Annotated in this window: 52 protein-coding genes (1 of these 52 running past the window's edge); 26 read left to right on the top strand and 26 right to left on the bottom strand. The window is 30.5% G+C overall.

Going from position 1 to position 57,671, the window contains the following annotated elements:
* Window positions 1-23: 23 nt before the first annotated feature.
* Both B3I31_RS09820 and B3I31_RS09825 read right to left on the bottom strand, forming a co-directional pair.
* On the bottom strand, window positions 24-263 hold the full coding sequence (locus tag B3I31_RS09820) for a helix-turn-helix transcriptional regulator (RefSeq protein WP_219035088.1): 240 nt from the start codon (window positions 261-263) through the stop codon (window positions 24-26).
* Between the two features lie 282 nt (window positions 264-545).
* Complete coding sequence (locus B3I31_RS09825) at window positions 546-1,241, bottom strand: hypothetical protein (RefSeq protein WP_291048991.1); 696 nt, start codon at window positions 1,239-1,241, stop codon at window positions 546-548.
* A 174-nt stretch (window positions 1,242-1,415) separates the two neighbouring features.
* Here B3I31_RS09825 and B3I31_RS09830 point away from each other — a divergent pair, with 174 nt between their 5' ends.
* Both B3I31_RS09830 and B3I31_RS09835 read left to right on the top strand, forming a co-directional pair.
* Entirely contained in the window at window positions 1,416-1,943 is a 528-nt protein-coding gene (locus B3I31_RS09830) for a hypothetical protein (RefSeq protein ID WP_147280012.1), read from the top strand.
* Between the two features lie 29 nt (window positions 1,944-1,972).
* Window positions 1,973-2,470 (top strand): hypothetical protein, encoded by a 498-nt coding sequence (locus B3I31_RS09835; protein WP_244957947.1) that lies wholly within the window; start codon window positions 1,973-1,975, stop codon window positions 2,468-2,470.
* A gap of 252 nt (window positions 2,471-2,722) precedes the next feature.
* Here B3I31_RS09835 and B3I31_RS09840 read toward each other — a convergent pair whose 3' ends face one another.
* Window positions 2,723-3,772 carry an acyltransferase family protein gene (locus B3I31_RS09840; RefSeq protein WP_219034896.1) on the bottom strand — a complete coding sequence of 350 codons (1,050 nt, stop codon included), beginning with the start codon at window positions 3,770-3,772 and terminating at the stop codon, window positions 2,723-2,725.
* Window positions 3,772-4,377 carry an IMPACT family protein gene (locus tag B3I31_RS09845; protein ID WP_219034897.1) on the bottom strand — a complete coding sequence of 202 codons (606 nt, stop codon included), beginning with the start codon at window positions 4,375-4,377 and terminating at the stop codon, window positions 3,772-3,774. The genes B3I31_RS09840 and B3I31_RS09845 overlap by 1 nt, the downstream gene beginning before the upstream one ends.
* Before the next feature lie 89 nt (window positions 4,378-4,466).
* Between B3I31_RS09845 and B3I31_RS09850 the strand changes: the two genes are divergently transcribed.
* On the top strand, window positions 4,467-4,721 hold the full coding sequence (locus tag B3I31_RS09850; protein ID WP_180906391.1) for a hypothetical protein: 255 nt from the start codon (window positions 4,467-4,469) through the stop codon (window positions 4,719-4,721).
* A 19-nt stretch (window positions 4,722-4,740) separates the two neighbouring features.
* Here B3I31_RS09850 and ribD read toward each other — a convergent pair whose 3' ends face one another.
* The 6 genes from ribD to B3I31_RS09880 are packed head-to-tail and all read right to left on the bottom strand — an operon-like array spanning window position 4,741 to window position 11,214.
* A complete protein-coding gene (ribD, locus tag B3I31_RS09855) occupies window positions 4,741-5,793 on the bottom strand; it encodes a bifunctional diaminohydroxyphosphoribosylaminopyrimidine deaminase/5-amino-6-(5-phosphoribosylamino)uracil reductase RibD (protein WP_291087965.1) in 1,053 nt (350 codons plus the stop codon).
* A gap of 9 nt (window positions 5,794-5,802) precedes the next feature.
* On the bottom strand, window positions 5,803-7,665 hold the full coding sequence (locus B3I31_RS09860) for a DUF349 domain-containing protein (protein ID WP_291060678.1): 1,863 nt from the start codon (window positions 7,663-7,665) through the stop codon (window positions 5,803-5,805).
* Between the two features lie 54 nt (window positions 7,666-7,719).
* Window positions 7,720-8,457 carry a shikimate dehydrogenase family protein gene (locus B3I31_RS09865; protein ID WP_291060680.1) on the bottom strand — a complete coding sequence of 246 codons (738 nt, stop codon included), beginning with the start codon at window positions 8,455-8,457 and terminating at the stop codon, window positions 7,720-7,722.
* Window positions 8,454-9,131, bottom strand: coding sequence for a DedA family protein (locus tag B3I31_RS09870; protein ID WP_038336669.1), 678 nt, complete (start codon window positions 9,129-9,131; stop codon window positions 8,454-8,456). Before B3I31_RS09870 ends, B3I31_RS09865 begins: the two co-directional genes overlap by 4 nt.
* Window positions 9,132-9,141: 10 nt before the next feature.
* Window positions 9,142-10,452: a UDP-N-acetylglucosamine 1-carboxyvinyltransferase gene (murA, locus tag B3I31_RS09875; protein WP_115000020.1), complete on the bottom strand. Its 1,311-nt coding sequence runs from the start codon at window positions 10,450-10,452 to the stop codon at window positions 9,142-9,144.
* 24 nt (window positions 10,453-10,476) lie between these two features.
* Window positions 10,477-11,214 carry a DUF4290 domain-containing protein gene (locus B3I31_RS09880; RefSeq protein ID WP_038336666.1) on the bottom strand — a complete coding sequence of 246 codons (738 nt, stop codon included), beginning with the start codon at window positions 11,212-11,214 and terminating at the stop codon, window positions 10,477-10,479.
* 359 nt (window positions 11,215-11,573) lie between these two features.
* On the opposite strand from B3I31_RS09880, the gene B3I31_RS09885 reads away from it, so the two are divergent.
* Entirely contained in the window at window positions 11,574-12,353 is a 780-nt protein-coding gene (locus tag B3I31_RS09885) for an amidohydrolase family protein (RefSeq protein ID WP_286495760.1), read from the top strand.
* On the opposite strand, the gene B3I31_RS09890 is transcribed toward B3I31_RS09885, so the two are convergent.
* Window positions 12,265-12,708, bottom strand: coding sequence for a hypothetical protein (locus tag B3I31_RS09890; RefSeq protein ID WP_286495761.1), 444 nt, complete (start codon window positions 12,706-12,708; stop codon window positions 12,265-12,267). The genes B3I31_RS09885 and B3I31_RS09890 overlap by 89 nt on opposite strands.
* Here B3I31_RS09890 and B3I31_RS09895 point away from each other — a divergent pair.
* Both B3I31_RS09895 and B3I31_RS09900 read left to right on the top strand, forming a co-directional pair.
* Window positions 12,708-12,905, top strand: coding sequence for a hypothetical protein (locus B3I31_RS09895; protein WP_286495762.1), 198 nt, complete (start codon window positions 12,708-12,710; stop codon window positions 12,903-12,905). The two genes, B3I31_RS09890 and B3I31_RS09895, sit on opposite strands and share 1 nt — an antisense overlap.
* Window positions 12,906-13,090: 185 nt before the next feature.
* Complete coding sequence (locus B3I31_RS09900; RefSeq protein WP_286495763.1) at window positions 13,091-14,017, top strand: alpha/beta fold hydrolase; 927 nt, start codon at window positions 13,091-13,093, stop codon at window positions 14,015-14,017.
* 23 nt (window positions 14,018-14,040) lie between these two features.
* Here B3I31_RS09900 and B3I31_RS09905 read toward each other — a convergent pair whose 3' ends face one another.
* Entirely contained in the window at window positions 14,041-15,717 is a 1,677-nt protein-coding gene (locus B3I31_RS09905) for a PNGase F N-terminal domain-containing protein (protein WP_286495764.1), read from the bottom strand.
* Window positions 15,718-15,789: 72 nt separating this feature from the next.
* A complete protein-coding gene (locus B3I31_RS09910) occupies window positions 15,790-16,956 on the bottom strand; it encodes an acyl-CoA dehydrogenase family protein (RefSeq protein WP_286477688.1) in 1,167 nt (388 codons plus the stop codon).
* A gap of 141 nt (window positions 16,957-17,097) precedes the next feature.
* Here B3I31_RS09910 and B3I31_RS09915 point away from each other — a divergent pair, with 141 nt between their 5' ends.
* The 12 genes from B3I31_RS09915 to B3I31_RS09970 all read left to right on the top strand — a co-directional run bounded on the left by B3I31_RS09915 (window position 17,098) and on the right by B3I31_RS09970 (window position 29,045).
* Entirely contained in the window at window positions 17,098-18,627 is a 1,530-nt protein-coding gene (locus tag B3I31_RS09915; RefSeq protein ID WP_291060684.1) for an aldehyde dehydrogenase family protein, read from the top strand.
* Between the two features lie 12 nt (window positions 18,628-18,639).
* Window positions 18,640-19,929 carry an L-lysine 6-transaminase gene (gene lat / locus B3I31_RS09920; protein ID WP_291060686.1) on the top strand — a complete coding sequence of 430 codons (1,290 nt, stop codon included), beginning with the start codon at window positions 18,640-18,642 and terminating at the stop codon, window positions 19,927-19,929.
* A gap of 60 nt (window positions 19,930-19,989) precedes the next feature.
* Window positions 19,990-20,769, top strand: a complete 780-nt coding sequence (locus B3I31_RS09925; protein ID WP_286495767.1) for an HAD family hydrolase — start codon at window positions 19,990-19,992, stop codon at window positions 20,767-20,769.
* Window positions 20,770-20,912: 143 nt separating this feature from the next.
* The gene (locus B3I31_RS09930; RefSeq protein WP_052217824.1) at window positions 20,913-21,665 is read left to right on the top strand and encodes a GLPGLI family protein; all 753 of its coding nucleotides are present in this window, start codon (window positions 20,913-20,915) and stop codon (window positions 21,663-21,665) included.
* Window positions 21,666-21,671: 6 nt separating this feature from the next.
* Window positions 21,672-22,397 (top strand): GLPGLI family protein, encoded by a 726-nt coding sequence (locus B3I31_RS09935; RefSeq protein WP_286495768.1) that lies wholly within the window; start codon window positions 21,672-21,674, stop codon window positions 22,395-22,397.
* A 13-nt stretch (window positions 22,398-22,410) separates the two neighbouring features.
* A complete protein-coding gene (locus B3I31_RS09940) occupies window positions 22,411-23,160 on the top strand; it encodes a GLPGLI family protein (protein ID WP_286495769.1) in 750 nt (249 codons plus the stop codon).
* A gap of 136 nt (window positions 23,161-23,296) precedes the next feature.
* Entirely contained in the window at window positions 23,297-23,938 is a 642-nt protein-coding gene (locus B3I31_RS09945; RefSeq protein ID WP_280051431.1) for a hypothetical protein, read from the top strand.
* 51 nt (window positions 23,939-23,989) lie between these two features.
* Window positions 23,990-24,580 carry a hypothetical protein gene (locus tag B3I31_RS09950; RefSeq protein ID WP_286495770.1) on the top strand — a complete coding sequence of 197 codons (591 nt, stop codon included), beginning with the start codon at window positions 23,990-23,992 and terminating at the stop codon, window positions 24,578-24,580.
* A 6-nt stretch (window positions 24,581-24,586) separates the two neighbouring features.
* Window positions 24,587-25,306: a GLPGLI family protein gene (locus B3I31_RS09955; RefSeq protein WP_286495771.1), complete on the top strand. Its 720-nt coding sequence runs from the start codon at window positions 24,587-24,589 to the stop codon at window positions 25,304-25,306.
* Between the two features lie 191 nt (window positions 25,307-25,497).
* Entirely contained in the window at window positions 25,498-26,253 is a 756-nt protein-coding gene (yaaA, locus tag B3I31_RS09960) for a peroxide stress protein YaaA (RefSeq protein ID WP_286495772.1), read from the top strand.
* A gap of 65 nt (window positions 26,254-26,318) precedes the next feature.
* Window positions 26,319-28,637 carry a hypothetical protein gene (locus B3I31_RS09965; protein ID WP_291072385.1) on the top strand — a complete coding sequence of 773 codons (2,319 nt, stop codon included), beginning with the start codon at window positions 26,319-26,321 and terminating at the stop codon, window positions 28,635-28,637.
* 3 nt (window positions 28,638-28,640) lie between these two features.
* Complete coding sequence (locus tag B3I31_RS09970; protein WP_291060696.1) at window positions 28,641-29,045, top strand: SRPBCC domain-containing protein; 405 nt, start codon at window positions 28,641-28,643, stop codon at window positions 29,043-29,045.
* A gap of 42 nt (window positions 29,046-29,087) precedes the next feature.
* Here B3I31_RS09970 and B3I31_RS09975 read toward each other — a convergent pair whose 3' ends face one another.
* The gene (locus B3I31_RS09975) at window positions 29,088-32,810 is read right to left on the bottom strand and encodes a metallophosphoesterase (RefSeq protein WP_286495775.1); all 3,723 of its coding nucleotides are present in this window, start codon (window positions 32,808-32,810) and stop codon (window positions 29,088-29,090) included.
* A 24-nt stretch (window positions 32,811-32,834) separates the two neighbouring features.
* On the opposite strand from B3I31_RS09975, the gene B3I31_RS09980 reads away from it, so the two are divergent.
* Window positions 32,835-34,028, top strand: a complete 1,194-nt coding sequence (locus tag B3I31_RS09980) for a Pycsar system effector family protein (RefSeq protein ID WP_219034917.1) — start codon at window positions 32,835-32,837, stop codon at window positions 34,026-34,028.
* Here the strand turns inward: B3I31_RS09980 and B3I31_RS09985 are convergent, their stop codons facing one another.
* Window positions 34,029-34,496 (bottom strand): DUF6265 family protein, encoded by a 468-nt coding sequence (locus B3I31_RS09985; protein ID WP_291060698.1) that lies wholly within the window; start codon window positions 34,494-34,496, stop codon window positions 34,029-34,031. It lies immediately after the preceding gene.
* A gap of 163 nt (window positions 34,497-34,659) precedes the next feature.
* Between B3I31_RS09985 and B3I31_RS09990 the strand changes: the two genes are divergently transcribed.
* Window positions 34,660-36,468 carry a chloride channel protein gene (locus tag B3I31_RS09990; RefSeq protein ID WP_291060700.1) on the top strand — a complete coding sequence of 603 codons (1,809 nt, stop codon included), beginning with the start codon at window positions 34,660-34,662 and terminating at the stop codon, window positions 36,466-36,468.
* Between the two features lie 51 nt (window positions 36,469-36,519).
* On the opposite strand, the gene B3I31_RS09995 is transcribed toward B3I31_RS09990, so the two are convergent.
* Window positions 36,520-37,359: a GNAT family N-acetyltransferase gene (locus tag B3I31_RS09995; protein WP_221855927.1), complete on the bottom strand. Its 840-nt coding sequence runs from the start codon at window positions 37,357-37,359 to the stop codon at window positions 36,520-36,522.
* Between the two features lie 589 nt (window positions 37,360-37,948).
* On the opposite strand from B3I31_RS09995, the gene B3I31_RS10000 reads away from it, so the two are divergent.
* Together B3I31_RS10000 and B3I31_RS10005 are read left to right on the top strand one after the other, a co-directional pair.
* Entirely contained in the window at window positions 37,949-39,274 is a 1,326-nt protein-coding gene (locus B3I31_RS10000) for a DcaP family trimeric outer membrane transporter (RefSeq protein WP_125349837.1), read from the top strand.
* A 15-nt stretch (window positions 39,275-39,289) separates the two neighbouring features.
* Window positions 39,290-40,672: an MFS transporter gene (locus B3I31_RS10005; RefSeq protein WP_125349838.1), complete on the top strand. Its 1,383-nt coding sequence runs from the start codon at window positions 39,290-39,292 to the stop codon at window positions 40,670-40,672.
* A gap of 125 nt (window positions 40,673-40,797) precedes the next feature.
* Here the strand turns inward: B3I31_RS10005 and B3I31_RS10010 are convergent, their stop codons facing one another.
* The 6 genes from B3I31_RS10010 to B3I31_RS10035 all read right to left on the bottom strand — a co-directional run bounded on the left by B3I31_RS10010 (window position 40,798) and on the right by B3I31_RS10035 (window position 47,782).
* Entirely contained in the window at window positions 40,798-41,085 is a 288-nt protein-coding gene (locus tag B3I31_RS10010; protein WP_019975917.1) for an HU family DNA-binding protein, read from the bottom strand.
* A 132-nt stretch (window positions 41,086-41,217) separates the two neighbouring features.
* Window positions 41,218-42,159, bottom strand: a complete 942-nt coding sequence (gene fmt, locus B3I31_RS10015) for a methionyl-tRNA formyltransferase (protein WP_257468211.1) — start codon at window positions 42,157-42,159, stop codon at window positions 41,218-41,220.
* Between the two features lie 2 nt (window positions 42,160-42,161).
* Window positions 42,162-44,024 (bottom strand): RecQ family ATP-dependent DNA helicase, encoded by a 1,863-nt coding sequence (locus tag B3I31_RS10020; protein WP_286495777.1) that lies wholly within the window; start codon window positions 44,022-44,024, stop codon window positions 42,162-42,164.
* Between the two features lie 151 nt (window positions 44,025-44,175).
* Window positions 44,176-46,218 (bottom strand): S9 family peptidase, encoded by a 2,043-nt coding sequence (locus tag B3I31_RS10025; RefSeq protein ID WP_286495778.1) that lies wholly within the window; start codon window positions 46,216-46,218, stop codon window positions 44,176-44,178.
* 36 nt (window positions 46,219-46,254) lie between these two features.
* Window positions 46,255-47,016, bottom strand: a complete 762-nt coding sequence (locus B3I31_RS10030) for a hypothetical protein (RefSeq protein ID WP_280036346.1) — start codon at window positions 47,014-47,016, stop codon at window positions 46,255-46,257.
* Window positions 47,017-47,023: 7 nt separating this feature from the next.
* Window positions 47,024-47,782: a hypothetical protein gene (locus tag B3I31_RS10035; RefSeq protein ID WP_125349842.1), complete on the bottom strand. Its 759-nt coding sequence runs from the start codon at window positions 47,780-47,782 to the stop codon at window positions 47,024-47,026.
* A 188-nt stretch (window positions 47,783-47,970) separates the two neighbouring features.
* Between B3I31_RS10035 and B3I31_RS10040 the strand changes: the two genes are divergently transcribed.
* Window positions 47,971-48,723: an SDR family NAD(P)-dependent oxidoreductase gene (locus B3I31_RS10040; RefSeq protein WP_280051417.1), complete on the top strand. Its 753-nt coding sequence runs from the start codon at window positions 47,971-47,973 to the stop codon at window positions 48,721-48,723.
* 83 nt (window positions 48,724-48,806) lie between these two features.
* Complete coding sequence (gene fsa / locus B3I31_RS10045; protein ID WP_125349844.1) at window positions 48,807-49,463, top strand: fructose-6-phosphate aldolase; 657 nt, start codon at window positions 48,807-48,809, stop codon at window positions 49,461-49,463.
* Between the two features lie 386 nt (window positions 49,464-49,849).
* Here fsa and B3I31_RS10050 read toward each other — a convergent pair whose 3' ends face one another.
* The 3 genes from B3I31_RS10050 to B3I31_RS10060 all read right to left on the bottom strand — a co-directional run bounded on the left by B3I31_RS10050 (window position 49,850) and on the right by B3I31_RS10060 (window position 52,868).
* A complete protein-coding gene (locus tag B3I31_RS10050) occupies window positions 49,850-50,959 on the bottom strand; it encodes an endonuclease (protein WP_286495779.1) in 1,110 nt (369 codons plus the stop codon).
* A gap of 85 nt (window positions 50,960-51,044) precedes the next feature.
* Complete coding sequence (locus B3I31_RS10055; RefSeq protein WP_115000770.1) at window positions 51,045-51,566, bottom strand: hypothetical protein; 522 nt, start codon at window positions 51,564-51,566, stop codon at window positions 51,045-51,047.
* Window positions 51,567-51,587: 21 nt separating this feature from the next.
* Window positions 51,588-52,868, bottom strand: a complete 1,281-nt coding sequence (locus B3I31_RS10060) for a UDP-N-acetylmuramoyl-tripeptide--D-alanyl-D-alanine ligase (protein WP_286495782.1) — start codon at window positions 52,866-52,868, stop codon at window positions 51,588-51,590.
* A 221-nt stretch (window positions 52,869-53,089) separates the two neighbouring features.
* On the opposite strand from B3I31_RS10060, the gene B3I31_RS10065 reads away from it, so the two are divergent.
* Window positions 53,090-53,617: a GNAT family N-acetyltransferase gene (locus tag B3I31_RS10065; RefSeq protein WP_286495783.1), complete on the top strand. Its 528-nt coding sequence runs from the start codon at window positions 53,090-53,092 to the stop codon at window positions 53,615-53,617.
* A gap of 74 nt (window positions 53,618-53,691) precedes the next feature.
* On the opposite strand, the gene gldJ is transcribed toward B3I31_RS10065, so the two are convergent.
* Complete coding sequence (gene gldJ, locus B3I31_RS10070) at window positions 53,692-55,320, bottom strand: gliding motility lipoprotein GldJ (protein WP_291078197.1); 1,629 nt, start codon at window positions 55,318-55,320, stop codon at window positions 53,692-53,694.
* Window positions 55,321-55,484: 164 nt separating this feature from the next.
* Between gldJ and porU the strand changes: the two genes are divergently transcribed.
* Window positions 55,485-57,671 carry the 5' portion of a type IX secretion system sortase PorU gene (gene porU, locus B3I31_RS10075; protein ID WP_291087970.1) on the top strand. It continues 1,695 nt past the right edge of the window, so only the first 2,187 of its 3,882 coding nucleotides appear in the window; it begins with the start codon at window positions 55,485-55,487; its stop codon lies beyond the right edge, outside the window.

Consider the following 57,671-nt stretch of genomic DNA (forward strand, 5'->3'; position numbering starts at 1 on the left):
AGTTTTTTGGATATTGCCTTTATTTACAACGAATTACGACTTTCTATTCCCAAAGTATTGTAAATAACCTTTAAATGATATTTCACGGTATTCTCAGAAATATAGAGTTCAGTTGCAATTTCTTTATTTGTAAATCCTTTCTTCACTAATTCGATGATATCCAGTTGTCTTTCCGAAAGATTATAATCACTTAAAATGATTTTCTTTTCAACTTGATTTGCGTTATTCGAATGATTAATCAAATCAGAAAGTTTATTTCTCATCCGTTCATTTTCATTTTCAACAAGTTTTCTTTTTTCGATGTTTATCTTGTAGAATTTATAAAGAACAATTAATAATATGATTAGAATTGTAGAAATAATAACTAGAAATAATCGGATATTTTTTTGATTTCGAACTTCTAAATCATTTCGTTTATTAATAATTTCTCGTTCTAAATTTTGTAATTTTCCACTTTGATTAATTGCATCATAATCAGTTGCAAGATCATTTACAATTAATCTTGTTTTGTATGCTTTTTCCCAATCTTCATTCTGCGCATAATACTAAGTAAGAGATTCATACATATTCAAAATATAAAGTTTTATACTATAATGTTTTGCATAATACAAACCTTTGTTAAAAGCTTCTAAAGCCTTCTTATTGTCCTTTGTTTCTGTATATAAGTGTAAAAGCTTTCTATAAATATTAGGTAAATGTTTGGGAGATTTTTGCTTCAAAATTTCTATACCTTCCAAATAATCTTTTTCTGCCTGAATATAATTTTTATTTAAACTATTCATTGTGCCTAAAACAGAAATATAAAAGCCATAAGTTTCTGCATCCAAATATTTTAAATTAGATTTATTTACTTTTTGAAGCAATTCCTTAACCTTATCATATTTTAAATAATCAAATTGGATGAAGATTCGTTCAATTAAAACTCTTGTCTCAACTTCGACTTTATATTTCGAACTCTTTAAACCATATTTTTCAGCAACGTTTAAATTTTCTTCTGCTTCTGGATAATTTAATAATGTTTTATACGTAAGATATTTTAACAAATACAAATTATATAAATCGTAATTCGTTACGTTTTTAGAATGTATAATACTATCCAATTTGATAATTGATTTATCAAATGAACCAATTTCATTATAAGATGAAATTTTTTTCTTTAGAATTTCGGAATTTATAGTGTTTCCTGTCCCTACCTGGGTAAAAAATAGAGTAAAGAATATAAAAAGTGTTTTGTTATTCATTTTTATTATATAACTGATATTTAGTAAAGTAATTCAACTACCTGTAGGTAGTAATCGTTAAACTACCTCATAACTACTCCTGCAAAAATAGGAATTTAAGTACTGAATCCTAAAATTTGCAAAGAATTTATTTAGCACATAAATCTGGTGTTAATAGCTAATTATTTATTAAAAATGAAGATTATTTTATCTACTTTATTACTACTGTTGTGTAGTTTAGGTTTCTCTCAAAATTTGGATTACAAAAATTTAAAACAATTTATTGGAAATCGTGTAAATGAGTTAGAGGATTTTTATAAGGTTTCTTCTACATCTATTGAAGATAATTTTGGAAACCAAAAAGTAATGTACAATTCAGTAAAAATTGAACCATATACGTTGAATATTGAGGTTGAAACTGAAGGGAAAAATATAAAGCGTATTGTGGTCAAAAATTCTGAAAATAGAACAAGTTTCTTTAAAAATATTGCAGAAGAAATAGAAAAAGAAGCTCCAATTAAGAAAAACTATAAGACGTATTATATCTCTTTAGTTAAGAACTCTACAAAAAAGAAAATTTATCAAGAATCAATTGATCAATTAATTGATTTATTGAAAAAACCGACCACCAATCTAAAAGAAAATTATGGTTTACTGGAATCTAGTCCTCTAAAAACCATAATTACAATCAACGAAACTGAAAGTATTTTAGAAATCAATTAAAATTAAGTCAATATTTAAAACAATTAACAATGAAAAACATTTTTATTTTAGGGTTAGGTCTTATGGCTTCGCTAGCATTTGGACAAGTAGATAAAATTTACAAACATTCTGGTGAGATTATCGAAGGTCAGATTAAGCGTGTGGGAGAATTTACAGTAGAATATACGTATGATGGAGAAGATGCTATACAGTCTTTGAGTAAATATTCTGTTAATAAAGTATTTTACGGGAAAAGCACTCGTATTGAGGATGTTTCTGATAAAATTGAAATTACTGACGATAAAGATTGGGGGAAAGTGATTATTTTGGAAGATAAATCTTTGGTTGCAGGTTTGAAAAAAGGAGATGATTTAAAATCTAAAACAGGTATGATTAACTTCAGAACTGGAAATGGAAAAGATGAGCGTGCAGAAAAAGTTTTAAAACAACAAGCTGCAGAAGTTAGATGTCCATTTATTCTACTATTATCTGATAAAATGACAGGTAAATCGGCAAAGAAAACAGGAAGTTGCTACAAGTACCAGTAATAGGATTACTAAGAACTTTTAACTATATAATGTACTATTAATTATTTGACAAATAAGTCGTGGTAACTCGCGGCTTATTTTCTTTTAAAAAATGAACAAAGAAATAGTGTATTCACGAAAACGCAAACGAACTACAAATTTTGGTTCAAAAAAAATAAATTACTTAGATATTTTGATTGTTGTTTCAATTATTATTGTCACAATCTCAGTTATAATCAACTATTTGAATTAATTTTTTAGAAATACTCGCTACTACTTCACTTTATCTTTGATCCACTTCGCAACGGGTTTCTCAAAATATTCAAACGTTAATGCACTTAAAATTAAAGCAATTACGAAATAAATTCCAATTTTCTGAAAATCATTGATTTTCGGTAAATATTGATTTCCATATTTTATCACAATCATATGAATCATATAAAATGCAAAACTAATTTCACCTAAATAAACCAATGTTTTATGTTGAAGAATTCTCGAAAAGAAACCTTTTTGTAAAGCAAAAATTAGGACAATTCCAACCATCGGAATCCAATAATAAATTCCGTAACGAAAAGCTCTCGCAACATCATTGTGGAAGTAGAAAAAGATTGCCAAAACAGCAATTGCAGCGATTTCTATTAAAGTTCCTCTCGAAAAATTGATAGGCGTATCTTTTATCTTTTTATAGATTTGACAGGTAATAATTCCTAAAATAAAATCGAAACTGCGAACAATTGGATTGATGTAAAAAATCGCTTTTTCCAATTTCATATTTGTTCTGAAATAAGGTTCTGCAAAAATAATAATCGGAATAATTAGTAATAAAATATATTTCAGTTTCGGGAATTTATGCAACCAAATCACATAAAAAGGAAACATCAAATAGAAAAATAATTCGGTCGAAATACTCCAGGAAACGTTATTAATAGAGAAATAAAAATCTTTTACCGGAATATAAGATTGCAATAAAAATAAGTTCGCACCTGCAATATCCCAATGAAAATAACCTTGCCAAACATTGATGATAACAAATGGTAACATGACACAAAAGGTTAGGACATGAAGTGGATAAATTCGAGCAATTCGCGCGATATAAAACTTCTTTTTATCAAAATTTGGATTGTCGATGACTTTCTTTTCGTAATTAAGCGCTATAACAAATCCGCTTAAAATAAAGAAAAAACCAACACCAAGATAACCTTCGAAAAAGACGTTATTTTTTAGATAATTATACCAAGCTAAATCAGTTTTTACAAACGTTAAATGGCTTAAGAAAACGACAAAAGCAAAGAAAAAACGTAAAGAAGTTAAGCTATTTAGCATTAGTCAATAATTTTAATTTCCATTTGATAATATTCGTCAAACATGCGAATAAATTCTTCCAATTTACTTTCTCTTACTGAAATTGTAAACATACATTTATCAGAAAAATGTTTGTCTTTAATTTCTCCAGAAATCCGATAGACATTGCGTTCTACAATTCCTTGTTGATCATAGTTAAAAACCATTTTCACACGTTTTGAAACAAATTTTTCTACAATATTTGCTTCTTCTAACACAACTTGTGCCGCATATTTATAGGCTTTTACCAAACCAGGAATTCCTAATTTTGTTCCACCAAAATAACGTACAGAAACAATTAAAACATTGGTGATTTCGCTTGATAAAATTTGATTATAAATTGGTAAACCAGCCGAACCATTTGGCTCACCGTCATCATTTGCACGATGATTTTTACCATCTATACCAAGAGCGTACGCGTAACAATGATGATTTGCATCGGGATGAATTTCGCGTAATTGATCCAAATAAATTTTGATGTCATCTTCATTTTCAATTGGATAAGCAAAATTAATAAACTTACTACCCAATTCTTTGAAAATTACATCTTCCACCGCTTTCTCGATTGTACGATAATTGTCCGTCATGTTGTATTGAAAAGTACCGCAAAGATAGTTTAAATAGTACTTTTAACGAAAAAAGGTTTTATATTTATGAGTGATGAAAAAAATTATGAATGAAATTGAATGATAAAGTAATTTTAAATACTTTTTTAGGAAAAAAGAATACAAATAATTTAAGAGATGAAAATCATTATTGGATTTTAATTGGAGAAAGTGGAAAAGTTATTGAAATAAATAATGATTTATTTGAAGGAAGAGTTTTAGTGTTATTTGATAAAGATTTAGATGAATTAAATCTTAATAATCATAATCTTATCAAAAATTCTCTTTGGATATTAGAAACAGATTTAATAATTGATAAAAGATAATAAAAAAGAACCTTAAAATCTAAGGTTCTTCAATTTCTATTCTATTTTCGAAAATATTTAATTCGTCATTCAAAAAGCGATGCTTTTCAGTTCGAGTTCCTTTCAGTCGAGGAGCTAAAATACCTTCATTCCAAATAGTATCCGAACTCAAAATTCGTGCTTCATCCCACAAATCAGCATCAATAAAATGTTGTATGGTATCACTTCCACCTTCAATAATCAAGGATTGAATATTGTTTTCGTACAAATAATCCATTACTTGCGGCAATATTTTTTGTGTAAAATCTAATTGAACAAGTTCTAAATTTTCTTCAGAACAATTTTCAATCGAATTGAAAATTACAGTAGGTTGTGTTTGATCAAACAAATGGAAACTTCTCGGAATAGCTAAGTTTTTGTCAATCGCAATTCTTAACGGATTATTTCCTTCCCATAATCGCGTGTTAAGCTGCGGATTATCAATTAAAGCTGTGTTTTTTCCAACCAAAATAGCTTGTTCTTCTGTTCGCCATTTATGCACTAACTGTTTTGTATATTGGTTTGTAATCCACAATTGTACATCATCACGCCCCATATATCCGTCTTCTGTTTGCGCCCATTTTAAGATAATATATGGACGTTTTTTCTGATGAAAAGTGATAAAACGTTTATTAAGTTTTATACATTCTTTTTCCAAAACGCTTAAAGTTACATCAACACCATTTTTCAGCAAACGCAAATAACCTTGTCCATTTACTTTCGCAAAAGGATCTAGAGTTCCGATTACGACTTTTGGAATCTCTTTTTCTATAATCAAATCCGCACAAGGAGGCGTTTTTCCGTGATGTGAACAAGGTTCTAACGTAACATATAACGTAGATTCCTTTAATAATTCCTGATTTTTGACCGAATTAATTGCGTTCACTTCGGCGTGTGGTCCACCATATTCTGAGGTAAAACCTTCGCCAATAATTTTGTTGTTATGTACAATAATAGAACCAACAAACGGATTAGGATATGTTGTTCCTAACCCGTTTGTTGCAATTTGTATACAACGAGCCATATATTGCTCATCGATAGATTGTTGTGTCATGCCTAAAAATTATGCATTAAAATCAATATTGAATAATGTTTTCAGTTTGATTTCTGCTTCAATTAATTTTTTACGTTTATCGTCAATTTGCTTGTAAACATCTTTTAATAAAGGATTGTTCTCATTTGCATTCGAAAAGAAATGTACATTATTATCCAATTGGTTGATTTCTTTTTCTAAATCCTCAATTATTTTACGTGTTTTTCTAATCTCATCATCCAATAAATTTCCATTATTTCCAGATTTTACTTTATTGACAAATGATTTCAACTTATAATCGCTCAATTCATTTTTAGAAAGATTTAAAGCATCTAATTTTTTGTGGTAAACATCTGTAAATTCTTGATTGATTGAAATTTTTTCTGATGGAACTTTTCCTAAACTTGTCCAATTATGTTGAATTTCTTCTAATTGTTTCAACGCCTCATCTTTGTCTTCAGAAATCGTTTGATTTTTGAAATCGTTTAAGAAAGCTTGTTTCTTTTCGAAATTTAGTTCCAATTTTTGATTCGCTTGTTCGTGACGTTTTTTGTAACGATCAAAGAATTGATTACATGTATCTTTGAATTCTTTCCAGATTTTGTCTGAATTTTTTCTTGGAACATGACCAATTTTTTTCCAATCATTTTGGATTTTTTTAATCACTTGTACAGAAGCATTCCAGTCTGTGCTTTCCATATGTTGTTTTGCAATTTCTAACAAAGCCAATTTCTTTTCAAGATTCAGTTGTTGCTCTGATTTTAGATTTTTATAGAAATCATTTTTGATGTGATTAAATTGTCTTGTAACTTCTTTGAAAGCTTCCCAAGTTGCAGAATTTTTATCCTTCGGAACACGCCCAATTGTGATAAAGTTCTCACGCAAAGAGTTTATTTCAGAAATAGCTTTTTGCCAATCGCCATGCGATTTTGTTGTTGCTTGCTCAGAAATTTCTTTGATACGAGCGATAATTTGATTCTTCTTTTCTAAATTATCTTTTTGCTCTTGCTTTATTTTTTCATTCAATTCACCTTTACGGTCATGAATTTTATTTGTTAATTCTTTGAATTTTTGCCACGTTGGTTCGCGCAAATCTTCTTGTACAGGAACGGCTTCTTCTTTCCATAAACGATGCAAATATTGCAATTCATTCAAAGCTTTTTGCACGTTTTGCTCTCCAATTAATTCTTCTGCACGTTTAATAATCGATTGACGAACTTCCAGATTATGTGCATAATCCAATGTTTGCAATTCCTTATTCATATCCAAATATGTGTAGAAATTATCTAAGTGGAAAAAATAATTTTTGAATACATTTTCAGCATTTTTGCTCGGAATTCTTCCTGCATTGTGCCAACGAGTTTTTAACTCACGAAATTTCTTGAACATTGCCGCCGAAGAATCACTTGGTTCTTGATACAAGGCTTTCAATTCGTCAATAATTTCTAAACGTTCCTTTAAATTATCAGATTCCTTTTTTTCGTTTTCTTTATGAAAAACTGCTAATTGATTTTTAAAATCGTTGTAAACAGCGTTAAATTTTGCTCTAAAAGATGTTTCGTATTTAAAATCTAATTCATCACCACCTTCACTTAAGAAAGCTTCTTTTTTTGCAGCTTCATCTTCTTCTAATTTAGTTTTGAATGCATCACGAATTTGATTAAAATGCTCGCGAATCTCTTGAACATCATATTTGCTTAATAGATTTTTTGCTTCGTTAATCAAAACATCAAAACTAAATTTTTCGTAATCTTTGAACGAAATATCGCTTATTTTTTCTTGGTTCGTTAACTCTACCGTTTTGTAAGATTCCGTGTTAGAGTCGTTTGTATTTGCAGGTTTAGGTAATTGTTCTCCGTCTGCATTTTGCAGGTTATCCATTTCAGTATTCATAAGAAATTAAGTTTTGTTTCTCAAATCTAATAAAATTTGAGGACAATATCAAGTCTATTTTGTACGATTATTCCAAATTTCCCAAGCTTTTTCGGCTTGTAGAACCAACATTTCGTGACCATTTTTTATTTTGGCTCCATTTTGTTGACCATTTTCTAAAAATTTTGTCAATGGTGGATTGTAAATCAAGTCGTACAATAAATGATTTTCGTTGATAAATTGGTAGGGTAGAAGTGGAGCGATTTCAGTATTTGGAAAAGTACCAACTGGAGAACAATTCACAATAATTTGATGATTATGAATGATTTCTTTATTTAATTCATCATAAGAATAATGATTTTCGGTTTTTGTTCTCGAAACAATTTTATAGTCAATTTTCAATAAATTAAGAATATAAAAAACCGCTTTTGCAGCGCCTCCATTTCCTAAAACCAACGCTTTTTTGTGATGAGGTTCTAAAAGAGGTTCTATCGAATGATGAAAACCGTAACAATCTGTATTATGTCCGATTCGTTTTCCATCTTTTATTAAAACGGTATTTACCGCACCAATTGCTTTGGCTTCTGGCGATAATTCGTCCAAAAGTGGAATGATTTCTTGTTTGTAAGGAATTGTGACATTAAAGCCCACTAAACCTTCGGTTTCGAATACTTTTTCTACTTCATCGATTTGCTGTAAATCAAAAACATTGTAGACAGCGTCTACAATGTTCTCGTTTTTAAATTTTTCAGCAAAATAAGATTTAGAAAATGAATAAGAAATATTTCTTCCGATTAATCCAAATTGTCTCATTCTTCTGTTTTATTTTTATTGAATTGAGCTTTCACGATTCGGATAATCAACGGCATATTCGCCAATAATATAATTCCGAAAATGAATTTCTCTAAATTATTTTTTACAATGTCAAACTGACCTAATGTGTGTCCCAAAAGCGAAATAACGCCAACCCAAAGCACCGCACCTATAAAACTATAGGTAATAAATGTGCGATAATTAAGGTTTGTAACACCACAAATAAATGGAATTATAGTACGAACAACAGGCATAAAACGAGCAATAATAATTGCTTTTTTACCATTTTCGTTAAAAAATTCTGTTGCTTTTTCGATATGTTTCTTTTTAAGAAACCATGAGTCTTTTCGTCCTAAAATCCAACCGCCAAATTTTCGTCCAACATAATAATTTACGTTATCACCAAGAATTGCTGCAACCATCAGTAACGGAATAATATATTCGATATGCAAATGGTTTTGGTCATCGCTTGCTGCAATCATTCCAATCGAAAAGATTAGTGCATCTCCAGGTAAAAAAGGCATTAAAAATGACATGATAATTAAACCAGTTTCAGCGAAAATTATCAGGAATAAAATAACATATATCCAATAACCGTAATTATTGATAATGTCCATTAATACCTTGTCTGGGCGTTGAACAAAATTGGTGATAAACTCAATAATAGATTGCATTTTTTATTTTTTAAGCTCTAATTATATCAGCTCCAATAGCACGTAAACGTACATCGATATCTTCATAACCACGGTCAATTTGATCGATATTATGAATAACAGTTTTTCCTTTTGCAGAAAGTGCAGCTATCAATAAAGACATACCAGCACGAATATCTGGAGAAGTTAATTCAGCTCCTTTTAAAGGTGTTTCGTGATTAAGACCAATAACAGTTGCGCGATGTGGATCACATAAAATAATTTGCGCTCCCATATCAATTAATTTATCCACGAAGAATAAACGAGACTCGAACATTTTTTGGTGGATCAAAACGCTTCCTTTTGCTTGAGTGGCAATTACCAAGATAATTGATAATAAATCTGGTGTAAATCCTGGCCAAGGCGCATCAGAAATTGTTAAGATAGAACCGTCAATAAAACGCTCGATTTCGTAATGTTCTTGTGCTGGAATATAGATGTCGTCATCACGACGCTCTAATTTGATTCCTAATTTTTTGAACACATCTGGAATAACACCTAAATTTTCCCACGAAACATTTTTGATTGTTAATTCAGATTTTGTCATGGCAGCTAAACCAATCCATGATCCAATTTCGATCATATCTGGTAAACATGTATGTTCAGTTCCGCCTAACTTCTCAACTCCTTCAATCGTTAAAAGATTCGAAGATATTCCAGAAATTTTAGCACCCATTCGGTTCAACATTTTACACAATTGTTGAATGTAAGGCTCACATGCAGCGTTGTAAATAGTTGTTGTTCCTTTTGCTAAAACTGCAGCCATAATAATATTTGCAGTTCCTGTTACAGAAGCTTCTTCCAATAACATATAAGAACCTTGCAATCCGTTTTCGTCTACTTCTACACCGTAGAAATCTTCGTCTGGATTGAAGCGATATTTTGCTCCTAACGCAAAGAAACCTTCGAAGTGCGTATCTAAACGACGACGCCCAATTTTATCTCCTCCAGGTTTCGGCATAAAAGCTTCTCCGAAACGAGCTAAAAGTGGTCCCATTAACATGATTGATCCACGTAATGCAGCACCATCTTTACGAAATTGTTTTCCTTTTAAATAATCTAATCGTAATTCGTCGGCTTGGAAAGTAAAATCTCCTTTTCCATTTTTTTGTGTTTTTACGCCTAAATCACCCAAAATTTCAATCAAACGATTGACATCTCGGATGTCTGGAATATTTTTAACACGAACTTGTTCATTGGTTAATAAAACCGCACATAAAATTTGTAGTACTTCATTTTTAGCACCTTGCGGAGTAATTTCTCCTTTCAAAGGTTTCCCTCCCTTTATTTGAAATGTAGCCATTTAGTTGTATTAAATAGTTTTGATTTAACCTTTATTGTTTCGAACGTTTTGGTTTCGATTGTTGTTATTTTGATTATTTCGGTTATTGTTGTTTTGACGATTATTCGAATTTTGGTTATTATTTCGATTGTTGTTATTTTGATGATTACGATTATTGTTTTGGTAACTTCTATTGTTTTGATTGTTGTTTGAATGATTATTATTCGAATTTAAACGATCAGGAGAAACCAAATGATCATCAACTTTTCTCAAATCAATTTTACCATCAGATAATTCGTACAAATGATTAAAAATAACTTGATCATCAACAGTATCTTTATTCCAAAGTAAATAACATTTTTTCATGTGATTGGCAATCGCAAAGTACAAACCTTCGCGTTTTTCGCCTTCTTCCCACGTTACAGCAACATCAATCATTTTACGAATATTGTTTCCGTAATATCTGTATTTATAGATGCTTTTTGGATATTCTACTTTATTTGGTTTACTATTTACCGTATCTTTTTTTGTCGGAATTGGATAAGGAGATTTTACATCCAAATCAAATTCTGCCATGATAAAAAGTTGATCCCAAAGTTTATGTTGAAAATCTGGTACATCGCGCAAGTGAGGATTTAATTCTCCCATTACTTCAATTATAATTTCGGCAAATCCGTTGCGTTCTGTTTCGTCTGTTATTGTTTTACAATGATTTACCATTTCTTGAATATGACGACCATATTCTGGAATAATCAATTGCGAACGAAGTGTATTATATTCCATTAAATTTTCTAATGTATTGGTTACAAATTTACAAAATTCTATCCGATTATTTGGGTAGAAAAGGTGTATTGATTGCTAATTTTTTATTAAATTTTATTCCTTAAAAAACGATTATAGTCGGAAGAAGATAAGCCGTAAAACAAGATTTTGTCTATTTAATTCAAAACAGTTAAAAATCTTTATCACCAAGGAAAATTAAGTTAAAACCTTTTGGTTGTCAACAAATATAGTATTTTCTTTTAATAAAAAGTAAATTTGGGTTTTTGTTTGAATGATTTAAATGAATATATTTTTAATTTAAACTTTATCCTCAAATTACACGCATTCAACGTATCTTTAGGGCAATTAAACAATAAATTATGAAAATAAAGTCGATAATAGCACTTTTTTTTCTCGCTACCACTTTTACTTTTGCTCAAACAAAACAGATTTTAATTGAAAATGTTAGAATTTTAGATCATCAAACTCAAGCATTAACATCGCCGATGAATGTTTTGGTTTCTGGGCAAAAAATTGAAAAAATTAGTTCTGCAAAAATTTCTTCACCTAATCAAGACGTTGTAAAAATTAATGGAGGAGGAAAAACGTTGATGCCAGGTTTGATAGATGTTCATGTACACATGGTATTTGGTTCATTGACGATGGCGCAAATGATGTCGCCAGATATGTCCGAAGAAATGTTAATGAATAAGGTTGGCGAAGCTTCCCACAAAATGTTGATGCGTGGTTTTACGAGTGTTCGTGATGCTGGTGGGCCAATTTTTCCCTTGAAATTAGCCATCGATAAAGGTAAAGTTGCAGGGCCTAGAATTTGGCCTTCGGGTGCAACGATTAGTCAAACAGCTGGTCACGGAGATTTTAGAACTCCTGATGAACGTTCGCGTCGTTTTTTTGGTAAAGCATCTCGTGCAGAGGAATTAGGAGCTACTTTTATTGCTGATGGAAGAGATGAAGTTTTGACTGCAACAAGAGAGAATTTACGTTTTGGTGCGAGTCAAATCAAATTAATGGCAGGTGGAGGAACGTCTTCTGCTTATGATCCGATTGATGTTACACAATATACTTTTGACGAAATGAAAGCTGCAGTTGATGCTGCTGAAGATTGGGGAACGTATGTAATTCTCCATTATCTTGCGTAACCATCTTTAAAATTTCGGCATTTGTAAACCATTTTTGAAGACGTAATATGTAACTATTTTGATCATCATTCAACTCAGGTTCAAACAAGAAATCCGTTCCCCATGCAAGCTTCACACCAAGTTTTTTTGCTAAAGGCCAAACTTTATCTTGACCATCCAAAACTGGTTTACGTTTTTCTTTTCGCTGCTCGTCCATGTTTTCATTATTATCCATCAAATTTTGAAGGCTTAACCAAACTCCTTTTTTGGCAAGAATTTTTAATGTTTCTTCATCTAACATTTGACCATGCTCAATTGACTTCACTCCTGCTTCCACAGCACGTTGCACAGCTCTCGGCGTATAGGCATGTACCATTGTTGCAATTATCTGGTTTAAGAAGCCCATATCCAGGGAAATTAGGTGTTGTAGAAGAACAAGCTTTAGCAGATTTGATTTTGGTTGATGGAAATCCGTTGAAAGATTTATCATTAATAGCTAATCCTGATAAAAACTTTTTAGTGATTATTAAAGATGGTCAGATTTATAAGAATACAATTAAAACGAAAAAGTAAAATTATCATACATCATAAAAAAACGAGGTTAATTTTTATTTTACCTCGTTTTTTTAGTTATAAAATTAGAAATTTTAGATCTTATTTATCGGCTTGAAATTTGTTGAAAAAGTCAATGATTTATTCATAAAAATGTTGATTTTGAATAAGTAAAACTGTAAATTAATTATTAAATCTTAATAAAAATGTCAATACCAGAGAATATTTATAATAGAGTAATTCTTCCAGAAGATGAGATTATAGCTACTTTACTTATTGTCCATGGTATGCAAGAACATAGTGGGCGATATGAAAATTTTGCAAAGTATTTGGCTGACAAAGGAATTCTAGTTTTGTTATATGATCATTTAGGACATGGACAAACAGCTAAAATAGAAGAAGATTACAGTTTTTTCTGCTTAGACAATCCAAAAGAAAATTTAATAAATACGGCAAAAGAGTTAGCTAATTTGTTAGAGAATAAATACCCTTTATTACCACATTTTATTTTGGGACATTCAATGGGATCGTTTATAACACGTTGCCTACTTCAAGAATATGGAAATCATTTTGATGGTGCTATAATTATGGGAACAGGAGGTAGGATTCCTGGAATTAAATTATTGAGTAGTTTTTTAAGTCTTCTAAATAAATTGATTCCTCATAAAAGAAGTCAATTACTTAATACTATTTTTTTAAAATCGAATAATAAACATTTTCAAAATGAAGAAAATTTTCATGAGACTAATTGGTTTAGTTTAGATGAGTTAAATCGTTTAAATTTTCTGAAAGATCCTCTTTGCGGAATACCTTTCACTGTTAACGGTTTTTATACTTTGATTAATTTAAATATACAAGCAACAAAAAAGAATTGGACAAAAGATATACCGCAATCTTTACCTATTTATTTTGTGAGTGGAGCAGATGATCCAATTGGTGATTTTGGTAAAGGAGTTTTGCAATCGTATAAAGATTTAAAGCAAAATGGATTTCAATATGTAACAATGAAACTATATCCAAACTTGAGACATGAAATATTGAATGAATCTATCAAAGATGAAGTATATCAAGATATTGTAGATTGGTTAACGGTTTTGATAAATCATAAAAAAATAGAGCAAAAAGACGTTTAATAAATCTTTTTGCTCCAAAAAAATTATTCTCCTAAAAGAGCACCAGAAACATTCCAATAACTGAAACTATTTCCTTCTGGTTTTCCTTGCGGAATTTTTACTTGTATACTATGTTTTCCGGCTTTTAAATTGCCCAAATCTATAAAATATGGATTTGTGATTGTTCCAGGGCACCAGTTAGAACGACTATAATCAGATGATGATAAACCATTGTCAAAATTACCAGAAGCAGGATTGTAAGCGCGATACGAACCACAATCTTGTCTCCAAGGAACTATATTAAATACTTTTTGTCCATCAAGAAAAATACTATTTTCTTTCGGAACAAATTCATCACCATTTTCCCAACCGCCATGTCCAGTTGTTGTAAAACGTAATTTAGCATTGTTGTAATCTTCTTTCAACGTGAATTCTACTGTAAAACCATTCGGATTTTCGAACAAAGTAGGGTATTCTTGTCCAGCCATTTCCATCACATTTGCAGTATTGAAAATTGGTAAAACCTTTTTAATTGGCATTGTTGTAGAACCTGATGGATGAACAGAAATATTGGCAGAAATAATATGTCCGCCTTGATCATAATTTCCAATGAAGAAACCAATCAAAACTTCTTGATCAGATAATAAACCTTGAAATTCTGTGATTTCTTGACGATATTTTGCTTCGGTTTCCCATGTTTGATTTTTTAATTGAATATGATTGAATTTTTTAATTCCAAAAGGTGTGAAAAAGCGCATTAATTCAATAGTTGGCGAATAATTTTCTGTCAAAAAATAACCTTGATATTTCTTATTATTTGCAGATGTAAAAATCGGTAATTGATTAATTCCTTTTTGTAAACCATCCATAAATGTAATTTTAGAATCACGGGGAATCAAAAACACAGAACCAGTTCTGTCGTAAGCATCACCATTTGATTGTTGCGAAACATTTAAGAAAACTTGGCTTCCTACTTTAATTTGAGGAATTTTAATTTTTCGAACCACAACAGTTCCATTAGCAAAGCGATAAATTGAATCATTTGACGAAAAATCTTTACTAAAGTTAACTTGTTGATGTGATAAAAGTGGAATATCAACGAATTTACTTTTCCAAATAATGTCTTTATATGTCAATAAATCAACTCTATTTTGATGCAATTCTTTTTGGATAAATTGACTTGGAATCAAATCTTTTTCGCGTTCTATTTTCGAAGCTCGAATCGTTGAATTATTATTTCGTGTAAGTTCTAACACAAAACCTAAATTCATTCCAACCATTGTTGGAGAAGCATTCAATTCCATATTGTCAACAAACCAAACGTCTATTGTATTCGAATTAATATTTGTTGTTGCTTTTTTACAACGTAAACCTAAAATTCGTTTTGTTTCTTTAGAAATTGTAAAAACAGATTTATTGAACGCGACAGAATCATTTGTAATAATAGAATTAGTCGGGTCAAATTGTGTAATCAAGGAAATAATTGATGGGTTTGTTTTGGTATAATAAAACATTTCATCAGGATAATTTGAAGAATTACTAAAACTTTGTTGCTTTCCAATAACGGTTTCTTTTGTATTCGCAATAACTTGTATGGGGTTATTTTCTTCGACTTTCTTTCCATTCGAAAAGCGTTCGTACGTAATTTTGTAGGTTTCCTGTGCATCAAGAACAATAGCCTGAATACAAAAAATGATAAGTAGAATTGATTTCAATTTCATGTGTGATAAATAAAAAAGGTTTACAAACGAATTGTAAACCTATAAAAATATATGATTGTATGAAAAAATATCTTACACAAAAGCATTAATTCCTGTCACATCTGCTCCAGTAATCAATAAATGGACATCATGCGTTCCTTCGTAAGTAATCACTGATTCAAGATTTGCTGCATGTCGCATCATAGGGAAATCGCCTACAATTCCCATTGCACCGATAATTTGACGAGATTCTCGCGCAATATCAATAGCCATTTTTACATTGTTGCGTTTTGCCATAGAAATTTGTTCAGGAGTTGCTTTATTTTCGTTTTTCAACGTTCCTAATCGCCAACATAACAACTGAGCTTTCGTAATTTCTGTAATAAATTCAGCTAATTTTTTCTGTTGCAATTGATAAGAAGCAATCGGTTTTCCAAATTGTGTTCGTTCTAACGAATATTTCAAAGCAGATTCGTAACAATCAATTGCAGCGCCAATTACACCCCAAGAAATTCCGTATCGAGCCGAGTTTAAACAAGATAATGGTCCGCGTAAACTACTTACTTCTGGTAAAATTTGAGAAGCTTCAATCTTGACATTTTCGAAAACTAATTCACCTGTTTTTGAAGCTCTTAATGACCATTTATTCAATGTTTCTGGCGTTGTAAAACCTTGCATACCGCGTTCTACAATAACACCACGAATTTTTCCTTCTTCATCTCTTGCCCAAACAACTGCAATATCACAAATTGGTGAATTTGTAATCCACATTTTTGCTCCATTTAAGATATAATGATCACCATTTTTAGTCAAACGAGTTTCCATTCCGCCAGGATTTGAACCGTGATTTGGTTCAGTTAATCCAAAACTTCCAACGAATTCTCCTGAAGCTAATTTTGGTAAATATTTGCGTTTTTGTTCTTCAGATCCAAAAGAAAAGATTGGATACATCACCAACGAAGATTGTACTGATGCAGCAGAACGAACAGCCGAATCGCCGCGTTCTAATTCTTGCATGATTAATCCATACGACATTTGGTCCAATCCTGCACCTCCATATTCTTCAGGAATATAAGGTCCTAAAGCACCAATTGCGCCTAATTTTTTCATTAAATCTGGAATATCTTTATGATGTTGCGCAGCATCATCTATCACAGGTTTTATTTCGTTGTCCACAAAATCTCGAACAGATTGACGAATTAATTTGTGTTCTTCTGTCAATAAATCATCAATCTTAAAATAATCTGTAGTTGAATTCATTTTATGCGGTTTTATTTTATTAAATCTAACGATTATTCACTAAATTAAAAATTATTCTGAATAATATTTATTAAAAATTTTAATTTATGAAACTTTTGACTAATTTAGGTAAAAGTTAAAAACACAAAATAACACAAAAAAATGATAGAAAACGAATTAAAAGAATTAGGTATTTCTTCCGAAAATCTTGGAACATCAACAGGAAATACTTGGTTTGGAAAAGGTGAAGAGCTTTCTTCTTACTCGCCAGTAGACGGAAAATTGATTGGAAAAGTTAAGTCATCAACAAAAGATGATTATGAAGAAGTGATAAAAAAAGCACAAGTTGCTTTCAAAGAATGGCGAATGATTCCTGCTCCGAAACGAGGAGAAATTGTGCGTCAATTCGGAGAGAAACTTCGTGAGAAAAAGGCTTCCTTGGGAAAATTGGTTTCGTATGAGATGGGAAAATCTTATCAAGAAGGTTTGGGTGAAGTGCAAGAAATGATTGATATCTGTGATTTTGCTGTTGGATTATCGCGTCAATTATATGGTTCGACAATACATTCGGAAAGACCTTTGCATCGCATGTACGATCAATATCATCCGCTTGGAATTGTAGGCGTGATTTCTGCGTTCAATTTTCCAGTTGCAGTTTGGTCTTGGAATACATGTTTAGCGATGGTTTGCGGTGATGTTGTAGTTTGGAAACCAAGTGAAAAAACACCTTTGTGTGCGGTTGCGTGTCAACATATTTTAGCAGAAGTTTTAAAAGCAAATAATATTTCAGAAGGCGTTTCTTCTTTGGTAATGGGCGATAAAACAATCGGTGAATTAATTGCGCAAGATGCTCGTGTGGCTTTGGTTTCTGCAACAGGTTCTACGCGAATGGGAATTGAAGTGAATAAAGTTGTTGCTGCTCGTTTGGGTAAAACAATTTTAGAATTAGGTGGAAATAATGCGATTATTGTTACGCCAGATGCTGATTTAAAAGTTATGCTAACTTCGGCTGTTTTTGGGGCAGTTGGTACGGCTGGACAGCGTTGTACAACAACAAGACGTTTGATTGTTCACGAGTCGATTTATGATAAAGTAAAAGAATCGTTGGTAAATGCTTACAAACAAATAAAAATAGGTAATCCGTTGGATACAGCAAATCATGTTGGTCCATTGATTGATAAACATGCGGTTGAAATGTATTCAAAAGCATTAGAAAAAATTAATGAAGAAGGAGGAAAGATTATCGTTGAAGGAGGAATTTTAGAAGGAAATGGTTTTGAAAGCGGTTGCTATGTAAAGCCTGTTATTGCTGAGGTTGAGAATCATTTTGATATTGTTCAACATGAAACTTTTGCTCCAATTTTATATTTAATCAAATATTTTGGAGATGTGTTAAATGCAATTGAAATTCAGAATAATGTGGCACAAGGTTTATCGTCTTCTATTATGACAAATAATCTTCGTGAAGCTGAATTATTCTTGAGTCAGCAAGGCTCTGATTGTGGAATTGCAAATGTAAATATCGGAACTTCTGGAGCTGAAATTGGCGGCGCTTTCGGTGGAGAAAAGGAAACTGGAGGTGGGCGTGAGTCAGGTTCGGATGCTTGGAAAGCGTATATGCGACGACAAACGAATACAATTAATTATTCGACAGAAGTGCCATTGGCGCAAGGAATTAAGTTTGATTTTTAAAAATTTACAGAGATGAGTACAGTACACGAAAGATTAGCAAAACATATATTGGCAGATGGATATCCGATTGTAATGGATATGGATAAGTCGCATGGATCCTATGTTGTAGACGAAAATGGCATTGAATATTTGGATTTATTTTCAATGTTTGCTTCGACTGCGATTGGTTATAATCATCCACATTTGATGGCGAAAATAGATTTTTTAGGTCGAAATGCAGTCAATAAACCTGCGATGTCAGACATTTATACAAAAGATTACGCCGATTTAATTGATACATTTGAGCGTGTAGCGATGCCGAAAGAATTGCAATATTTATTTTTTATTTCTGGTGGAACATTGGCAGTAGAAAATGCATTGAAAACGGCTTTTGATTGGAAAACAAGATTAAACTTTTCGAGAGGAATTGAGAAAGAAGCAAGTGATGTTATTCATTTTAAACAAGCTTTTCATGGGCGTTCTGGTTATACATTATCGCTAACGAATACGAAAGATCCTCGTAAATACGAATATTTTCCAAAGTTTGATTGGCCAAGAATTGAAAATCCAAAACGAATTTATCCTGTTACAGAAGATAATTTATGCAAGGTTGTTGAGGCTGAAAAACGTGCGATTGAACAAATTGAAAATGCTTTAGAAACACGCAAAAATAAAGTTGCTTGTATTATTATTGAGCCGATTCAAGGTGAAGGAGGAGATAATTATTTTCGAAAAGAATTCTTTCAGAAATTGAGAGAAATTTGTGATAGAGAAGAGATTTTATTGATTTTTGATGAGGTACAAACAGGAATGGGAATGACTGGTAAAATGTGGGCTTTTCAGCATTATGATGTGATTCCTGATGTGATTTCGTTTGGAAAGAAAACACAAGTTTGTGGAATTTTAGCGAATAAAGAAAAGTTAGATCAAATTCCGAATAATGTTTTCAAGGAATCAAGCCGTATTAATTCGACTTTTGGTGGAAATTATATCGATATGTTGCGTTTCAAATTAATTTTAGAAGTGATCGAACAAGAAAAATTAGTAGAAAATGCGGCAGAAAAAGGTAAATATATTTTATCAAAATTGAATGAAATAGCAAAAGAGACGAAGAAAATTCATTCGGTTCGTGGATTAGGATTGTTCATTGCGTTTGATTTTTCATCAGATTTGGATCGTTCAGAGTTCATCAAAACATGTTTCGAAAATCACATGATTATTCTTCCTTGTGGTGAAAACTCTGTGCGAATGCGCCCTCATCTCAATATTTCTGAAGAAGATACCAATAAAGCAATAGAAATTATTAAATTAGCGTTAAAATAAACAGCAAAAGCAACCAAGCAAAGGTTGCTTTTTTAATTTTGTAAAAGATAAAACTAAGGTATGATAGATTCTTTTTTCTTCGATTTTGACGGAACATTACAAGGTTTTGAAAACCATGAAATCAGTGATTCGACAATCGAAGCGTTGAAATTATTAAAACAAAAAAATAAAAAAATATACATCGCAACAGGACGAAATATGGTGGATATGCCCGAACATATTTTTGATTACGGTTTTGATGGTTATATCAATAATAATGGTGGAATGTGCTCGGACGAAAACCGTCAATCATTTTTTGTAGATTATATTAATCCTAATGATATAGAGGCTTTGTTGCAATATGATGATGAAAATCCATTTTCATTTTCGTATATGACGAAAGAAGCGTTTAGTATTAATCGTGTGAATGATAATGTAGAAAAATCGTTTGCATATTTTGGAATGGAAGTTCCAGAAGTGGTTGATCCTCGAACTTTACCGAAAGATAATATCATGCAAATGAACTTTTTTGTAAACGAAGAACAAGAAGATTATTTGATGAAAAATGTGTTGACAAATAGTGTAGGAACACGTTGGATAGAATATTTTGCTGATATAAATCCGAAGGATATTAGTAAAATGCGCGGAATAGAACGAATGGCTGATCGCGATAATTTAGATTTATCTAAAACAATGGCTTTTGGCGATGGAGGTAACGATATTAGTATGTTGAAAGGTTGTAAAATTGGTGTAGCAATGGGCGATGCGAAGGAGAATGTGCGAGAAGCTGCGGATTATTATACAACTTCTGCGGATAATCACGGAATATGGAATGCGCTGAAACACTTTGAGATAATTTAGAAACTTATTTTAATTTATATAGAAAAAATCCAACTTCGGTTGGATTTTTTTCTTTTCCCAATGTTGTGTTAATTATATATTCTATTATTGTAGAATTGAAAAATAAAAATTATTTTAGAGTATTAATTATAAACTACAACATAATGAAACAATTATTATTAGCTGGATTTTTACTTTTTTCGAATTTTGGTTTTGGGCAAGAAAAGCTTATTGTCGATTATAAATACGATATAAAGCATGATGAAGAAAAAATAAAGGAGTTTGAAAGAGAGCAAGCACAAAAAGGAGGAGGTACAATAAAAATTGGAGGGTCTCCAAATATTTATTATCAATTAGAATATAATGATAATCAGTCCATTTACAAAAAAATAGAAACTATCAATAATGATCAAAATGGTAGCTCTATGGGGGCTTTTTCAATTAATATTGGAGGAGAATATAAAGATCTGATTAATGAAATAAGTAAGAAAGCGTTTCGCCAAGAAGTCGTTTTAGATAAACAAAATTTTATTGTGGTTACTCCATATAAAGATTATGAATGGAAAATTACAGATATTGAAGATACGATTTTGGGTCACAAAGTAAAAAAAGCTATTGGTAATGATAAAGGTAAGCAAATAGCAGCTTGGTTTGCGCCAGATATTAAGGTTGATGCAGGACCAAATCAAGTGAATGGATTGCCAGGTTTGATTCTGAAAACGGTGAGCGAAACGGGCGGTAAATTTGGTTCGATTATGACTTATGAAGCGGATAAAATTACCTTAAACCCTAAGAAAATGTCTAAAACTAAACCTTTAAAAGGTGAAGAAATAACACAAGAAGAATTTAAAAAATTGCAAGATGAATCTCGTCAAAAAATGAGAGAATCTTTTTCGATAGGAGTGGACAAAAAATAATTTTGAATGAAATATTTAGTAATTTTCATTAGTTTTTTTTGTAGTTTAGTTCAAGCGCAAGAAGCTCTAGAGATTGTATATGAAGAAGTTTCTATTCCTAGAATTATAGGAAAAGATGGGAAGGAAGAAAAATTGGATGATGATTTTATAAAAGCACTTTCTGTTCCAAAAAATTATGTGCTACAAATAGAAAAAGGAAAAAGTGTTTTTTCCAAGATTGAGAAAATTAATAATTCACAAGGTAACGCATCGGTTACGATGTATGGTATTTTTTCGTATAATTTTGAACAAGATTTCAATCAAAATAAAATGAAACAAGAATGGATGATAGAGAATAAAAAATACCTTGTAACTGATACCATTTCTACACATTATAAATACGAATTAACGCAAGAAAAATCTACTTATTTGGGTTTTGATGTTAAACAAGCAGTTGTAAAATATGATGATAATAATAAATCAATTATTTGGTATGCACCAAGTTTACCCAAACGTTTTGGTCCAAAAGAATTTATTAATCTTCCAGGTTTGGTATTAAAAGTAGAATCTATTCGAAATGGAATTATTGATCCATCTTATTCTTTGAAAGCAACTTCTGTTACAACGAAAGATCATTTAGAATTTAAGAAATTATTCAAGGCAAAGGAAATTTCTAAAGCCGAATTTGAAAAATTGAGAGCTGATTATAACCAACAAAGTTCGAATGAACATCAAGGAGTAGATAAAGAATAACCAAATATAAACTATGAAAAAATTATTATTGATTGTATTAAGCAGCTTGTGTTATTTTGCAAATGCGCAAGATATTTTAGAAGTAGAATATGATGTATATACAGTATATGATGCAAGTAAAACTCAAGGTTCAGTTACAATTGACAATCGAAAATTGAGTAAAGATGAAACGATTAGGTATTTCACTGAACAAATGAAAATTCCTAGACCTTATATATTAATAACGGATAAAACGGCTTCTAATTATAATCAAAAACCAACACTAAATGGTGGAAATTCAATAAGTTATAGTTCGACACAAGGAAATGGATTGTATTACAAAGACTTGCTTGAAAATTATTATATGCACGAATCGGTTGGTTTTGGAATGGATCGAATTATCAAAGATTCTATTCCTAAAATTAATTGGATTATAACACGCGAGAAGAAAAAAGTCTTAGGTTTTGATGTTCGTAAAGCAACCGCAAAAATCAATAAAGAAGAGTTTACAGCTTGGTTTGCTACTTCCTTGTCTTTTCCTTCGGGGCCAGATAAGTATATGGGATTACCTGGTTTGATTTTAGAATTAGAAAGAAAAACGAACGACGATGCTGATATGGTTATTACATACAAAGCAACATCTGTAAAAGAAGCGAAGAAAAATGTAACAATAAATCAACCTAAGAAAGGGAAAATTGTTGATTTCAAAACGTATAAAGCAGAAATGGATGCTTTTTTTAAGAAACAACAAGAAATGAATAGTCAAGGAGTGGATAAAAATTAAGTTTATAGTAAAGTTTGAGAATAGTAAATATGATTAATTTTTCTCTTTTATAATATTGTGTTAAATGTTAGTTCAATTATTAAAGAATTATAAAATTAAAATTATTTTAGAGTATTAATTATCAAACTACAACAAAATGAAACGAATTTTACTTTATGGATGTTTACTTTTTTCTAATATTGGTTTTGCGCAAGAAAACTTAACTGCTTATTACCAATATTCAACATCTTTTAAGGATATGGATGGTGGAGTAAAAATAGTTTATGAACTAAATCAGAAAGGTAGCGAAGCGAATTTTGAAATCAAGAAAAATGATAGATTTTATGATGGTAAGCTCTATCAATATATAAATTATAAAGATAAGATTTCAGAAACTCAACGAAATTATAAAGGTAAAAGAGCTGTAATTTATAAAAATTACAATAAGATTGATTGGGCTTTTAAAGATGAAACAAAAGTTGTTAATAATTGTAATGCGAAACGTGCAGACTATCAATTTGAAGAAGGTAATTTAACACATACGATAGAAGTTTGGTATTGTCCATCTGAAGTTCGTTTTTCTCCAATTGTTGAAGAGGTTAATTTTTTTGATATTCCAGGATATGTAATTTCTTACAAAGAAACACTAAACAATAAAGTGAAAAAGGTTTCAATGATAACTGAATATAATTTATTGGAGTTTAAAGAAAATAATACGATTCAGATAAAACGTCCAAATGAAGGTGAAAGAATAAATTATGATTTAATTGATAAAGGATTTACAACTTCAAATAATTAATATTGAATGAAAAAATATTTTACGCTGTTTTTTTGCTTAACATTTTATGTTATGAATGCGCAAGAAAATTTAACTGCTTATTACCAATACAAAACTTCATTTCTTAACTCAAACTTAAATGGTGTTTCAATAGTTTATGAACTTAATAAAAAAGGAGATGAAGCAAATTTTGAAATCAGAAAAAATGATAGATTTTATGATGGACAAATATACAATTATGTAAATTACAGAGATAAGATAGCAGAAACACAGCGAAATTATAAAGATAAAAGAGCTATAATCTTCAGTAATTTTAAGAAAATTGATTGGGTTTTTAAAGATGAGACAAAAGTTATTAATAATTGTAATGCGAAACGTGCAGACTTTCAATTTGAAGTTGGCAAATTAACACATACGATAGAAATATGGTATTGTCCATCTGAAATCCGATTTTCCCCAATTGATCAGGATATTAATTATTTTGATATTCCAGGATATATCATTTCCTATAAAGAAACACTAAACAATAAAGCTAAAATGGTAACCGAATATAATTTATTGGAGTTTAAAGAAAATAATACGATTCAGATAAAACGTCCAAATGAAGGTGAAAGAATAAATTATGATTTAATTGATAAAGGATTTACAACTTCAAATAATTAATATTGAATGAAAAATATTTTTACGCTGTTTTTTTGCTTAACATTTTATGTTATGAATGCGCAAGAAAATTTAAAAATAGAGTATGAATTCAGAAATGAATTTGATTATCAAAATGCCTCAGATGCTAAGAGTAGAGATATGTACAAAAATAGTAATGATAATCGGTTGTATTTTGAATTGATTACATCTAAAGACGAATCTACTTTTAATAAAATTGATCGAGTAGATAATTCACAAAATAAAAGTGGAATGTCAATAAGTTTTGTTAGTGGTCCTGGAGGATTTTTTTATAAAAATTTAAAAGACAATAATTCACTTTCTGAAATTAATTTTAATGGTAAAAATCTCCTTATTTCTGATTCAATTCCACAATATAAATGGATACTTAAAAAAGAAAATTCTAAAATTTTAGGATTTGATGTCAAAAAAGCAATTTTACAAGAATCAGAGAATACATTTGTAGAAGCTTGGTATGCGCCAAAGCTCAATTATAAAAATGGACCAACAAATTATGGCGGATTACCTGGTGTAATTCTAAAAATTATTTTAAACAATAAAGAAGGAAATCAGTTGAATAAGCAAATTTACGTTGCAACAAAAGTTGAAGTGAGTGATAAATTCAAAATAAATAAACCAACCAAAGGAAAACAGATAAGTCAAGCCGATTTTGAAGAAATGGTTGAAGAAGAAAACCGAAAATTTAATGAAATGTTTTTACAAAAATAAGATACGAAAAAAGGATTTCAATTGAAATCCTTTTTGATATTAAGTAATAGTTATTTGTAATCTATGAATATTTTTAATCAATATAATTACACTTTTTCTAAAACAAAGAATTCTTATCTTTGTTAGAGAAAAGTTGAATTAGATTTTATTCTAACAGAATACTTTTTTTATTAATTAAGATTTTTTGATACATGAAAATATTACTTTCTCCAGCGAAGATGATGAATTTGGAAACGAATGCTAAATGGAGAGCAACGACACCTCAATTTTTGGAACATTCACAAGAAATTATGGATGTTATGAAAGAGATGAGTACAACAGATCTTGAAAAATTAATGAAAATTTCGAAAGATATTGCAGAAATGAATGTGGAGCGTAATCAGGTTTGGAATGTTAAACCTACTGCGAAACAAGCTATTCCAGCAGCTTTAGCTTTCAAAGGTGAAGTTTATAGAGGTTTGAATGCTGAAACTTTAGATGATGAAGCATTTGATTACTTTAATAAACATGCATTTTTGTTATCTGGACTTTATGGGATGTTGCGTCCTTCTGATAAAGTAATGTTGTATCGCTTGGAAATGGGTTCGAAATTGGATGTTCATGGTTCGAAAAATTTGTATGGTTTTTGGAAAAAAATTTTGACACCTTTTCTAAATTTAAAATTGAAGAAAGGCGAGTTTATCTTAAATTTAGCAAGCAATGAATATGCAAAAGTTTTGGATAGAAAATCGTTAAAAGTTCCGATGATTGATGTAGAGTTTCAAGATTACAAGAACGGTGAATTGAAAAAAATCATGATGTATTTTAAACATGCTCGTGGTGCAATGGCGCGTTATTGTGCAGAAAATAAAGTTGAAACTTTGGATCAAGTGAAAGCATTTGACGTGGATGGTTATCGTTTTGATGAGAATCTTTCTACCGAAGAAATTTTGGTATTTACAAGATAATGACTAAAAAAATAATAACTTGAAGACTGCTTTATTAGTAGTCTTTTGTTATTTTTAAATAATATATGAAAGAAAATTTTATCGATAAATTACCCCTCAAAATTATTTACTCGTTCCAATCGCTGATTGAAGAATTAGAACGATCTGAATACAACTTTGGAGAGTTTAAAGCTTTTTTAGAATATCTGAAAGCTACTCGACCAGAGTTGATTGATGGTGTTGAAACATTTGAAGATTTTCAGAAAATTATTAAAGATGTTGAGCCAATTATTGAGAAAATTATTCCTAAACCATTTGTAAAATATAATTTAAAAGCGATAACTTTTCCTTTTTCTGACAAATTTATTTTTGCAACAGATCGACTTAAAGAGTTGATTGATAATAATGAATCACGACTAAAATTCAATTTTGAAGATTTAGATTATGATACATTATATAAGTTTTGTTGTTGCTTCATCTTATCGAAATATTATCATAAAAATTTAGATTTTAATCTATCAAATCAGTTGGTGATAGACAATCAAAATGGCTACAGAATTTATCTTGGGACTGATATAAACCATGATTATTTTCGTATTTATCCATCCGAAGATAAATTTAAATTGACTGAAGATGAAATTGAAGAGTTGTTGAATAATTATGAAGATACAGCTTTGTGGATGAGAAAAATTCCAATTGGATCGTGGATTGCAAAAGGGTTTAATCTTGTTTCATTTTTTGATAATACGACTGAAATTGCACTTTCTAACTTAAAATCTAAATTATTATCTTATGGGGAACCTTTTAATATTGTTCGAAATGATATTATTTCTGCATTAAAATCTATTTTTAGAATCAATAATTTAGAAGTCGGTTTTTCAGCTTATAATTCCGATAAAAATCAATTAGAAATTAGTCATTTATTACAATTGAATGATAGTTTACTGATTGATAATCATAAAAAAATAAAACTGAATGAAGTTTTTTGTGCTGATTTAGAGAACAAAATATCGAAATCAGATTATTATGTTGTTTCTAATATTGACGCAGCTTTGGACAAGTTTCCACAAGATAAAATGTTGAGAATGGCAAATGAATCTGGTCTGAAAAGTTTGATTCTTTATCCATTGAAAAACGGAAAATCTCATTTAGGTATTTTAGAAATAGGCTCGAAAGAAGCTGGAGTTTTCAATCGAATTAATGCAAACCTTTTACGCGAAATCACGCCTCTTTTAGAAGAATCTATTTATCGCTATACGGTTGAGTTTGAGAATCAAATCAATGCTTATATACAAACCGAATATACGTCGTTGCATCCAAGTGTAGATTGGAAATTTAGAGAAAAAGCTCGCGAACATATATTGCATCCGGGAAACACAAAACAAAAATCGCAGATTTCTTTTCAAAATGTATATCCAATTTATGGTGAATTGGATGTGAGAAATTCATCTGTGATTCGAAATCAATGTTTAAAAAAGGATTACACGAATCAGATCAATTACTTAATTTTGATTTGTAACGAGTTATATAATCGTACAAAAAAGAATAAATTTTTGGATTATAGTGACGATTTGACTGATTTTTTGCAACGAATAGATAATGTAGATAAAATCTATTTTGAAAGTGAATTATTTGATTACATTACGTTGCATGTTCATCCTGAAATTCCCAAATATGTAAAGGATGATGAGAAATCAATTATCGAAGAATATCTAAAAAAGTTAGATTCTACAACAGGATTATTTTATGTAGAACGTAAAAAATTTGACCAAACAATTGTAATGACAAATTCACTTTTGTCGAACAAATTAGATACTTTTCAGAAAGATGCTCAAGATGTATTTCCGCATTATTACGAACGTTTCAAGACAGATGGAATTGATTATAATTTGTATGTTGGACGAAGTATTGCACCATTCAAAAAATTCTCTTATCAAAATATTCGTGAAATTAGATATTGGCAACTACAGGCGATGATTTCGATGGAGCAATCGTATAAAGAAATTCAGAAAAAAACACCGCTAAAAGTTGAGGTTGCTTCGTTGGTTTTTGCAACGAATACAACTTTAGATATTTTGTTCAAATTAGATGAGAAACGTTTTGATGTTAATGGCTACAACAATGCAAAATACGAAATAATCAAAAAAAGATTGAGTAAAGCTTTTGTGAAAGGAACAAATGAACGAATCAATTTGCCACATAAAATTTGTATTATATATACCGAAGATATTCTAAAAGAAGAATATACAAATTATATCAATTTATTAATTGATAAAAAGTTTTTGAAAAAGGATATTGAGTATTTAGAAATAGATGATTTGCAAGGTATAAGCGGTTTGTTGGCAATTAGAGTTTCGATTAATTATAAAAATAAACTCGAAAAATATACTAAAATAGAAGAATAAAGAATGGAAAAAGATGATGTATTGCTTAATATTTCGATAGATAGTACTGCCGAAAATATTTGGAAAGTTTTGACAGATGAGCAAGCGTTTAATGAATGTTTTGAAAATATAAAAATGACTTGTAATGAATGGAAAGTAGGAGAGAAGATAAAGTTTGTAACGCTAAAAAATAATGAAACGTTGGTAGATGAAGCTTTGATTACATCTATTATGGAGAATGAACGTTTGCGATATAATTATAAAAAACAAAATACAAACCATGAGATTGAAGTAATCTTTAATTTAAAATTTTCGGGTAATTTTACTTATTTATCAATTCAAGGAAAAGATTTTGCGGATGATTTTGAACGCTCACATTCAGAAAATGCTTGGATAAATATGATGCAAGCAATTAAGAAATATGTATAAAAAAAATAACCTTCAAATTTTTGAAGGTTATTTTTTTATATGTTAAAATCCGAAATTCAAACCAAAAACGATTCGCCCTGGATCTTCACCTTTAAAGTATGAAACTGTTGCGGTAATAGATTGTGCTCCGTTTATCCAAAGTCCACCACCCATAGATGAATGCCATTTATTTGAGTCTTCTCCGTTTAACCAAACTCGTCCATAATCAGCTCCAACAAAAAGACCTAATCGAAGTGGAACAACAGCTTTGAAACGTAAAGCATCAAATCGTAAATCAGATGTTTGTAAGAAAACTTTGTCTCCTGCAAAACGACCTAATCGATAACCACGTAAATCCTGATCTCCACCTAAATTAGCCATTTGATAGAATTCCATAAAATTACCCCAAACTGCTTTACCTTTTAGCATAGAAGCAACTGTTAATCTTCCATTTGCAGAAATTTTATGTGTGAAACCTAAATTAAGTTCGGTATAAAAATGATTACGTTCAAAATCTGTCAAATTAGAAATCCACTTTGCATTTGCTAAAAATGTCATGCCTAATTTTGGCAATGATTCGTTATCGTAATTTTTGAACAAATATTTAGCTCCAATTTCTCCGAAATGTTGTCCTTTGAAAACGTCTCTATTAATTGATGGGAAATCTTCGACGATACGATCTTTATTCTCTTCAATCTTTTTGTAACTATAAATTGCAGAAAAATCTAAACGACCATTGTTATTCATAATCTTGAAAATAGACGGTCCAATGCTATAACTTTCTAATCGAACACGGTTATAATCCATTCCAATTTCTTCTTGATTATTCACGGTCTCGTTTCCTAAACCAAAGAAATTTGTACTATAAGTCGGGCTCGTGTAAGCTGCATTAAGATCTAAATTCCACTTACCCAACGCTTTTGTAAACGTTCCTTTATATTTGGCATCCCAACCGCCTGTCGCAAAATAATAACTTAATTGCAAATTGTGACGTTGCGAATATGGTTTACGATCAAAACCGTTGACAGTGTAGGTTGGCGATAAACCAATTTTTATTCCGTCATCAGGATTGTAGCCAATATTAGGTAACATAGTAAAGAAATTATACATCGGTTGTTTGTAATCGTATGTATTAACCTCGTAATCGTTGACAAAATTTTTCGATGTTAAAAAGGTAGATTCTGATGCATCACTTCCGTTTGCGTAATCATATACTTTTACTTTTGCAGAACGCTTTACTTCGTATATATCGTCATCTATTCCACCAATAATACGAACTAAAATAGCGTTATTTGGCTTTCCTTCAACCTTGAATTTATCTTTTCCGTTTAATCCATATAAACGAATTTCTTTCGTTTCTTTTTTATCAAAATCTTCATCAAGAATTAAAGTTCGATCTTGTCCTGAATAGATTTTTACATTTGTTTTTCCCTTTGGTAAACGAGTGATCACAAAATCTTCATCTTCGTTTGTTCCTTTCAGAATGATTAATTTGCGAAGAACTTTATTATATTCTTCTGCAAATTTTTCTAATTTAGATTTTCGGGCAATAAGATTATTGATTACTTCTTGATCGTATTCTTGTTTTGTTTCTTCAGGAATTAATTCAAATGATTGTTTGATATAATCATCACTCAAATTATCTTGAATATATTTTGCTTCTTTTATCCATAATTCAAGATCGGATGATTCTAAAATGGCTAAATCCAATGGATAAGGTTCTCTATTGAACCATTTTACATTTTTGATGTCATCTTTATAATCTTGCATATGTCTCAAAGGAGGAATTTTCATAATTAAATGAAAGAAAAGTCCATCATAACGTGGAAATGCTTGATCTCTATCGCGTGGAATTGGTTTATAAACAGTTTGTTTATTCTCTTTGTAAACGCCCCAACGCCATTGGTCAGAATGTCGATCCCAATCTCCAACTAACATATCAAAAAGTCGTGCACGAATGTAGGCTTGCTTATCCACGACAACATCTTTGTTTTTGTGAATCGCAGCCAACATATCATCTGTGCTAACAATATCTTTTGGTTTTCCGAAAACACCGTCTTGATATCCGGACATTGGTCGTTCTTCTATCATGTATAATTCATCACCAAAATTCTCATTATATGCTTTCAAGGCTTCTTGTTTTGGAACGTAATATAATTTTGGCGTAGAATGCATAATATTGATTGGTTTCATCAAATTAGCAACTGTTAATGGATAATATGGATGATTGGTTGTATAGAAATCCATCAAAAATTTCTCTGTGAAAGAATCTTCAAATTCATCTGCAACATATTTATTTTTAAATGCTACTTGCTGAATGAATTGCGTGGCACTTTTCTTCACCGAGCGCATATTGTATTCTTCACCTTTTGCATTTGCCAATCGTAAACTTTGCGTTTGATGTCCACCACCCATTCTAACAGGGGTTAAACCTCCATTTAGTTGACTTAAATTAACAGTATTAGCAGTAATTGTTTGTCCATATGTTCGACGATAATGACGACCAAAAAAGAATTTATACGGATCAGATTTACGTGTAACGTCTAATGGATATACACTTGTTTCTTTCGTTTTTGGCATTTTTTTATCATCATAAACTTGTGCCAAATATTCCTTTTTCTTTTCTGTAATTTGTTTTGTTAATAATAATTCGATTCCATCGTCTTTAAAACCATAGAAATTAGCTTTAGAAGCGCCATTATCATATAAATCTAGTACAACAAAACCATTATCTCCGTAAGAAAAATCGTTTTTACCAACCGCTTTTGCAGATTCTTTTTTAGAACCAGAACCGCTGATAATTTGTTTGACATTGTTTTGTTGAATATATTGCAAGTTGTGATCGTGTCCAGAAACAACAATTACATTATTTCTATTTTCGATAAGTGTTGCAATACGAGAAGCCATTTCTCTGTATTTGAAATTATTAACATCTTGAGGACTAAGACCTGTTGTACTTCTTAATAAATTAATAAAAGATCCGATTACCGGTAATGGAACTTTGAAATTATCTCCTAATGGATAAAACTGTTTTTTGAAATCAAATTGTCCACCATGTGTTCCGTTCGAATATAGCGGATGATGCATTGTGATAACAGTTGTTCTGTTTTGATATTTGTTCAACTGCGATTCTAATTCTTCGAAGAAAGCTTCTCGCGATTTGATATCACATTTTTCATTTAGACCAGGATGTTTGTCCCAATCTTGCAAATACCATTCAGAATCTATCGCAATAATTCCGATACTATCATTTACATTTATTTTATCAATTGGACACGCATCTTTTGGTAAAAATGATTTTTTATTACCCAATTGTTTTTTGACTAATTTTTCTTGTTCTTTTAATCCTTTTACACCATTTCGCCAATCATGATTTCCTGGAATAAAAAGGGTTTTTCCTTTAAATTCTTTCGCTAAATCAATCTGAAATTGAAGTTTCTCTCTACTTGTTGTATATTCAGCTTTTGTAGAATCCGTTACAATTCCATTTTCGTAAACATTATCACCTAAAAAGAAAAGATAAGAAGAAGAGTCAGCTTTCGCTAATTGATTCTTTAAAATTTCTAAATTTTGTTTATTTTTTGGTTGATCAAGATCTCCTGCATCGCCTATTAAATAGATAGATTGAATTTTATTTCCTTCTACATTTTGTACTTTTTCTGTCTTAATGTTTTTCCCATATTGAGGATGTTGCGTAGCGCAAGATGTCATATAAAGGCAAGAACCTACTAAAGCCAAAAAAGGATAATTCAATTTTTTGTTGTTTAGTGTTGGTAATAATTTCATACATTTAAGCGTTAAAAACTTGTGATGAACCAATTGTTATTAAATATAGAAAACTATGTTTTCAATCTGTTCAAAGATAATCTTTCTTTAGATTTTACGTATCATAATTTTATGCATACCGTAAAAGTTGTAGAAGCAATAAAAACGTTGTCTACTGATGAGCAAATATCTACAGATTTACGAGAAAAATTATTAATAGCGGGTTGGTTTCATGATACGGGTTACACAAAAATCGTGCAAGGGCATGAAAGTGAGAGTGCAAACATTGCAAAAGAGTATTTGATTGAGCATAATTTTGACGAAAATTACATCAAAGAAGTCCAAGATTATATTTTAATCACAGCGCTAAATAATGTTCCAAAAAATATAGGTGAAGCAATTGTAAAAGATGCAGATAACTATCATTTAGGACAAACTGAATATCCTAAAATTTCTGAGTTATTACGTGATGAAATAGCTAAAATATGTCACAAAGAATTTTCTGATTATGAATGGCATGTAGAGAATAGAAATTTTTTTCTAAACATACATCATTTTTATACGGATGCCGCAAAAAAGCTTTGGCAGAAAGGAAAAGAAGAAAATTTGATCTTTACCCAAAATAAAATCAAAGAGATAGAGTTGATTGGTGATATTCCCAATAAGTATGAAATCAAGAAAAAGAAAAACGATAAGATTCAACAACCAGATCGTGGTGTTGATACACTTTTTCGTGTAACGTTGAACAATCATACTCGTTTAAGTGATATTGCTGATAGTAAAGCCAATATTTTATTGTCTGTAAACGCGATCGTGATTTCGATTGCACTTTCTACTTTGGTTCCAAAGTTAGGAAGTCCAAAGAATGAGTATTTACTTTTACCTTCAATTGTAATGCTTTTATCAAGTGTTGTTTCAATTATTTTTGCAATTTTAGCAACTAAACCAAATGTAACATACGAAAGTTTTAACGAAGAAGATGTCAAAAACAAAAAAGTGAATTTGCTTTTCTTTGGTAATTTTTATCAAATGTCACTTGAAGCCTACGATGATGCTATGCAAGAGTTGATGAAAGACAGAGATTATGTATATACTTCTTTGACAAGGGATTTGTATTATTTAGGAAAAGTTTTGGAACGAAAATATCGTTTGTTAAGCATAACCTACACAATTTTTATGATTGGAACTATTTTATCTGTTCTAACGTTTGCTTACGCGATGATCACAAATGTTGCTTAATTATTTTTTTACTTTTTCAAAAGTAAAAGCAATTTTACTTGATTCATCATTGCTAATTTCAGCTTTTAACTGATGACCAATTTTCCAATATTTGATAAGTTTAGGAAAATCATTCTCTTGATTTTCTAATGTAAACGAATTTCTATCAGAATTGATTAACTCAAAATCAGTTGTCTCTTTTTTAGTTTTGTCCAAATTAACTTTCAATATCCATTTATCATCAATCTTTGTGATAGTAAGATGTTCCTGCGAAATTGTATCATTATTTTTGATTGTAAATCCGCAACCTAAAAAAGTGTTTTTATCAACTTTTTTCCAGTTTTCATACGTTTTTCGATCAGGTTTTTCATTCGTCCTAATCCATTCTCCAACCAAAAAATCAAAACTTGGTTTATCAGCAGAAGTTTTAGTTGATTCGCAAGAATTCAGAGAAAAAATAAATAAAATTAGAAAAGTAAATTGTTTCATATTGGTGTGTTTAATAGTAAACATAATCAATTTGAAATAGTTAAAATGATAAAAACGATTTTTTCTTAAAAATTTTATTCTTTTATGTATTATTGGTTTACTTTTTGTGTAATTCGTGGCAATTAAATTAGGCAATAAACAAAAGGTACACTATTTTTGGAGTATGCGACTTTCTACAAAACAAAAGTTTTTTCAATATATTAAAAAATCATTTAATTTTTTTCAAAACTTGTTGAACTTGTTAAAATTAGTTTTATCAGAGCGACAATTTTTGTATTTATCGTGTATTTTGGTAGCTATTTCATCTGCTTTTGCAGTGATTGTGCTAAAAACTTTTGCGCACAATGTTTTTCAATTTACTATTTATATTAATAATTTAGTCAAACTGCCTTACATCAATAGTATATTACCAGTTATAGGTATTTTGTTGACGGTTTTTGTAGTGCAGAAATTTTTGGATGGTTCGATAGAAAAGGGAACTTCTCAAATCATGATTGCTGTAGCTAAAAAATCTGGAATAATGCCTAAAAAACAGATGTATGCTCAGATTTTAACGAGTTCCTTAACAGTTGGTATGGGTGGTTCGGCTGGTTTAGAATCCCCAATTACAATTACTGGAGCAGCTTTTGGTTCTAATTATGCACAATATTACAGATTCAAGTACAAAGAAAGAACATTACTATTGGCTTGTGGTGTTGCAGCTGGGATTGCGACTGCATTTAACGCGCCAATTGCAGGTGTTTTGTTCGCGATAGAAATTGTATTAGCGGATATGAGTGTTACTGCTTTTATTCCTTTATTGTTATCTTCTGCAACAGGGGCTTTAATTGCTAATTTAACTTTAAAAAGCAATATGTTATTATCCTTTCGTTATGCGTTAGGATTTGATTATCATAATGTTATTTTCTATGTTATTTTGGGTGTTTTGGCGGGGTTTGTTTCTGTTTATCATGCTCGATTATTTCGTAAAGTAGAACATTTGATAGGAAATTATTCGGATAATGTATATTGGCGAGCGATTGTTGGAGCGGGAAGTTTAGCGATATTGATTTTCTTTTTTCCAACTTTATTTGGTGAAGGTTATGAGAGTATAAAATATTTAGCAAATGATGAAGCGGGTTTTATTTTAAATAACTCTTTATTAGAGAGTTTTAGAACCAATCAATGGATAGTTTTAGGATTTGTTTTTGTCACAATTTTAATCAAATCTATTGCAACAGGTCTAACTTTAGGAAGTGGAGGAAACGGAGGAAACTTCGCGCCATCATTATTTGTTGGATCTTATCTTGGTTTTGTCGTTGCAAAATTTTTTAATTTAATCGGTTTCAAAGAAGTTCCTGTTGGTAATTTTACAGTTGTTGGAATGGCAGCTGTTTTAAGTGGATTGTTTCACGCCCCATTAACAGCAATTTTCCTAATTGCCGAAATTACGGGAGGTTATGGATTAATTATTCCCTTAATGATTGTTTCTTCGATAAGTTTTGCAATTTCAAAACGATACGACAAATATTCGATGGATATATACGCAATAGCAGAAAAAGGAATTGTTTTTACATCTGATAAAGACCGAAATTTGTTTAATAAAATTGATTTGTTTTCGATTTATATCAAGAATATCAAAACATTGACGGTTTACAATTCAATTGAAGATATAAAAGAAATTTTTTCTACTACAACACAAGATTTTATTCCAGTCCTCAATGAAGATAAATCGATTCATGGAATTATAGTTTTAGATAATATTCGATCATTTATTTTTAATGATAATATTGATAAAAGTTACTTAGAATGTATAACAGAAGCAACTTCGACATCTATTTTTACGAATGCTGCTAACGTGATGAAAATGATGGAAGCAAAAAAAATAGATTATATTTTACTCACTAAAAAAGGTAAATTTGAAGGTTATGTAACCGAAAGTTTATTATTAGAAAGTTATCGAAGTAATTTGAATAAGTTGAGAATTGAGTAGAAATATTTGAATATAATATACAAAAAAAGCCTCTTAAATAGAGGCTTTTCATTATAATTCTTTTTTCATTTCGTATTGTTTGTCGTACAATTCTAATCCCATCGATTGAATAAAATCATTTGTAGAGATTTCTCTTTCGTCAACATTAATCATTTTAATCTCTTTATTTTTCAAATCGCTGAAAAGGATGGAAGCTAAATAACGATTTCTATAATCGTGATGAACACCAAATTGATAAATACGTGTATTATTTTTGTTGATAATTTTGTAAGCAACTAAAATTCCATCTTCATAAATTCCATTTATTTGACAATCTTCGATGATATTTTTTACACTTTGAATATCATTTTTCCAAGTAGGTTTTATATCCCAAAAGTTTTCACTTGTAATCAAATCTAAATCACTAAATTCTATAATTTCATGTAATGGATTTACGACCAAAATAGGAATTCCTTTATAACTGTTTAAAGTTCTTGTTTTTTCGAAACCACAAGCTTCATAAGCGTTAATAGCAAAATCATTTTTAATATTTACTTCTAAAAATATGTTTTTTACTTGTTGTTCTTTCAATTTTGGAAAACTAAAATCTAACATTTGTTGTGTGATTTTTTTTCCACGATGTTCAGGACAAACGCCCGTTCCACCAATATAAGCTGTTTTTACTTCGTTATAATTTCTAATTCCATAAAGTAAAAAGCCAACTAATTTTCCATCAATACTAGCACCTACAGAATAATCTAGATTGATATCTTCCATTTTTAATTTTCCCTGAAATTGTTCAGTTGAAAGATTGATAGAAACGTAATAATTTTGATAAGAAAGATTATATAAGGCTGATAATTCTTCCAAATCAACATGATTTAATGAGTGTATTTCAATGTTTGTTTGCATAGCTGTAATTTGCAAAGCAAAAATAGCCCCAACATTTAAGTTTTTTCTAAAAAAAATCTTAAAAAATTAGTAAAGATTGAATTTTATTTGAACTATGTAATCCGAATTTGATAAAAATATAATTTATTTAATAATATTGACTGAATAATTATACATAAATTTTAAAAATAGTGTAGAGGATGGTAAATAGAATTAAGAAAACTTCTTTTTTTTATGATTTAACATAAGCTTATTATTGATTATGCTGAAGAAAATTCTGTAATCAATAAATTTGCATACATTTTTAAAACTAAAACTACGAGAGAAGTCTAACTTTCTCCTCATTTGTTGAAACAATTATTCTTCTCTCGATTTTTTTTGAAAAATACTCCTCGAAGAATTCAAGTAAAGTGTATTTGTTACACTAATTAAAATACCAAATTCTCAAAATTTCTTTCCAAAACTTATTTCAAAATATCTATTTCTCAAAAAATATTTAAACATATGATGAATTTAATAAAGCTTTGAAAAATTATTAAAAAATGATTAACGAACATTTGTTAGTTTTTTTCTTTTGATTATTTTAGTCGTTCAAATTATCACAAAAAAAATGAGTAAAAATTTAACAAAATTGGCTTGTCTAGCTATATTTTGCAGCTATAGCTATGTCTCTGCTCAACAGAAAACGACAGATAGTGTGGTTGTAGAAAAAGTAGAATTAATACAACCAAGAGAAAACAAAGACAAAGTTGATGTGCAGTTTTATGGATTTATCAGGAATGATATTTTTATGGATACGCGTCAAATGATTGGAGCAGGAGAGGCTTTGGTTCCGCTTTATCCAAAAGATCGTTTATCGGATGTAAACGGTGCTGATATCAATGCAGCTTCTAAATTTCACATGTTATCGATTGTTTCGAGAGCTGGTGTTAATTTGAAAGGTCCAGAATTACTTGGAGCTAAAACTTCTGGTATTTTAGAGGGAGAATTTTTTGGAGCAACAGAAGGAGGAATCAACGAGTTTCGTTTGCGTCACGCATATGTGATGTTGGATTGGGAGAAAACGCAATTAGGGATTGGACAATATTGGCATCCTTTCGTTGTGTTAGAAGCTTTGCCAAATGTTGCAAATTATGGAACTGGTGCGCCTGTTTATGCTTTAAATCGTAATCCTCAAGTTCGTTTAACGCATAAATTCACAGACAAATTTAAAGTTATTGCTGCTTTACATTCTCAACGAGATTTTACTCCAAATACAGAGCCCTTTCGAAATAGTGGAATGCCAGCGGCTCATCTTCAATTTCAATATAAATCACAAGTTTTTACTGCCGGAATTGGTGCGCAATATGAAAATTTGAAGCCAAAATTATCTTCAGGAAATCCTCCTGTTAAGTCTAATGAACGAGTTGAAAATGTTTCGTTTATGGCTTATTCTAAGTTAAATACAAAACCTTTACAAGTAACTTTCGCTGGATATTTGATGCAAGATGCGTCGTCTTTTGTACAACTTGGTGGAATTGTAGGATATCAAACAAGTCCGACGGCTGTTGAAACATATAAACCAATGAATACGCATAGTATGTGGATTGATTTGCAACAAAACTCAACAGGTAAATTTTCGTTCGGACTATTTGCAGGTTATGTTAGAAATAATGGTGTGAAAAATCCAGTAGAAGGAGCAATTGCATCAATATCTTATGGTGTAACGACAAATTGGGGCGCAATTTCGGCAACTCCAGGTACACGCACTGTAAATTATTTGTACAAAGTAGTTCCTCGTTTAGATCTTACCTTAAGCAAAGCCTTAAAATTTAGATTAGAATATGATCGAAGCACAGCGCAATGGGCAGATGCGACGATAAAAGGTACGGGAACCGAAAATAAATATTTAGCAAATAACAATAGATTTCAACTGACAACATTATTTAACTTCTAATATTACACAAAAAACATGAGTACAAATACTTTAGATACTTCGCAAACAGTAGCGAAGAAGGATAATATTTTCCAAATTATTTTAGCATCATCTGTCGGAACCTTAATCGAATGGTACGATATGTTCTTGGCAATCATCTTAGCTAGTGTATTATCAACACAATTATTTCCTAACGATGGTTCGTCGCATTTCTTAGAAACACTTGCAGTAGTGGTTTCATCATTTATGTTCCGTCCGATTGGATCATTAATTTTTGGAAGTATTGGAGATCGTATTGGTAGAAAATATTCATTCTTAGTTTCTTTAATTATGATGGGAGCAGCTACATTCTTGATTGGTTGTATTCCAACTTTTGATAGTGTAGGTTGGTTTGCTCCTGTTTTATTATTGTTTTGCCGCATTATGCAAGGACTTGCAATTAGTGGAGAATATGCAGGTGCTGTAATTTATGTAGCAGAACATGCGCCAGCAGAGAAGCGAGGATTTTACACAGGGTTTATTCAAGCAACTGTTCCAATTGGATTATTATTATGTTTAACAGTTGTTTTCTTAACACAATCATTTTTATCAGAAGAGGCTTTTGCAAGTTTCGGATGGAGGATTCCATTCTTATTTAGTGGAATATTAGTGATTTTGAGTTACTTTATTCGTCAACGCTTACATGAAAGTCCAATTTTTGAACAATTAAAAAAAGAAGGAAAAACATCTAAAACTCCAATTAAAGATGCTTTTACAACTCCAGGAAACGTAAAGTTAATGTTAAAGGCTATTTTTGGAGGAAATGCGGCGCAAAGTACAATTATGCAAACAACGTTATTCGTTACGCTTTTCTTCTTACAACGCGCAGTTAACTTACCTTACGAAACAGTTTTAATTGTTGTTTTATGTTCTACATTATTTAGTTCATTTTTCTATCAATGGTTTGGTGCATTAAGTGATAAAATTGGTCGTAAACCTGTTATGTTAGGTGGAATGATTTGTAGTTTTATCTTAATTCCATTATCATTTTTTTTGTACATGAAATTAGGAAATCCTGAAGGATTGAAAGAAGTTCATGATATTTCGAATTTAGCAGTTTTAGGAATTGTAGTTGTAAGTTTAATTACTTCAATTGCAGGAGCAGCAACATATGGTCCGCTTGGAGCTTTTATGTTAGAAATTTTCCCAACAAAGATTCGATACACTAGTATGGGATTTGCACAAAATATGGGAAATGGATTTATTGGTGGAGCAACAACTTTTGTAACGGAATTAATCAAAAGTACGATTATCGTTTCGGCTGCTATGTCGCCTTATATTGGATTAGCTTATCCATTGATATTAATCTTTATTGCGATTTTAGTGAATTATTTTACAATTCCAGAAACATACAAAACAGATTTAACAGAAGATAATTAAAATCAATAATAGACAAAATGTAAAAATCCTTCAAGTAATTCTTGAAGGATTTTTTTAGAGGAATTAAATTTCAATGCAAAAAAAATCCACTCAAACGAATGGATTTTTTTATTGTATCAGAAATATTATTTTTTCTTTTTTGTATCAACTGCTCCTGATAATTCAGATCCAGCTTTAAATTTAGCTACTGTTTTAGCAGCAATTTTAATTTCTTTTTTAGTTTGTGGGTTGATACCTGTTCTTGCAGCTCTCTCAGAAGTTGAGAAAGTACCGAATCCTACTAAAGCAACTTTGTCTCCTTTTGCTAAAGCTTTAGTTACATTTTCTGTAAATGAGTTTAAGGCTTTTTTAGCAGCTTCTTTAGAAATTCCAGCGTCAGCTGCAATCGCATCGATAAGTTCTGATTTGTTCATAGTTGTAACTTTTTAAATTAATTTATACACAAATATACTCTTTCCCTTTATTTGTGCAAGTTTCAACGCAAAAAATTTCAAGAAAAATGCAAAATTTTATGAAATCTGTGTCAAAAATCAGTAAATAAGTACTTATTTTACGAATAAGGTATCCTCGTTTTGATGTCCATTGATGAAATCTTTGGCTGTCATACGACGCTTTCCTTCCGGTTGAAGTTCTAAAATTTCGTAAACTCCTTGAGGTAGATTGATATAAAGGTTATTTTTTTGTAAAATTAATTGATAATCTTCTCCTTCAACAACAATATCCGTTTTTAGACCTGCATATATTTTTAACGATTTATAATTTTCGCCATTTCCAAAAGTTGTCCATGCACATGGATAAGGAGAAAGTCCTCTAATCTTATTGTGAATAGTATTGATTGAATCGTTCCAATCTATTTTACAATCTTCCTTAAAGATTTTTGGAGCATGTTTTAATTCTGTTGTTTCATCTTGCGGATGAGGTTTTAATGAATCATTTTCTAAACCATCCAACGTTTTCACGACTAATTTCGCACCGATATGCATCAATTCGTCATGAATTTTACCAACATTATCATTTTCTCCAATTTCTACTTTATCAGAAATTAAGATATTTCCGGTATCAATTTTTTCATCAATTAAGAAAGTTGTTACTCCAGTTTCCTGATCACCATTCATCACAGCCCAATTAATTGGTGCAGCTCCGCGATACTGAGGAAGAAGTGAACCGTGTAAATTGAATGTTCCTTTCGACGGAATTGACCAAACAACTTGTGGCAACATACGAAAAGCTACAACAACAAAAACATCAGCATTCCAGCTTTTTAATGTTTCGATAAAAGCTTCGTCTCGTAATTTTTCTGGTTGAGCCAAAGGCAAATTATGTTCAACTGCATATTTTTTGACATCAGAAATATTCATTTTTTGTCCTCTACCAGACGGTTTATCTGGAACAGTAACAACTCCAACTATTTCGTGATGACTATTTGTATTGATTTCATTCAAAGATGTCGCCGCAAATTCGGGCGTACCCATAAAGACTACTCGCATTTTTATTCTATTAGTTTATAAGAATTGAATCCAATTGGTTGAACTCGCATTTCGTCTATCAAATATTGCAATTCTTCGACGATTTTATCTTTTGGCGAATTTATGAATTTTGAAAGGATTTCGGCTTGCGTTTTTGTACCTTCTTTCAAATATTCAATTAAATCGGTTGAATTAAAGTTTTCATTTTGTTTTTTGGATTGACAAACATCGCATTTACCACAATTTTGATCAGATTTTTGATTAAAATATCCAAATAATAAACGTTCTCTACAAATTGTATTTTGTTCGGCATAATAAGCCATAGCTTGCAAACGTTTCCAATTATTCACTTGAATTGCTTCGAAATCTTTCCACAATTTATTTTTAAACGCATTAGAATCGCGCGGAACAAGAAATCTAAATCGCGCTAAAAATCGATCCGAATAATCAATAGAACCATTTTTTGCATATTCGTGTAAGCTATTCCTAATGTCGCCAATACTCATATGCAATTCAAACGCCATTTTACTTTCCGAAATTTCTCTATTATAAGTGTAAATTCCAGGGTAATGACGTTGTAAATAATCAAAAATTCGGTTTTCATTCAAATTAATTGAATGTGGTGACGCCAAAATTTGAATGCTACTATTTTGTGAATAATTTTTTTGCTGAATGATTTCTTTCGTATTTAAAAACTCTAAAAATTGAAGAACCATTTTAAGATTTAAACCAAATTTTTCGGCAAATTTTGGAAGATCCAATTGATAATTCATTTCCGTTAATTCGCCTTCCGCTAATTGCAATTGACTAAACAAACAATTCCCAATTTTGATAAAATCTTGTTGCGAAGGTAAATTCGCTTTGAAAATATTTTCTGCTTGAATTCGATCATCAGGATTGTACAAATAAATTCCATACGATTCCTGTTCATCACGTCCAGCGCGCCCAACTTCTTGGTAATACGCTTCTATTCCTTGTGGCAAATCGATATGAAAAACGGTACGAACATTTGGTTTGTCTATTCCCATTCCAAACGCATTTGTCGAAACCATAATTCGCGAATTACTTAACATCCAATCTTGCTGTTTTTGCTCTTTTTCGTCTTTGGTTAATTTGGCGTGAAAAAAATCGGCATCAAATCCATTTTGACTTAAAAAACTTGCAATCTCGTAGGTTAATTTTCGATTTCGAACAAAAATAATACTCGAACCAGGATATTTTTTTAAATAATAAATCAAATCATTTTTCTTGTCAGCAGAAAGGAAAACATTGTACGAAAGGTTTTCTCTTTTTAAAGAAGATTTGAAAACTTCAGGATTATTTAGCTCTAATTTTTCAACAATTTCTTGCTGAATTTTCTCTGTCGCTGTTGCAGTCAAAGCTAAGATTGGAACTTTAGGAAGAATAGTTTTTAATCTTGAAATTCGATGATATGCAGGTCGAAAATCATGTCCCCATTCAGAAACGCAATGTGCTTCGTCAACAGCTAGCAAACTAATATTGATTTGTTTCAATCGCTCGACAAAAATTCTACTTTGCAAACGCTCTGGCGAAACATATAATAATTTGATTTTATTGTTTTGACAATCGTCCAAAATTTTTCCAATCGTATTTTGGTCAATTTCATTGGTAATATATGCCGTAGAAATTCCTTTGGATTGTAAATTCTGAACTTGATCTTTCATCAACGCAATAAGCGGCGAAATGACCAATGTTAATCCATCAAAAATAATCGCAGGAACTTGATAACAGATAGATTTTCCGCCACCAGTCGGCAAAATTGCTAATGTATCTTTCCCTTCCAAAACACTTGCGATGATTTCCTCTTGCGGCGTTTTGAAAGAAGGATAATTCCAATACTTAAAAAGAATTTCTTTTGGTGTCAAATTACAAAGCTTTGTTGTAAATTTAGGTAAAATCTGTGATTTATTAGAAGAATTAATCGATTATACCTTTTCTATATTTTACAAAAAGTGGAATTTCATTCATTAAAAAATACAAAAAGCCAACAAATTTGTTGACTTTTTGTATTGAAATTTATTCTGTAATCCCTTCTAACATAAATAAGAAAGCATCTTCTTTTGCATCTTCTTTCAACGATTCAAATCGGCCAGAAGCACCACCGTGTCCTGTATCCATATTTGTATCTAAAAGTAGAATGTTATTATCTGTTTTTAAATCTCTTAATTTCGCTACCCATTTTGCAGGTTCCCAATATTGTACTTGAGAATCGTGCAAACCTGTCGAAACATAAAGGTTTGGATAAGCTTTTGCTTCCACGTTATCGTATGGCGAATACGATTTCATGTAATCGTAATATTCTTTTTCGTTCGGATTTCCCCATTCATCATATTCCCCTGTTGTCAATGGAATAGAATCGTCTAACATTGTTGTCACAACATCCACAAAAGGAACTTGCGCAATTACCCCATTGAATAATGTTGGCTCGTAATTAATCACAGTTCCCATCAACAATCCACCAGCAGAACCACCCATCGCGTACAAGTGTTTTGATGAAGTATAATTTTGTTGAATCAAATATTTTGCTGCATCAATATAATCAAAAAATGTATTTTTCTTTTCTAACATTTTTCCATCTTCATACCATTCGCGACCAAGATATTGACCACCACGAATATGCGCAATCGCATAGATAAAACCTCTATCCAAAAGACTTAATCGAACCGAACTAAAATAAGGCTCGATCGTGTAACCATATGAACCATAGGCGTAAAGTAGAAGAGGGGTTTCGGCAGAAAGAGGTGTATCTTTTCGACGAACTAATGAGATTGGAACCATTTCTCCATCGCGAGCTTCTGCCCAAATACGTTCAGAAATATAATTTTCTTTATCAAAATCACCTATAACAACTTGCTCTTTTTTGATTTCGAATGTTTTATCATTCATGTTAAAATCAATCACAGAAGAAGGAGTTGTCAACGATGTATATCCGTAACGCAAAATGTCAGTATCAAAATCTGGATTTGTGCCAACATTTGCTGTATAGGTTTCTTCGTTAAATGGCAAATAATAATCAGTTGAATTATCCCATGCTTTGATATTCATCTGCAATAAACCATTTGTGCGCTCTTCGATAACCAAATAATTCTTGAAAATTTCGAAACCTTCAATCAATGTTTCTTCGCGATGAGGAATTACATCAATCCAATTTTCTTGTTCTGTTTTTTCGACAGAAGTTTTCATTAATTTGAAGTTAAAAGCATCATCTTTATTGGTTTGAATATAAAATGAATCACCAAAATGTTCGATTGAATATTCTAAATCACGTTCTCTTTTTTGAAAGATTTTAAACTCAGCATCTGGTTGATTAGAAGGAATATATCTAAACTCGTCAGAAACAGTACTTGAAGATCCAATAATGATGTAATCTCTTGATTTTGATTTGTAAACAAACGCATTGAACGTATCATCTACTTCTTCAAAAACTAAAATATCATCTTCTTGTTTTGTACCTAATTTGTGTTTCCAAATTTGATAAGCACGCAATGTTTCATCTTTTCTTGTATAAAACAAGGTTTTATTATCAGCGGCCCAAACAGAACCTCCAGTTGTATTCTCTATTTTATCAGAAAGAATTTCTCCAGTTGTTAAATCTTTGATTTGAATCGTATAAATTCTTCGCGAAACATTGTCAACCCCAAAGGAAACCAATTGATTATTTGGTGCCATCGAAATTCCACCCAATTGATAGTACGAATGACCTTCAGCCATTGTGTTGACATCAAAAAGAATTTCATCTGGATTCTCTAAACTATCTTTTCGACGTTTGTGAATTGGATATTCTTTTCCTTTTTGATATTCCGTCAAATACCAATAACCATTCAATTTGTACGGAACAGACGAATCATCTTCTTTGATTCGCGCTTTCATTTCCTCAAAAAGTTTGGTTTGTAAAGCTTCTGTTGGTTGTAGAATAGCTTTTGTGTATTCGTTTTCTTGGTTCAAATAATTGATAACTTCAGAGTTTTCACGATCATTCAACCAATAATAATTATCGATGCGGATATCTCCGTGTTTTTCTAATTTTTGTTCTATTTTTTTCGCAATAGGTGCTTGCATTTTCTAAAATTTAAGGTGCAAATGTACTATAAAAACTTACTTTGAATAAGTTGTAGTTGACCAAGATTTATCACCTGTTTTATATTCGATGATGATATTATTTTCGTTCAAATAGCCAATTGTTTGGTAATTTCCGTTTTGAGAAATCACTGTCACATGGAAAATATTTTGTTGAGCAGCTGGATAAAATTGTGCAATAACTTGTGAATTTTCTTGATCTATTAAGACAAATTCGTTGTTATTTGTACTTGCTGTAGTGTAATTTTTTCCGTTTGATTTGTAGACGTTTTTGTTTTCTACAGTTTTATTTGACACTTGCGTAACGACTTTATTCGTTGTTTCTTTAACGGTTGTAGTTGTTGTATTTTCTGTTTTAGTTATAGGTAAATCTTTCGCATTTTGTTTTCCAACCTGATTCATAGCAAATGTTAAGGCTTCTTGATAACCTTTTGTAAAATCTTTTTCCTTTGACGAACCTTCATAAGTTGAAATCACATTATTATTACAGTCTGTAAACGTTACTTTTAATTTATTTTTAAAAGCAACAGAAGTATTTTCAATATTTGCTTTTGTAGCTAAACAAGGATTGATTTGCACATCTAACGGAATAGAATTTTCATTTACTATTTCATATTCTTTTTTTCTCAAAGCAGTTTTCAATCCTGTATTCAATTGATAATCTTCTTTTACGAAATCTTTAAATAGTTGAGGAATGATAACATATTTGTAATCAGCTACATTTTGTGCTTGTAATGACGATAAAGCAATAAGAAATAAACTTGATAATATAATTTTCATAGCAAGATTATTTAGCCGATAATTTAACTTCTTTCCAACTATTATTTTCAGAAACCTCATAGGAAATCGTATTTCCACTGATGTATCCTACCGAAAAATAATTCGAATTTCCTTTTGTAACAATTACTCTGTAAATTCCATTTTTTAGGGTCGGTTCAAATTTTGCAACAACTTGATTTCCATTTTCGGACATCAACATAAAACCACCATTTTGTAGTTCAATTTTTTGATAAGTAGTTGTTCCATCTGTCAATAAATTCGTAGCAGTGACCTGATTTCCTTTTGGTTCTGGCATATATGCAGCTGTTGTTTCTGTTTGGGGTTTTTCTAATTTCACCATTGGAACGGAGGCCTTTGCATTTTGAGATTTCAAAGGATTTAAAGCTAATTTTATTGCTTCTTGGTAACCTTTGTCATATTCTTTAATCTTAGAAGTTCCTTCAAATTTTTCAATATTTTTATTAGAACAATCTGTAAAACTTACCTCTAATTTATTATTCAAAAAACTTTTAACTTTTAAAATATCCGCATTCAAAGCTAAACAAGGATTTTGCACAACTTCTTGTGGCCAAGCAGATTTATCAGAAGGTAAAACTTCGTATTTTTTCTGCGTCAAAATATATCTTAATCGATTATTTAATTGATATTCATCTTTATCAAAACTAGAAAATTTTTCAGGAATATTGATGTACTTATAATCACTTGTTTCTTGTGCATTTATCGTAGAAAAACTACATAAAAGTATAGCAGCTATTAAATTTTTCATTTAAAAAGTTATTTGTATCAAATATAAAAAAATAGAATTGTTTTAACCTAAATATATTTGTTATGCTGAATTTTTCATTCCAAACTAGTTAATAAAATTGAATCATTTAAAATAATATTATTTGTAAGAAATGATTTATAGATCTGATTATAAATGATTAACTTTATTTAAATTAAAATCATAAAATTATGTCAAGTTTAAAAGATAAAGTTGCGATTGTAACTGGTGCTAGTTCTGGAATTGGAAAAGCTGTTGCTGAATTATATGCCAAAGAAGGAGCAAAAGTTGTCGTTTCGGATATTAATGAAGAAGGCGGAAATGAAGTGGTGGAAATCATCAAAAAGAATGGAGGAGAAGCGATATTTTTTAAAGCGGATACTTCATTGCCAGAAGATAATGAAGCGTTAGTAAATAAAACACTTGAAGTTTATGGAAAACTTGATATTGCTTGTAACAATGCTGGAATTGGAGGTCCTGCTGAGATGACAGAAAATTATCCGTTAGATGGTTGGAAAAAAGTAATAGATATTAATTTTAATGGTGTTTTTTACGGATGTAAATATCAATTGCAAGCAATGGAAAAAAATGGAGGAGGTTCTATTGTTAATATGGCTTCTATTCATGGGACTGTTGCTGCGCCAATGAGTTCGGCTTATACTTCTGCAAAGCATGGAGTTGTAGGTTTGACGAAAAATATTGGTGCAGAATATGGACCAAAAAATATAAGATGTAATGCAGTTGGGCCAGGTTATATTATGACGCCTTTATTATCGAATAATTTGAGTGCAGATCATTTAGAATTGCTTGTTACAAAACATCCAATGGGTCGTTTGGGGCAGCCAGAAGAAGTTGCAGAATTAGTTTTATTCTTAAGTTCGGACAAAGCATCCTTTATGACAGGAGGTTATTACCTTGTTGATGGTGGATATACAGCGGTTTAAAATATTTTTGATCGAATCTTTAAGATTAAATGGTTTTCTATAATTTAATCCTTAATTTTGCCTGAACGAAATACAAACAAACAATGAAATTTTTTATCGATACAGCTAACTTAGCTGACATTAAAGAAGCCCAAGATTTAGGAGTTTTAGATGGTGTAACAACAAATCCATCTTTAATGGCAAAAGAAGGAATTACAGGTCAAGAAAATATTTTGAATCACTATAAAGCAATTTGCGAATTAGTTGACGGAGATGTTTCTGCTGAGGTAATTTCTACTGATTTCGAAGGAATGGTAAAAGAAGGAGAAGCTTTAGCAGCTTTAAATCCTCAAATCGTAGTTAAAATTCCTATGACGAAAGATGGTGTAAAAGCGTGTAAATACTTTTCTACAAAAGGAATTAGAACTAACGTAACTTTAGTTTTCTCTGTAGGACAAGCATTATTAGCTGCAAAAGCTGGTGCAACTTACGTTTCTCCATTTATCGGACGTTTAGACGATATTTCGACAGATGGTTTAAACTTAATCGAAGAAATTCGTTTGGTTTATGATAACTATTTGTACGAAACTCAAATTTTAGCTGCTTCAGTTCGTAATACAATGCATATTGTTAATTGTGCAAAAATTGGTGCTGATGTTATGACAGGACCTTTATCATCAATCTTAGGATTGTTAAAACACCCATTAACAGATTCTGGATTAGCACAATTCTTAGCTGATTACGCTAAAGGAAATCAATAAATTGAATAGAATTTTCTATATATGAGTCGCTTAATTTTAAGCGACTTTTTTTATGAATTTATATTAATGAAAAGCTTTTAATTATCAAGTTGATAAAAATAGTGTTAATAAATAAAAAAAGATGTTTTATTATGAATAATATAAAATTATTAATTGTAAATTGATAAAAGTATTAGAAACTAAAATATTTTTTATTAGTATGTTAAAAACATTTATTTTATTATCAGTCACGCTTGGTATCCCTTTTTTATTAATCATGTTTCTTTATGGAAGCACATTTTTTAAGAAAAATATCAATAATGACTAATAATTTTTTCCATTTACTAAATTAAAAAATCCTTCACTTGTATGAGCGAAGGATTTTTTTATGATGGTTTGATTAATGATTATTTTATTACAACTCTTTTGTTGATTTCCATTTGTTTTCCAACAACTTTGATGATATAAATACCTGGGTTTTTGAAATTAACTTCAACTTCTTTTTGATTTGACGAATTTGAAACTTCATTAATTAATTGTCCATTGAAATTAAAAACAGAAACTTTCTGAATTGATTTCGAATTATTTTCAAGTTTAACTTTAATCGAACGATTTGTTACATTGTAAACTGAAACATCATCACGCTTTTGATATTCGAAATCTCCAGTTCCTAAATTTGAACCCCAAATTTTTTCTGCATATTCAGGATGATCAATAAATGGGTTTCTGTTTTTTTGGTATCTGTAGACTAAATTATTAATATCTTTTTCACGATCAGAAACAGGATCATTTAAATGCCAAGTCATTAATATTTTCAAGAAAGTGTCTGTAAAAACTTTATCTTTTGTTTTATTAAACATAGCATAAGACCAACTCTGAATACCATTTTCTTGATAACGAGTAGCAAAATAAAAATAAGCACGAGCTATATCACCTTTAAACTCATCAATTGGTTCGAAAACTGTTCCAGAAAATCCCGCAGAGTATCCAGAGTTTTTATTACTTCCTAATTTAGAGCCATTTAAAGAAGTGTATGTTGCACTTTCAACAACTCCATAAGGAAAATTATCTCTTTTATTATTAACATAACCATCAGTTGGCCAGATATGGAATGCATCTGCAACCATAGGAGAGTTTTTATTAAAAACACTTTGAGGAATAATATGCTCTCTGTTGTAGCAGTCTCCTTCATTTTTATAACCAGAACTGCCACATTGATCTGAAGATTTTATAAAATTATAAGGATCAATTTTTTTCGGTATCTCTGAATAAATATCATAAATAGAATTATCTTTTTCATCATATTTATCTAAAAAACCATTATCAGAATCTGTTCTATTATAAAGTGTCCATAATCCGCCATATGTTAAATCTGTATGGTTTTTTATTATTTCATATAGCTGTGTTTTTAAGGTAAAGCTGCTACCAGTTGCAGTGTCGTAATAGTTACTTGGTGCTTGCGCTGACGCTAAAACACTTACTGTAAATATAGATAAAGAACATAAAATTTTTTTCATAAACAATTTAGCTAAAAAAAGCTGTGATTTCCACAGCTTGTACTTTGTATAAATTTATGAAATTTAAAGTTTACTAATTGTTAAATTATTTACTGTAATTTTGATAAATCACCAATGAATCTTGAATTTGTTTATTTAATAATTTGTATAAGTCAGGTTGATTTAAAGAAACTCCAGCTATCGATTTCAATTTTTTCTGAAAATTCTTAGAACCTAACAAAAATTTTGCTCGATAAGAATCTTTATTCATGACTTTTTTGGCTTGTAAATCTTTAAAATCTTTTCTAATTTTTCGTGCATATAATTCAGACAAGTCAAATTGCAACTGCATTTCTTTTAAAATTTCTGTATGTTGCATAGATAGCCACGAATTACTTTCATCAAATTTATTGGTAACCCAAAGTTCAGGAAGTTCTCCTGTAGATTCTGCAATTTGCCAACCTAATTTTGAATCTAAAAATCCTTGAGGAACCTTTGTTTGAATAGGTTTCTTTTTGAAGTTTTTGTAATTAAGCTTCATATCTTTTTTCCATTCAATTACAGATTGAGCTTGAAGAGAATGATAACAGAAAAGAGTAATTATAAAAAAGAATATTGATTTATTCATCAGATAATCAGGGTGTTGATTTTAAATGTTTTCTAACAAATCAAGTCTCATCCCATGAGAACCTTTTATCAAAATATTTTGAGTTTTGATTGGATTTTCTTTCAAACATTCTTCAAAGGCAACACGGTTTTCAAATTTTTGTACTTTTGGATTATTCGTAATTGTTTCACCAAAATTATGTCCTAGAATAAAAATTTGATCAAAATCTAAACTTTCAGCTAAATCTAAAATACGTTGATGCTCAGATTTTGATTCTTCTCCAAGCTCGAACATATCACCAATAATAACTGTTTTAGAACCTTCAAATTTTGCAAAATTATTTAACGAAGCTTCCATACTACTTGGGTTTGCGTTGTAAGCATCCATCACAATTTTGTAATTTTCTTTATTGATAATTTGTGAACGATTATTTGATGGAAAATAATTTTCGATTCCTTGTTGAATAGTTTTAGCATTAATCCCGAAATGTTGTCCAATTGCAATTGCACACGAAATATTGCTAAAATTATAGTTTCCTGTTAAATGAGATTGAATTTTTAAATCTTGGTATTTAACCGCCAAATATTCAGTTTCATTTTCTATCAATTCGATTTGAACATCTGCATTATGTTGATCAGAAAATGTAATTCGATTAATATCTTCAGTTTTTTCAACTTGAATTGGATCATTAAAATTGACAAAAGCAGTTCTGTTATTTGCTCTCAAAAAATCATACAATTCAGATTTTCCTTTAATCACACCTTCAATTCCTCTGAAACCTTCTAAATGTGCTTTACCAAAATTGGTGATATACCCATAATCTGGTTGAGAAATTGAAGCTAATAACTCGATTTCTTTTTGATGATTAGCACCCATTTCTATCACGGCAATTTCTGTGTTTTCTGGAATAGAAAGAATTGTCAAAGGAACTCCGATGTGATTATTCAGATTTCCGAAAGTATAATGCGTTTTGAATTTCTCTTTTAAAACAGCTGAAATCAATTCTTTTGTCGTTGTTTTACCATTGGAACCAGTCAATCCAATAAATGGTATTTTAAGATAATTACGATAAGTTTTCGCTAAATCTTGTAGAGCTTCTAAAGCATCACTAACCAAAAAAATATTTTGAGATGTATTTTCAAATTCTTTTTCGTCAACAATTGCCATTGCAGCTCCTTGATTGATTGCTTTTTGAGCGAAAGTATTTCCGTTGAAATTAGCTCCTTTTAAAGCAAAAAAGATACAATTTTGTGAGATGTTGCGTGTATCAGTCGTAACGATTTTCGATTTAAGAAATTTTTCGAATATTTCTGTTGTATTCATGTTATCTAAATAAAATAGATGAGATTCTGTTTTAAAAAAAATAGAAAGAAATTATTCTTTTTATTTCGTACAAATATAAAATTTTATGATTCTATTTTTGACATTTAACGAAGTAATTTACGATAATTGCAAATAAATTAGATGAGATTAATCTTGGTAGCACAAGTTTCTCTATTTTATTTATTATATTAAAAAAATATCTCTAGGACTTTGATAAAAGTATGAAAATAAAAGAAATTACCATTAACGAATTAGAAACTGAACGATTGATTCTTGTTCCTTTTACGATTGATATTTGTGAAAATATGCTGTATAATGATTTTAATATGTTGTATGACAAAGGTTTTGTAAAAAGCAAAGACTGGCCGGATAAAGATATGATGGATACAGTGCCTAAAATTATTCAGAAATTATTAATTCATAATTACGTGACAGGCTTCGAATCCTGGATGATTATAAGAAAGGATACGAAAGAAATAATAGGTGATGTAGGATTTAAAGGGTATAATGCGGAGGAACAAAGTGTAGACATTGGTTATGGAATCATCCGTAAAGAAAGAAGAAAAGGATTTGCAGAAGAGGCGTGTAGAGGTCTTATAAAATGGGCATTTTCTCAAGAAATAGTAAAAGAAATAACAGCCAAATCTTTTTCAGATAATGTCAAATCGATTAATTTATTGAAAAAGCTTGGTTTTGAAAAGATTTTTGAATACAAAGAATTTGTGTATTGGTCATTGATCCAATCTTGAGAACAGAAAGAATTTAATTAACAAATAAAAACTCGATACTATAGTACCGAGTTTTTTTTTATTAAGAAAGATTTTTATCCTCTACGTTTACGTTTTGATTCGAAACTACCAGAGTATTCTTGTGCCACACGGAAACCAATCCAGTTTGTTGCACTTGCTTGGTGTAAGTAACGTCTTTGTCCTGGATCTATCCAGTAAATTGGGTCTTTCCAAGAACCACCTTTTACAACACGTGTTTCATCAGAGATGTCAGAAGTACGTTTAGAAGAATCTTTTTCTAAGATTACTCGACCTTTTTCATCTACTCTAAATTTACGTTGAGGAGCGTTGTACATATCTTCTGTCGCTTTATCAGCAGATTTACCTTCCTCAGTACGTGGTGATAAAGAAGAATTAGGGTCACCATCACGATAATTTGTTAAATCGTATTCTGTTTGCTTTTTGTAAGCACCAGGTAATCCTTTGTAAACTAAACGTCCGTTGTCTAATGTATCATATTCAACATTTGTTTCGTCATATTTTTCAAAACCACCTGCGCCGTTGTTAATTTTTGTTTTTAAAATATTTCCACGGTAGTAGTTGAAATCATTTGCTTCTTCGTCAATAATTGGACGATAAACATCAGAAACCCATTCAGCAACGTTTCCTAACATTCCGTAAAGACCAAAATCATTAGAAGGATATTTACGCACATCACTTGTAATTGCAGAACCATCGTTACCAAATCCTCCAATACCAGAGTAATCTCCACGTCCTTGTTTGAAGTTATCTAAATATTGTCCTCTTTGAGCACCTTTTGTAACTCTCAAGTTATTTTGAGCAACATCTTTTCCTTTGTATTCGTTGTATTCACGATTTCCAGGTAAAGCTAATGCAGCATATTCCCATTCAGCTTCTGTAGGTAAACGGAAAGGTTGCACTTCATCTGAACCAGTTGCACGATTTGCTTTTAAGATACGTGTATTTTGCGTTTTAATTTGATTCGCTTTCATAATTTTAGTCGAATCAATCGCTTCGTTTACATTTGTGTCGCCTAACTTATATTGTTCAGCACTAAATGTTTTATTTCCGTAATTATACTCCTCGTTATTGTAATAATCTTTTGATAAGATTCCTTTGTTCATTAAAGATTTTTCAAGAGCACGGTCTGTTAACCAATCACAATAGTTAACGGCTTGTAACCAAGAAATACCAACTACTGGGTAATAGCTGAATTCTGGAGAAAATAAATAATTTTCTGTAGAGAAATCATCACGAGATAATTGATTGTTAAAAACCGTTTCATCTGGTAATGCTCCATTATAAATATCCTTGTATTGCGTGTCTTCTGGTGGGAAAACAACTTTCAACCAAGTTAAGTATTCTTTGTATTCGTAGTTTGTAACCTCAGTTTCACCAATGAAGAAAGATTTTACTTGCATACGAACAGGAGAATTATTCCAATCGTGTAACACGTCATCTTTCGTAATTCCCATCGTAAAAGATCCACCTTCGATGAAAACCATTCCAGGCCAAGCTTTGATGTTTTCTTTCTTTTTACCTGAAAAAAACCAACCTTTACTATCGTTTGGTTTCCATCCTGTACGACTTGTGAAATTTTTTGTCCCACCTCCTTTTTTCTTTCCTGAACTGCTTGCGCAACCCATGAATACACTCATAGTAACAGCTGCAAGGGCAAGAGAAAAAATACGTCCTTTATTCATTTTCATAGAATATTTCTGGTTTTCGAAAATTAAATTTAATGCAAATAAAAGCATTTGACATTAATCTTACAACGAAAAAATGCTTTATTTCTTGTATCAAACGTAAGAATTATTTTTTTATTTTACGATTGAAAATATATTTGTCAAAATAGCGTTATTCAGACATGAAGAAATATTTTATTTTAGTTGCAACCTTGCTTCAATTTCCTCAATTGTTTAGTCAAAATTACAAAATAAATTGGGAGAATAATCAAACAATTTCTTTGACGAATGGAAATAAAGTGAATGTTCCTTATTTTTCGAACCAAGATCATTATTCGTTGGGAGGTTATTTTCTTCCAGAATTTACGGTGGAATTAAACTCAACAAATAAGGAAGTTGAGTTAACGAACGTGCAATACAGAGAAGTTCAGAACGAATTAATTGATTTGGACACTTCTTCTATTTCGGATAAAATTAATTTTTCTTCATACAATATTATCGATAAAAATGGTCAGCAAAAATTAATTGTTAAAGTTGTGCCATTTGTCAAACAAAATAATAAAATTTTAAAAATAGAATCTTTTTCAATTGTTCCGAAATCAGCGCAATCTCGAAAAATATCTTCTCGAAAATTAATTGATAATTCGACTACAAGTGTTTTGAAAACGGGAGATTGGTACAAAATAAAAATCTCGAAAGATGGAGTTTTTAAATTAGATAAAAGTTTCTTTACTAAAAATGGAATTCCGACCAATTTTAACCCAAAATCGCTAAAAATCTATGGAAATGGAGAAGGGCGTTTGATGGAGAATTTAACGGAAGATAGAACTGGAGCTTTGAATGAAATTCCAATAAAATTTGTTGGAGGTGAAGATGGAAGTTTTGATAGTAATGATTACGCGTTGTTTTATGCGAAAGGTCCGCATCAGTGGTACAGAAATAATACGACAACGTTGAAAGATGCAAAAGTTCGCTATAATTTGTATGATGATTTTGCTTATTATTTTATCAGTTTTAATGGAGAAGATGGCAAAAGAGTAGGAGAACAGGCGCTTACAGCAAATCCTGTAAAAACTTTTTCTACTTTTGATAATTTACAATTTCATGAAAAAGATTCGATTAACTTAAATGGTCTTGGGCAAATTTGGGTTGGAGAAAATATTGGTTTAAATGGAGGTTTCAAGAAAACGTTCAAAGCGAATGCTGTAAACGGTGGAGAAGCATATTTGCGTTATGCAGTGGTTGGAAAAAATGCAAACAGTACATCTTATAATGTTAATGTAAATGGACAAACTTTTACTCATTCTTTAGGAAACTCTTTATTTGATAGAAATATTCAAGATAAAACAGTTTCATTAGGTTCAAATTCTATCGATATTGCGGTTTCTTCTAGCGGGACCAATCCTTCTGGATTAGCTTATTTGGATTATTTACAATTGCGTTTCAAAGATGGTTTAACATATAGCAATGAGCAGTTTACATTTCAGTTTTTAGAAGATATTAATAATGGAAGTGTGAATGCTTTTTCATTGAATAATGCAGCAAATGTTTCTGTTTGGAATGTTTCTGATATTCATTCAATTTCTTCAATTGTTCCGCAAAGTAATTTGTATAAATTTAGCACAAATCATCTGAATCAGTTTGTCGCTTTCAAGGATGAAAATGCTTTTACAGATGCAAAATATGTAGGGAAAGTAGCGAATCAAGATATTCGTAGTTTAACTGATATTAATTATATAATTGTCACGCATCCAAAATATTTAGATCAAGCTACTCGCTTGGCGAATTTTAGAAAAGAGCATGATAAGATAAATGTAGGTGTTGTAACAACGGAACAAGTTTATAATGATTTTTCATCTGGAAGCCAAGATCCAATTGCGATTCGTGATTTTTTAAAGTTCTTAAAGGATAATCAAAGGCCAAACTTAGAATACGCAGTATTATTTGGTGCAACAACTTACGATCCTAAGAATCGAATAAAAGATTTTACGAATTACATTCCAACGTTTACAGACGAACCTTCAACAAATATAAAAGAAGCTATTGCAACAGATGATTATTTTGCAATGTTAAATGATGAAGTAGAAATATTACCGAATAATGTTGATGGTGTTTATAAATATGATGCTCGCTGGTTTGATATAGCTGTTGGTCGAATTCCTGCTTCAAATTCTACAGAAGCGAAAGTTTTAGTAGATAAAATCATTTCTTATTATGATAAAGTTCAAGGAAAAGGAACTTCATATGGAGATTGGCGTACAAAAGTTGTTGCAGTTACAGATAACGATGATAATGTTAATACTCCAAATTTTGACGTTTCTATTGATGGTGAGTTTACTAAACCAGAAAATCAAATTTACACGGTTAAT

The organism is Empedobacter sp. UBA3475, from assembly GCF_002378465.1.
GTDB classification, from domain to species: Bacteria; Bacteroidota; Bacteroidia; order Flavobacteriales; family Weeksellaceae; genus Empedobacter; species Empedobacter falsenii_B.

Bases quoted from the DNA above. Each gene is read 5' to 3' on its own strand.
- B3I31_RS09820 (WP_219035088.1), bottom strand. From the start codon at position 263: ATGAGAAATAAACTTTCTGATTTGATTAATCATTCGAATAACGCAAAT.
- B3I31_RS09825 (WP_291048991.1), bottom strand. From the start codon at position 1,241: ATGAATAACAAAACACTTTTTATATTCTTTACTCTATTTTTTACCCAG.
- B3I31_RS09830 (WP_147280012.1), top strand. From the start codon at position 1,416: ATGAAGATTATTTTATCTACTTTATTACTACTGTTGTGTAGTTTAGGT.
- B3I31_RS09835 (WP_244957947.1), top strand. From the start codon at position 1,973: ATGAAAAACATTTTTATTTTAGGGTTAGGTCTTATGGCTTCGCTAGCA.
- B3I31_RS09840 (WP_219034896.1), bottom strand. From the start codon at position 3,772: ATGCTAAATAGCTTAACTTCTTTACGTTTTTTCTTTGCTTTTGTCGTT.
- B3I31_RS09845 (WP_219034897.1), bottom strand. From the start codon at position 4,377: ATGACGGACAATTATCGTACAATCGAGAAAGCGGTGGAAGATGTAATT.
- B3I31_RS09850 (WP_180906391.1), top strand. From the start codon at position 4,467: ATGAAATTGAATGATAAAGTAATTTTAAATACTTTTTTAGGAAAAAAG.
- ribD (WP_291087965.1), bottom strand. From the start codon at position 5,793: ATGACACAACAATCTATCGATGAGCAATATATGGCTCGTTGTATACAA.
- B3I31_RS09860 (WP_291060678.1), bottom strand. From the start codon at position 7,665: ATGAATACTGAAATGGATAACCTGCAAAATGCAGACGGAGAACAATTA.
- B3I31_RS09865 (WP_291060680.1), bottom strand. From the start codon at position 8,457: ATGAGACAATTTGGATTAATCGGAAGAAATATTTCTTATTCATTTTCT.
- B3I31_RS09870 (WP_038336669.1), bottom strand. From the start codon at position 9,131: ATGCAATCTATTATTGAGTTTATCACCAATTTTGTTCAACGCCCAGAC.
- murA (WP_115000020.1), bottom strand. From the start codon at position 10,452: ATGGCTACATTTCAAATAAAGGGAGGGAAACCTTTGAAAGGAGAAATT.
- B3I31_RS09880 (WP_038336666.1), bottom strand. From the start codon at position 11,214: ATGGAATATAATACACTTCGTTCGCAATTGATTATTCCAGAATATGGT.
- B3I31_RS09885 (WP_286495760.1), top strand. From the start codon at position 11,574: ATGAAAATAAAGTCGATAATAGCACTTTTTTTTCTCGCTACCACTTTT.
- B3I31_RS09890 (WP_286495761.1), bottom strand. From the start codon at position 12,708: ATGGTACATGCCTATACGCCGAGAGCTGTGCAACGTGCTGTGGAAGCA.
- B3I31_RS09900 (WP_286495763.1), top strand. From the start codon at position 13,091: ATGTCAATACCAGAGAATATTTATAATAGAGTAATTCTTCCAGAAGAT.
- B3I31_RS09905 (WP_286495764.1), bottom strand. From the start codon at position 15,717: ATGAAATTGAAATCAATTCTACTTATCATTTTTTGTATTCAGGCTATT.
- B3I31_RS09910 (WP_286477688.1), bottom strand. From the start codon at position 16,956: ATGAATTCAACTACAGATTATTTTAAGATTGATGATTTATTGACAGAA.
- B3I31_RS09915 (WP_291060684.1), top strand. From the start codon at position 17,098: ATGATAGAAAACGAATTAAAAGAATTAGGTATTTCTTCCGAAAATCTT.
- lat (WP_291060686.1), top strand. From the start codon at position 18,640: ATGAGTACAGTACACGAAAGATTAGCAAAACATATATTGGCAGATGGA.
- B3I31_RS09925 (WP_286495767.1), top strand. From the start codon at position 19,990: ATGATAGATTCTTTTTTCTTCGATTTTGACGGAACATTACAAGGTTTT.
- B3I31_RS09930 (WP_052217824.1), top strand. From the start codon at position 20,913: ATGAAACAATTATTATTAGCTGGATTTTTACTTTTTTCGAATTTTGGT.
- B3I31_RS09935 (WP_286495768.1), top strand. From the start codon at position 21,672: ATGAAATATTTAGTAATTTTCATTAGTTTTTTTTGTAGTTTAGTTCAA.
- B3I31_RS09940 (WP_286495769.1), top strand. From the start codon at position 22,411: ATGAAAAAATTATTATTGATTGTATTAAGCAGCTTGTGTTATTTTGCA.
- B3I31_RS09945 (WP_280051431.1), top strand. From the start codon at position 23,297: ATGAAACGAATTTTACTTTATGGATGTTTACTTTTTTCTAATATTGGT.
- B3I31_RS09950 (WP_286495770.1), top strand. From the start codon at position 23,990: ATGAATGCGCAAGAAAATTTAACTGCTTATTACCAATACAAAACTTCA.
- B3I31_RS09955 (WP_286495771.1), top strand. From the start codon at position 24,587: ATGAAAAATATTTTTACGCTGTTTTTTTGCTTAACATTTTATGTTATG.
- yaaA (WP_286495772.1), top strand. From the start codon at position 25,498: ATGAAAATATTACTTTCTCCAGCGAAGATGATGAATTTGGAAACGAAT.
- B3I31_RS09965 (WP_291072385.1), top strand. From the start codon at position 26,319: ATGAAAGAAAATTTTATCGATAAATTACCCCTCAAAATTATTTACTCG.
- B3I31_RS09970 (WP_291060696.1), top strand. From the start codon at position 28,641: ATGGAAAAAGATGATGTATTGCTTAATATTTCGATAGATAGTACTGCC.
- B3I31_RS09975 (WP_286495775.1), bottom strand. From the start codon at position 32,810: ATGAAATTATTACCAACACTAAACAACAAAAAATTGAATTATCCTTTT.
- B3I31_RS09980 (WP_219034917.1), top strand. From the start codon at position 32,835: ATGAACCAATTGTTATTAAATATAGAAAACTATGTTTTCAATCTGTTC.
- B3I31_RS09985 (WP_291060698.1), bottom strand. From the start codon at position 34,496: ATGAAACAATTTACTTTTCTAATTTTATTTATTTTTTCTCTGAATTCT.
- B3I31_RS09990 (WP_291060700.1), top strand. From the start codon at position 34,660: ATGCGACTTTCTACAAAACAAAAGTTTTTTCAATATATTAAAAAATCA.
- B3I31_RS09995 (WP_221855927.1), bottom strand. From the start codon at position 37,359: ATGCAAACAAACATTGAAATACACTCATTAAATCATGTTGATTTGGAA.
- B3I31_RS10000 (WP_125349837.1), top strand. From the start codon at position 37,949: ATGAGTAAAAATTTAACAAAATTGGCTTGTCTAGCTATATTTTGCAGC.
- B3I31_RS10005 (WP_125349838.1), top strand. From the start codon at position 39,290: ATGAGTACAAATACTTTAGATACTTCGCAAACAGTAGCGAAGAAGGAT.
- B3I31_RS10010 (WP_019975917.1), bottom strand. From the start codon at position 41,085: ATGAACAAATCAGAACTTATCGATGCGATTGCAGCTGACGCTGGAATT.
- fmt (WP_257468211.1), bottom strand. From the start codon at position 42,159: ATGCGAGTAGTCTTTATGGGTACGCCCGAATTTGCGGCGACATCTTTG.
- B3I31_RS10025 (WP_286495778.1), bottom strand. From the start codon at position 46,218: ATGCAAGCACCTATTGCGAAAAAAATAGAACAAAAATTAGAAAAACAC.
- B3I31_RS10030 (WP_280036346.1), bottom strand. From the start codon at position 47,016: ATGAAAATTATATTATCAAGTTTATTTCTTATTGCTTTATCGTCATTA.
- B3I31_RS10035 (WP_125349842.1), bottom strand. From the start codon at position 47,782: ATGAAAAATTTAATAGCTGCTATACTTTTATGTAGTTTTTCTACGATA.
- B3I31_RS10040 (WP_280051417.1), top strand. From the start codon at position 47,971: ATGTCAAGTTTAAAAGATAAAGTTGCGATTGTAACTGGTGCTAGTTCT.
- fsa (WP_125349844.1), top strand. From the start codon at position 48,807: ATGAAATTTTTTATCGATACAGCTAACTTAGCTGACATTAAAGAAGCC.
- B3I31_RS10050 (WP_286495779.1), bottom strand. From the start codon at position 50,959: ATGAAAAAAATTTTATGTTCTTTATCTATATTTACAGTAAGTGTTTTA.
- B3I31_RS10055 (WP_115000770.1), bottom strand. From the start codon at position 51,566: ATGAATAAATCAATATTCTTTTTTATAATTACTCTTTTCTGTTATCAT.
- B3I31_RS10060 (WP_286495782.1), bottom strand. From the start codon at position 52,868: ATGAATACAACAGAAATATTCGAAAAATTTCTTAAATCGAAAATCGTT.
- B3I31_RS10065 (WP_286495783.1), top strand. From the start codon at position 53,090: ATGAAAATAAAAGAAATTACCATTAACGAATTAGAAACTGAACGATTG.
- gldJ (WP_291078197.1), bottom strand. From the start codon at position 55,320: ATGAATAAAGGACGTATTTTTTCTCTTGCCCTTGCAGCTGTTACTATG.